Annotated in this window: 49 protein-coding genes (2 of these 49 cut by a window edge); 28 read left to right on the plus strand and 21 right to left on the minus strand. The window is 67.1% G+C overall.

Annotation, left to right across the window (positions count from 1 at the left end):
- From prsR to J0O65_RS21790, 3 genes are all read left to right on the plus strand, one after another.
- Positions 1 to 696: the 3' portion of a PEP-CTERM-box response regulator transcription factor gene (gene prsR / locus J0O65_RS21780; protein WP_215409277.1), read on the plus strand. It extends 660 nt beyond the left edge of the window; the window shows 696 of its 1356 coding nt (coding positions 661-1356); its start codon lies off the left edge, out of view; its stop codon occupies positions 694 to 696.
- A 104-nt stretch (positions 697 to 800) separates the two neighbouring features.
- Positions 801 to 1721 (plus strand): hypothetical protein, encoded by a 921-nt coding sequence (locus J0O65_RS21785; protein WP_215409278.1) that lies wholly within the window; start codon positions 801 to 803, stop codon positions 1719 to 1721.
- Positions 1722 to 1931: 210 nt separating this feature from the next.
- A complete protein-coding gene (locus J0O65_RS21790; protein WP_215409279.1) occupies positions 1932 to 2501 on the plus strand; it encodes a DUF1439 domain-containing protein in 570 nt (189 codons plus the stop codon).
- Between the two features lie 21 nt (positions 2502 to 2522).
- On the opposite strand, the gene J0O65_RS21795 is transcribed toward J0O65_RS21790, so the two are convergent.
- Entirely contained in the window at positions 2523 to 2759 is a 237-nt protein-coding gene (locus tag J0O65_RS21795; protein WP_215409280.1) for a DUF7661 family protein, read from the minus strand.
- 242 nt (positions 2760 to 3001) lie between these two features.
- Between J0O65_RS21795 and J0O65_RS21800 the strand changes: the two genes are divergently transcribed.
- Positions 3002 to 5047 (plus strand): M13 family metallopeptidase, encoded by a 2046-nt coding sequence (locus tag J0O65_RS21800; RefSeq protein ID WP_215409281.1) that lies wholly within the window; start codon positions 3002 to 3004, stop codon positions 5045 to 5047.
- A gap of 33 nt (positions 5048 to 5080) precedes the next feature.
- On the opposite strand, the gene fdx is transcribed toward J0O65_RS21800, so the two are convergent.
- From fdx to lpxO, 4 genes are all read right to left on the minus strand, one after another.
- Positions 5081 to 5413, minus strand: coding sequence for an ISC system 2Fe-2S type ferredoxin (fdx, locus tag J0O65_RS21805; RefSeq protein ID WP_215409282.1), 333 nt, complete (start codon positions 5411 to 5413; stop codon positions 5081 to 5083).
- An 89-nt stretch (positions 5414 to 5502) separates the two neighbouring features.
- Positions 5503 to 6135: a carbonic anhydrase gene (locus tag J0O65_RS21810; RefSeq protein WP_152253890.1), complete on the minus strand. Its 633-nt coding sequence runs from the start codon at positions 6133 to 6135 to the stop codon at positions 5503 to 5505.
- A gap of 64 nt (positions 6136 to 6199) precedes the next feature.
- Complete coding sequence (locus J0O65_RS21815) at positions 6200 to 6592, minus strand: DUF6331 family protein (protein WP_215409283.1); 393 nt, start codon at positions 6590 to 6592, stop codon at positions 6200 to 6202.
- Positions 6593 to 6686: 94 nt separating this feature from the next.
- Positions 6687 to 7586, minus strand: coding sequence for a lipid A hydroxylase LpxO (gene lpxO, locus J0O65_RS21820; RefSeq protein WP_215409284.1), 900 nt, complete (start codon positions 7584 to 7586; stop codon positions 6687 to 6689).
- A gap of 144 nt (positions 7587 to 7730) precedes the next feature.
- Between lpxO and J0O65_RS21825 the strand changes: the two genes are divergently transcribed.
- The 11 genes from J0O65_RS21825 to J0O65_RS21875 all read left to right on the plus strand — a co-directional run bounded on the left by J0O65_RS21825 (position 7731) and on the right by J0O65_RS21875 (position 22230).
- Complete coding sequence (locus J0O65_RS21825) at positions 7731 to 8165, plus strand: hotdog fold thioesterase (RefSeq protein WP_215409285.1); 435 nt, start codon at positions 7731 to 7733, stop codon at positions 8163 to 8165.
- Between the two features lie 268 nt (positions 8166 to 8433).
- Positions 8434 to 10014, plus strand: a complete 1581-nt coding sequence (locus J0O65_RS21830; RefSeq protein WP_215409286.1) for a methyl-accepting chemotaxis protein — start codon at positions 8434 to 8436, stop codon at positions 10012 to 10014.
- Positions 10015 to 10113: 99 nt separating this feature from the next.
- Positions 10114 to 10650, plus strand: coding sequence for a CPBP family glutamic-type intramembrane protease (locus J0O65_RS21835; RefSeq protein ID WP_215409287.1), 537 nt, complete (start codon positions 10114 to 10116; stop codon positions 10648 to 10650).
- Between the two features lie 386 nt (positions 10651 to 11036).
- Positions 11037 to 14078: a calcium-binding protein gene (locus tag J0O65_RS28175; protein ID WP_215409288.1), complete on the plus strand. Its 3042-nt coding sequence runs from the start codon at positions 11037 to 11039 to the stop codon at positions 14076 to 14078.
- A gap of 90 nt (positions 14079 to 14168) precedes the next feature.
- Positions 14169 to 16370: a type I secretion system permease/ATPase gene (locus tag J0O65_RS21845; RefSeq protein WP_215409289.1), complete on the plus strand. Its 2202-nt coding sequence runs from the start codon at positions 14169 to 14171 to the stop codon at positions 16368 to 16370.
- Positions 16367 to 17710 carry an HlyD family type I secretion periplasmic adaptor subunit gene (locus J0O65_RS21850; RefSeq protein ID WP_215409290.1) on the plus strand — a complete coding sequence of 448 codons (1344 nt, stop codon included), beginning with the start codon at positions 16367 to 16369 and terminating at the stop codon, positions 17708 to 17710. The genes J0O65_RS21845 and J0O65_RS21850 overlap by 4 nt, the downstream gene beginning before the upstream one ends.
- A complete protein-coding gene (locus tag J0O65_RS21855) occupies positions 17700 to 19076 on the plus strand; it encodes a TolC family protein (RefSeq protein ID WP_215409291.1) in 1377 nt (458 codons plus the stop codon). Before J0O65_RS21850 ends, J0O65_RS21855 begins: the two co-directional genes overlap by 11 nt.
- Positions 19077 to 19157: 81 nt before the next feature.
- Complete coding sequence (locus J0O65_RS21860) at positions 19158 to 19655, plus strand: VOC family protein (RefSeq protein ID WP_251373891.1); 498 nt, start codon at positions 19158 to 19160, stop codon at positions 19653 to 19655.
- Between the two features lie 90 nt (positions 19656 to 19745).
- On the plus strand, positions 19746 to 20984 hold the full coding sequence (gene purT / locus J0O65_RS21865) for a formate-dependent phosphoribosylglycinamide formyltransferase (protein WP_215409292.1): 1239 nt from the start codon (positions 19746 to 19748) through the stop codon (positions 20982 to 20984).
- The gene (locus tag J0O65_RS21870) at positions 20984 to 21421 is read left to right on the plus strand and encodes a DUF6678 family protein (RefSeq protein WP_251373892.1); all 438 of its coding nucleotides are present in this window, start codon (positions 20984 to 20986) and stop codon (positions 21419 to 21421) included. The genes purT and J0O65_RS21870 overlap by 1 nt, the downstream gene beginning before the upstream one ends.
- Before the next feature lie 71 nt (positions 21422 to 21492).
- Positions 21493 to 22230, plus strand: coding sequence for a hypothetical protein (locus tag J0O65_RS21875; protein WP_215409293.1), 738 nt, complete (start codon positions 21493 to 21495; stop codon positions 22228 to 22230).
- Here J0O65_RS21875 and J0O65_RS21880 read toward each other — a convergent pair.
- From J0O65_RS21880 to J0O65_RS21905, 6 genes are read right to left on the minus strand one after another with little or no spacing between them, the layout of a single operon-like run.
- Entirely contained in the window at positions 22217 to 22918 is a 702-nt protein-coding gene (locus J0O65_RS21880; protein WP_215409294.1) for an ABC transporter permease, read from the minus strand. The two genes, J0O65_RS21875 and J0O65_RS21880, sit on opposite strands and share 14 nt — an antisense overlap.
- The gene (locus tag J0O65_RS21885; protein ID WP_251373893.1) at positions 22915 to 24186 is read right to left on the minus strand and encodes a glycosyltransferase; all 1272 of its coding nucleotides are present in this window, start codon (positions 24184 to 24186) and stop codon (positions 22915 to 22917) included. The genes J0O65_RS21880 and J0O65_RS21885 overlap by 4 nt, the downstream gene beginning before the upstream one ends.
- A complete protein-coding gene (locus J0O65_RS21890; protein ID WP_215409296.1) occupies positions 24180 to 25064 on the minus strand; it encodes a hydrolase 1, exosortase A system-associated in 885 nt (294 codons plus the stop codon). The genes J0O65_RS21885 and J0O65_RS21890 overlap by 7 nt, the downstream gene beginning before the upstream one ends.
- A complete protein-coding gene (locus J0O65_RS21895; protein WP_215409297.1) occupies positions 25061 to 25927 on the minus strand; it encodes a hydrolase 2, exosortase A system-associated in 867 nt (288 codons plus the stop codon). The genes J0O65_RS21890 and J0O65_RS21895 overlap by 4 nt, the downstream gene beginning before the upstream one ends.
- Complete coding sequence (locus J0O65_RS21900) at positions 25924 to 26169, minus strand: acyl carrier protein (RefSeq protein ID WP_215409298.1); 246 nt, start codon at positions 26167 to 26169, stop codon at positions 25924 to 25926. The genes J0O65_RS21895 and J0O65_RS21900 overlap by 4 nt, the downstream gene beginning before the upstream one ends.
- Positions 26148 to 26903: a GNAT family N-acetyltransferase gene (locus tag J0O65_RS21905; protein WP_251373894.1), complete on the minus strand. Its 756-nt coding sequence runs from the start codon at positions 26901 to 26903 to the stop codon at positions 26148 to 26150. Before J0O65_RS21905 ends, J0O65_RS21900 begins: the two co-directional genes overlap by 22 nt.
- A 186-nt stretch (positions 26904 to 27089) precedes the next feature.
- Here J0O65_RS21905 and J0O65_RS21910 point away from each other — a divergent pair, with 186 nt between their 5' ends.
- Genes J0O65_RS21910 through J0O65_RS21920 form a run of 3 tightly spaced genes read left to right on the plus strand, consistent with a single transcriptional unit; the run spans position 27090 to position 31884 of the window.
- Positions 27090 to 28694, plus strand: a complete 1605-nt coding sequence (locus J0O65_RS21910) for an acyl-CoA ligase (AMP-forming), exosortase A system-associated (RefSeq protein ID WP_215409300.1) — start codon at positions 27090 to 27092, stop codon at positions 28692 to 28694.
- The gene (locus J0O65_RS21915; RefSeq protein ID WP_215409301.1) at positions 28691 to 29947 is read left to right on the plus strand and encodes a pyridoxal-dependent decarboxylase, exosortase A system-associated; all 1257 of its coding nucleotides are present in this window, start codon (positions 28691 to 28693) and stop codon (positions 29945 to 29947) included. Before J0O65_RS21910 ends, J0O65_RS21915 begins: the two co-directional genes overlap by 4 nt.
- Positions 29944 to 31884, plus strand: a complete 1941-nt coding sequence (locus J0O65_RS21920; protein WP_215409302.1) for an asparagine synthetase B family protein — start codon at positions 29944 to 29946, stop codon at positions 31882 to 31884. Before J0O65_RS21915 ends, J0O65_RS21920 begins: the two co-directional genes overlap by 4 nt.
- Here J0O65_RS21920 and J0O65_RS21925 read toward each other — a convergent pair.
- Positions 31793 to 32728, minus strand: a complete 936-nt coding sequence (locus J0O65_RS21925) for a polysaccharide deacetylase family protein (protein WP_215409303.1) — start codon at positions 32726 to 32728, stop codon at positions 31793 to 31795. The two genes, J0O65_RS21920 and J0O65_RS21925, sit on opposite strands and share 92 nt — an antisense overlap.
- Entirely contained in the window at positions 32725 to 34011 is a 1287-nt protein-coding gene (locus J0O65_RS21930; RefSeq protein ID WP_215409304.1) for a putative O-glycosylation ligase, exosortase A system-associated, read from the minus strand. The genes J0O65_RS21925 and J0O65_RS21930 overlap by 4 nt, the downstream gene beginning before the upstream one ends.
- Before the next feature lie 152 nt (positions 34012 to 34163).
- Here J0O65_RS21930 and J0O65_RS21935 point away from each other — a divergent pair, with 152 nt between their 5' ends.
- The 7 genes from J0O65_RS21935 (at position 34164) to J0O65_RS21965 (ending at position 43905) form a co-directional block, all read left to right on the plus strand.
- Positions 34164 to 36248, plus strand: a complete 2085-nt coding sequence (locus tag J0O65_RS21935; RefSeq protein ID WP_251373895.1) for a glycosyltransferase — start codon at positions 34164 to 34166, stop codon at positions 36246 to 36248.
- A gap of 15 nt (positions 36249 to 36263) precedes the next feature.
- Positions 36264 to 37736, plus strand: a complete 1473-nt coding sequence (locus J0O65_RS21940; RefSeq protein WP_215409305.1) for a lipopolysaccharide biosynthesis protein — start codon at positions 36264 to 36266, stop codon at positions 37734 to 37736.
- A gap of 2 nt (positions 37737 to 37738) precedes the next feature.
- Positions 37739 to 38812, plus strand: coding sequence for a glycosyltransferase family 4 protein (locus tag J0O65_RS21945; RefSeq protein WP_251373896.1), 1074 nt, complete (start codon positions 37739 to 37741; stop codon positions 38810 to 38812).
- Positions 38802 to 40388: an MBOAT family O-acyltransferase gene (locus J0O65_RS21950; protein WP_215409307.1), complete on the plus strand. Its 1587-nt coding sequence runs from the start codon at positions 38802 to 38804 to the stop codon at positions 40386 to 40388. The genes J0O65_RS21945 and J0O65_RS21950 overlap by 11 nt, the downstream gene beginning before the upstream one ends.
- A gap of 2 nt (positions 40389 to 40390) precedes the next feature.
- Complete coding sequence (locus tag J0O65_RS21955) at positions 40391 to 41581, plus strand: hypothetical protein (protein ID WP_215409308.1); 1191 nt, start codon at positions 40391 to 40393, stop codon at positions 41579 to 41581.
- Between the two features lie 41 nt (positions 41582 to 41622).
- Positions 41623 to 42813, plus strand: a complete 1191-nt coding sequence (locus tag J0O65_RS21960) for a hypothetical protein (protein WP_215409309.1) — start codon at positions 41623 to 41625, stop codon at positions 42811 to 42813.
- An 87-nt stretch (positions 42814 to 42900) separates the two neighbouring features.
- Positions 42901 to 43905 (plus strand): 2-hydroxyacid dehydrogenase, encoded by a 1005-nt coding sequence (locus J0O65_RS21965; protein ID WP_215409310.1) that lies wholly within the window; start codon positions 42901 to 42903, stop codon positions 43903 to 43905.
- On the opposite strand, the gene J0O65_RS21970 is transcribed toward J0O65_RS21965, so the two are convergent.
- Positions 43894 to 44256 carry a TfoX/Sxy family protein gene (locus tag J0O65_RS21970; protein WP_215409311.1) on the minus strand — a complete coding sequence of 121 codons (363 nt, stop codon included), beginning with the start codon at positions 44254 to 44256 and terminating at the stop codon, positions 43894 to 43896. The two genes, J0O65_RS21965 and J0O65_RS21970, sit on opposite strands and share 12 nt — an antisense overlap.
- 98 nt (positions 44257 to 44354) lie before the next feature.
- On the opposite strand from J0O65_RS21970, the gene J0O65_RS21975 reads away from it, so the two are divergent.
- The 3 genes from J0O65_RS21975 to J0O65_RS21985 all read left to right on the plus strand — a co-directional run bounded on the left by J0O65_RS21975 (position 44355) and on the right by J0O65_RS21985 (position 45743).
- Positions 44355 to 44519 carry a hypothetical protein gene (locus J0O65_RS21975; RefSeq protein ID WP_215409312.1) on the plus strand — a complete coding sequence of 55 codons (165 nt, stop codon included), beginning with the start codon at positions 44355 to 44357 and terminating at the stop codon, positions 44517 to 44519.
- Positions 44516 to 44983, plus strand: coding sequence for a MepB family protein (locus J0O65_RS21980; protein WP_215409313.1), 468 nt, complete (start codon positions 44516 to 44518; stop codon positions 44981 to 44983). The genes J0O65_RS21975 and J0O65_RS21980 overlap by 4 nt, the downstream gene beginning before the upstream one ends.
- 475 nt (positions 44984 to 45458) lie before the next feature.
- Entirely contained in the window at positions 45459 to 45743 is a 285-nt protein-coding gene (locus tag J0O65_RS21985; RefSeq protein WP_215409314.1) for a hypothetical protein, read from the plus strand.
- A 401-nt stretch (positions 45744 to 46144) separates the two neighbouring features.
- On the opposite strand, the gene J0O65_RS21990 is transcribed toward J0O65_RS21985, so the two are convergent.
- The 7 genes in view from J0O65_RS21990 to J0O65_RS22020 are tightly spaced (at most 34 nt apart) and all read right to left on the minus strand, a layout consistent with a single transcriptional unit that may run on beyond the window.
- Positions 46145 to 46534, minus strand: coding sequence for a hypothetical protein (locus J0O65_RS21990; protein ID WP_215409315.1), 390 nt, complete (start codon positions 46532 to 46534; stop codon positions 46145 to 46147).
- Between the two features lie 34 nt (positions 46535 to 46568).
- A complete protein-coding gene (locus J0O65_RS21995) occupies positions 46569 to 48998 on the minus strand; it encodes a glycosyltransferase (RefSeq protein ID WP_215409316.1) in 2430 nt (809 codons plus the stop codon).
- The gene (locus J0O65_RS22000) at positions 48995 to 50203 is read right to left on the minus strand and encodes a TIGR04063 family PEP-CTERM/XrtA system glycosyltransferase (protein ID WP_215409317.1); all 1209 of its coding nucleotides are present in this window, start codon (positions 50201 to 50203) and stop codon (positions 48995 to 48997) included. The genes J0O65_RS21995 and J0O65_RS22000 overlap by 4 nt, the downstream gene beginning before the upstream one ends.
- 4 nt (positions 50204 to 50207) lie before the next feature.
- On the minus strand, positions 50208 to 52160 hold the full coding sequence (locus J0O65_RS22005; RefSeq protein ID WP_215409318.1) for an XrtA/PEP-CTERM system amidotransferase: 1953 nt from the start codon (positions 52158 to 52160) through the stop codon (positions 50208 to 50210).
- Positions 52161 to 52170: 10 nt separating this feature from the next.
- Complete coding sequence (locus J0O65_RS22010) at positions 52171 to 53373, minus strand: TIGR03088 family PEP-CTERM/XrtA system glycosyltransferase (RefSeq protein ID WP_215409319.1); 1203 nt, start codon at positions 53371 to 53373, stop codon at positions 52171 to 52173.
- Positions 53363 to 54973, minus strand: a complete 1611-nt coding sequence (xrtA, locus tag J0O65_RS22015) for an exosortase A (RefSeq protein ID WP_215409320.1) — start codon at positions 54971 to 54973, stop codon at positions 53363 to 53365. The genes J0O65_RS22010 and xrtA overlap by 11 nt, the downstream gene beginning before the upstream one ends.
- Positions 54970 to 56012: the 3' portion of a TIGR03087 family PEP-CTERM/XrtA system glycosyltransferase gene (locus J0O65_RS22020; protein WP_215409321.1), read on the minus strand. It continues 241 nt past the right edge of the window; the window shows 1043 of its 1284 coding nt (coding positions 242-1284); its start codon lies off the right edge, out of view — the gene reads right to left on this strand; its stop codon occupies positions 54970 to 54972. The genes xrtA and J0O65_RS22020 overlap by 4 nt, the downstream gene beginning before the upstream one ends.

Genomic DNA, 56012 nt, shown 5'->3' on the forward strand with positions numbered 1-56012 from the left:
GGCGCGTTTACGGGCGCCGCACGGCAAACCCTGGGCAAGATCGAGCTGGCCCACGGCGGCACCTTCTTTCTCGATGAGATTGGCGACATGCCGATGGCGCTGCAGGCGAAATTGCTGCGCTTCCTGCAGGAAAGAGTCATCGAAAGGGTCGGTGGACGCGCCGAGATCGCCGTCGACGTGCGCATCGTGTGCGCCACGCATCAGGATCTGAAGGTGCTGGCGGAGCAGGGGCGTTTCCGCGAAGACCTGTTTTACCGACTCAGCGAAATTGTCTTGCGCATTCCGCCCTTGCGCGAGCGGGCCGGCGATTGCACCTTGCTGGCGCAACATTTCAAGAACAAGTTCTGCGCCAGCGAAGGCCGCAGCAATCTGCATTTCAGCACCGGCGCGCTGCAGCTGATCGAAAGCTATGGCTGGCCCGGCAATGTGCGCGAAGTGGAAAACTGCATCAAGCGCGCCGTCATCATGTGCGACGGGCCGCAGATCGCCGCCGACGACCTGGGCTTGCCCGCCAGCGCCCAGGCGGCAGTCCAGGATGAGCCGCTGAACCTGCGCCAGGCCCGCGAAGGCGCCGAATACAGGGTGATGGTGCGCGCGCTGGCGCGCGCCGACGGCAATATCGCCCGCGCGGCCGAGCTGCTGGGCGTGAGCCGGCCCACCCTGTACGACCTGATGAGCCATCACGGCATCAAATAGACAGTAACTAAATATCAAGATTGTGTATGGCGTCGCACATACGGGGCGGCGCCCGCACGGCATGCTTCTCCCAGCAACTCAATCAAGTCAACAGGGAGAATTCCATGCAAGCTACACAACTGTCCGTCTCGGACTTGAACAACCCGGGCGTCTCCTGGGGCGCCGTGCTGGCGGGCGCGGCCGCCGCAGCCTCCTTGTCCTTCATCCTGTTGATACTCGGCGTGGGCCTGGGCCTGTCGTCCGTGTCGCCGTGGTCGTTCAACGCCACGGCCATCGGCGTGTCGACCATCGCCTGGCTGGCCTTCATGCAACTGGCCGCGTCCGGCATCGGCGGCTACATGGCGGGCCGGCTGCGCGTGAAATGGAGTGCCATCCACACGGATGAGGTGCATTTCCGCGATACGGCGCACGGCTTGCTGGCCTGGGCCGTGGCGACCTTGCTCACCGTCGCCCTGCTGGCCGGCGGCACGCGCGCCGTGCTGAGCGGCGCCATCGACGCGGGCAGCGGCGTGGCGGCAGCAGTGGGCCCGGCCGTAGGAGCGGGCGCCGCCGCTGGCGCCAAGGCGGGCGAGGGCGGAGCCAATCCGCTCGACTATTTCTCGGACATGCTGTTGCGCGGCGCGCCTGCCGCCGGCACCGGCACCCTGGCGGCGCCCATGGGCAATGCCAGCACAGCCGACCAGCGCGTGGAAATCGGCAAGATCTTCGCCACTGGCCTGTCCACGGGCAGCCTGGCCGCCGATGACCGCGCCTACCTGGGCCAGGTCGTGGCCAGCCGCACGGGCTTGACGCAGGCCGAAGCGGAAGCGCGCGTCGACGCCGTCTACGCCCGCGTCGCCAAGGCCGCCGCCGATGCCAAGGCGCATGCCCAGCAAGCGGCCGAGACGGCCCGCAAGACCGGCGCCCACACGGCGCTGTGGATGTTCGTCGCCTTGCTGTTGGGCGCTTTCGTGGCCAGCCTGGCGGCTACGTTCGGCGGCCGGCAGCGCGACCATGAGCGCGTGCTGCGCCACGTCACCATCTGAACCCCCACCATCTCACTCCAGGAGTCTGCCATGCGTTCCATCCTCTTGCTGCTGCTGGGCATTCCATTGCCCATCGTCATACTGATCGCCCTGTTTGTGCATTAATAAGACGTTGACGTAAAAAAAACGGCGCCCGCCGCAAGCCGGGCGCCATTTGTGTTGAAGCGGGGCCATGTGTAAGATGGCGCCATCTTTCCACCGAGACTATCCATGACCGTGACCGCTTTCCGTCCCTTGCTGAAAACCGCCGCCATCGCCGCCTTGGCCTGCGGCGTGCTGGCGGCGTGTTCCACCCTGATCGGCCCGCGTGACGTGAATGTGTCGCTGAGCAAGATGCAGCAAGGCCTGGAGCGCCGCTTTCCCATCGACAAGCGCGTGTTGTCCGTGCTGGACGTCAAGCTGACGCATCCGCAACTGTCGCTGCAGCCCGAGCGCGAAAGAGTCGCCCTCAGCGTGGATGCCAGCGTCTTGCCGCCATTCATACGCCAAAGCTGGCGCGGCAGCCTGGCCATGTCGGGCCGCCTCGTGCTCGACCCCCGGCGCAATGCCGTCTACCTGAGCGAAGCGAGCGTGGACAAGGTGGCCATCGACGGCATGGACGAGTCGCAGCAGCGCCAGTTCGCCAAGGTGGCCAGCCTGGTGGCCGACCAGCTCATGCACGAAACGCCGATCTACACCTTCAAGCCTGACGAGCTGCGCTATGCGGGCGTGCAATTCGTGCCCACGCAGATCAGGACCACGGGCAACGGGCTGACGGTGACGTTCGAGCCGGTGAAATAAGAAGCCAGGCCTGGAAAGAAGCTAGGCCCGGAATGGGGGCGTGGTGATTTGCGTGGCCGCGTGGTTGCGCGGCGTCGCCTCTTCATGGAACAGGTCCGCCAGGTATTCGCACAGCGCATCGGCGCCAATATCGTCGGGAATGATGAAATCGGCGGGCCGGCGCTTGCCTTCCGCACCGAGATAGAAGGCGCGCCATGCTCCTTGATGTCCCCGGATGGCAATCAGCGTGCCGAAAATATTGAATCTGCATTCCTGCATCAAACTTCTCCAGTCCAAGAGCCAGGCAAAAAGAGGTGGCGAGCGACAGGTATGGCTATTGCTAGATGGTAACATTGGCCGATCATCGGCGCGGGCTTGAGACGTGCCACAGCGAACATCGGTGCACTGGAGTTGTTCAACCGACATTGTTGCGCGGCAGGCAGGCCGTCTATAATCCGGCCTTTCATGCCTTGACACAGCATGTTCTCCAACATGTTTTTAAAATAATTAAGGGACTCTTCGTGAAACGCTCACTCATCAGCGCCGCCTGCTGCGCCTTGCTCGCCTTATCCTCGCCGTCGCTGTACGCCCAGGCTAGCAATGCGACCGCACCCGTCTCCGGCATCGACCTGAAAACCCTGGACCCGGCCGTCAGCCCCAGGGACGACTTCTATGGCTACGTCAACGGCGTGTGGACCCGCAATACGGACATCCCGGCCGACAAATCCGTCTGGGGCACGTATATCGAATTGCGCGAAATCGCCCAGGGCCAGTTGCGCGGCCTGATCGACGCCACCGTCAAGAACCCTGGCAAGCCCGGCAGCGAAGCGCACAAGATCGCCGACCTGTACACGAGCTTCATGAACGAGAAGGCGCGCAATGCGGCCGGCTTCAAGCCCTTGAAGGCCGAACTGGCCCGCGTGGCTGGCATGAAAGACAAGAAAGACCTGCCGGCGCTGTTCGCCTACCTGCAGGGGAATGGCGTCGCCACGCCGTTTTCCGCCTATGTGGCGCCCGATGCGCAAGACCCCGAACAGTACACGGTCAACATCAGCCAGTCCGGCCTGGGCTTGCCTGACCGCGATTACTACCTGAAGGAGGACGACGCCAAGTTGCAAGCCGTGCGCGCCAAATACCTCAAGCACGTCGAAACCATGCTGGCCATGAGCGGCGACCAGGCCGCCGCCGACCACGCGGCGCAAATTCTCGACCTTGAAACGCGGCTGGCGGCGGTGCAGTGGACGCGCGTGCAGATGCGCGACCCCGTCAAATCGTACAACCGCGTCGATTTCGATAAATTCGCGGCGCTGGCGCCGGCCTTCGACTGGAACGCCTATTTTGCCGCCGCCGGCCTGGCGCCGAAAGCCGCTTCGGCCGTGGTGCGCCAGCCCAGCTTCATGACAGGCTTTGCCGAAAGCGTGGCCGCCGTGCCGCTGCAAGCGTGGAAAAGCTACCTGAACTGGCGCATCATCGAAAGCTATGCCCCCTACCTGGACAGCGCCACGGTCAAGGAGCGTTTCGCCTTTGACGGCACGGTGCTGCGCGGCGTGCCGCAAAGCGAACCGCAGTGGCAACTGGCGCTGCGCTTCACGGATGGCGCCATCAGCGACGCCGTCGGCAAGCGCTACGTGGAAATGTATTTGCCGCCGGAAACCCGGCCCCGCGTGATGGCCATGTTCGACAATTTCGTTGCCTCGTTCAAGGATGGCATCGAGCAGCTCGACTGGATGGGCCCGGAAACCAAGAAGGAAGCCCAGCTCAAGCTGGCCGCCTTGAAGCCGAAGATCGCCTACCCGGATACCTGGCGCGACTACGGCAGCATGCAGACGCGGCCGAACGACCTGATCGCCAACGTGCGCGCCGCGCGCGCGTGGAGCCGCCAGCAGAATCTGGCCAAGCTGGGCAAGCCGGTCGACCGCGACGAATGGTCGATGACGCCGCAAACCGTCAACGCCAGCTACAGCCCGGCCCTCAATGCGATCACGATTCCGGCCGCCATCCTGCAGCCGCCATTCTTCAACGTGAAAGCGGAAGACGCCGTCAATTACGGCTTGCTGGGCATCACCTTCGGCCATGAAATCAGCCATGCCTTCGACGATTCCGGCAGCCAGTACGACGCCAAGGGTCGCTTGCGCAACTGGTGGACGGCGCAAGACCGCGCGGCCTTCAAGGCCCTGGCGGCCGGGCTCGTCAAGCAATACGGCGCCTACAGCCCCGTGCCTGGCTACCATATCAATGGCGAACTGACCCTGGGCGAAAACATTGGCGACAATTCCGGCCTGTCGATCACCTACAAGGCTTACCAGCGTTCGCTGGGCGGCAAGCCGTCGCCCGTGCTCGACGGCTTGACGGGCGAACAGCGCCTGTATATCGGCTTCGCGCAGAAATGGCGCGCGAAATTGCGCCCGGAAGCGGCCATCGCGCAGATCAAGAGCGACCCTCATTCGCCGGGCGAATTCCGCGCCAAGGGCACGGTGAAAAACCAGCCCGGCTTCTACGAGGCCTTCGGCATCAAGCCGGGCGACCCGATGTACCTGCCGCCCGAGCAGCGCGTGATCATGTGGTAAGCAGCTAGGGCAGTAGGGCAAGCGCGCCGGGGACTATTCCTTGGCGTGGTTGAGCGTGTATCTGGGCAGTTCCACCGTCAGATCCGCGCCGCTCACGCGCGCCTGGCACGACAGGCGGGACTGGGGCTGCAAACCCCAGGCCTGGTCCAGCATGTCTTCTTCATTGTCGCCCAGTGCGTTGAGCGAGTCGAAACCCTGTAGCACGACCACGTGGCAGGTGGAACAGGCGCCGACCTGGCCGCATGCGTGTTCCATGTCTATTTTGTTGAGCAGCAAGGCGTCGCAAATGCTCATGTTTTGCGGCGCGTCAAAGACGGCGCCTTCGGGGGCCAGCTCGGGATGGGGTAATACGGTGATGGTTGGCATACGATAATCTCCTTGAGTACCGCTACCTTGCACCTTCCCGCCTGGACAAGGTCAAGCGCCATGTTGCGCCTGACGGGGAGAGCCTGCGCTTACAGCTTCGAGGCCGGATGTTCCGCCAGCGGGACAAATTGGCCGGTGGACTCGTCGAGCGCGTCGAGCGAACCGTTTTCGATGTCATACACCCAGCCATGCAGGGTCAGGCGTTTTTGCGTGATGCCCAAGGCTACCGAGGGGTGCGTGCGGATGTTGTTGAGTTGTGCCACGACGTTGGCGCGTACCATGCCGTCGATGCGGTCCTGTTCCGTGGCATGCTCGACGGATTCATTGATCATGCGCGCCGCATCCGCGTGGCGCAGCCAGTTCTTGACTGCCGGCATGTGATCGAGGCAGGTGCAGGTGGCGATGGCCTTCATCGCGCCGCAATCGGAATGGCCGCAAATGACGATGTCCGTCACCTGCAGGGCCGCCACCGCGAATTCGACGGACGCACTCACGCCGCCCGGTTCCGGGCCGAACGAGGGCACGATGTTGCCCGCGTTGCGGATCACGAACAGTTCGCCAGGTTCGCGCTGCGTCACCAGTTCCGGCACCATCCGGCTGTCGGAGCAGGAAATGAACAAGGCCTTGGGCGTCTGTCCCGTGGCCAATGTCTTGAACAGCTCTCGGCGTTCAGGAAAGACTTCCTTCTGGAAACGTAGAAATCCGGCAATGATGTCGCGCATAAATAAAAGAAAAGAGTGGTGTGAGCCAGTATTATCGCCGATGTTGGCGCGGCTGGCTTGCCGGTCAGGTCCTTTGTGGGCCCGCAAGGCAGCGATCGATATGTTCGAGCAATTGCAGAAACACGCGTTTGTCGGCCACGTGATTCATCGTGTTGCTCGTGAAGACGTCGCTGGCGGCCGCCGCCACGGCACCGCGGGCTTGCGCGCAGGCGGCACGCAGTTGCGCGCGGTCAAGCTCAAGTAGTGCCGCGGCGATGCCTGCACGCGTGAAATCGAAGGCATCCACGCCGCAGCAGCCGGCCGCGCAATGGGTTTCCAGGCGGCAGAGCAGCGGCCACAGGCCGTCCAGCAGGCCATCGATATCGACGGCTTGCTCATAGCGGCCGTCAAGGCTGATGAACTCGATCCAAGCATCGTCGCCGATCTGGATATCGTACTGGCGGTCGCGTTCGGTCATTGTCTGATTCTCCTGGTGAGTGGCATCGCATGATAGAAAAAACCGCCCGAAGGCGGTTTCTGTCAAACTTCTGTCAAACAGGCAAGGCTGCCGCCTAGATAAAGTAGATCAGCGCGACGATGCCGACCACCAGCGCCACGCGGGTGACCTGGTAGGCCGTCTTGTTCCACGCCTTGAAGCGGCGGCGGTACTGGCCCATGGTCCAGGAAATCTGGAACAGCTTGCTCACGCCGCCCACCTGGTCGCCCAGCTCGTTGGGCGAGGCGGCGGCCGTCATCAGGGTGCGGCCCAGCCAGCGGTTCAAGCCTTGCGCCCAGCGGTAGCGCATCGGGCGTTCGATGTCGCAGAACAGGATGATGCGGTCGCTGTCGGCATCGTTGCGCGCCCAGTGGATATACGTTTCATCGAACATCACGGCCTGGCCGTCGCGCCAGCTGTGGCGTTCGCCATCGACGTCGATGAAGCAGCGGTCGTCGTTCGGCGTCTGCAAGCCCAGGTGGTAGCGCAGGGAACCGGCGAACGGGTCGCGGTGCGGGTTGAGCTTGCCGCCTTGCGGCAGTTCCGCGAACATGGCCGCCTTGATCGAGGGAATCGATTGCAGCAGCGCATAGGTTTGCGGGCACATCTGCTGTGCCGACGGGTGGTTCGCGTCATACCATTTCAGGTAGAAACGCTTCCAGCCATACTTGAAGAAGGAATTGAAACCCACGTCATTGTTCTTTTCCGCCGCCTTGATCTTCTTCATTTCCTGCATGCGCAGCGCTTCATCGCGGATGATCTGCCAGTTCTGTTGCAGCGGCGCCAATTCCGGGAATTGCTCGACGGCTAAATAGGGCGTGGCCGGCACCTTGGAAAAGGTGTGCATGAACAGGTTCAGCGGCGCCATGAACGAGGAGTGATCGAAGATCTGGCGGCGAAACGGCAGGCGCACCTTGCCACGAAAATGAATATGTAAAACGGAAAACACAAAAATGCCCAGCAAGGCCCACTTCATACACAACCTCGTTTTTTAAGAATGGGGCAATTATAACCAGTTAATGCCGGCGCCACCCCGTGCCAGGGTGAAGGAAAGATGAAGCGGCACTCGGGCAAGCACTGTCCTACAATGGCCCTTTCTCTACAATAATACGAGGTAACGATGGAAATCTGGCACGCACCGCTCGACCTGGCCACCCTCAACGCCGCCAGTGCAGGCACGGCCATGCGCCACCTGGGCATCGTCTTCACGGCCTTCGGCCCCGACTGGATCGAGGCCACCATGCCCGTCGACCACCGCACCATGCAACCGTTCAAGCTGCTGCATGGCGGCGCCTCCGTGCTGCTGGCCGAAACCCTGGGCAGCATGGCCGCGAATGCCTGTCTCGACTCCCGCCGCCACGTGAGCGTGGGCCAGGAAATCAATGCCAACCACCTGCGCGGCGTGCGCGGCGGCCAGGTGACGGGGCGCGCCACGCCGATCCACCGGGGCCGCACCAGCCAGGTCTGGGAAATCCGCATCGTTGACGACGACCGCAAGCTGTGCTGCATTTCGCGCATCACCATGGCCGTCGTCGACGCCCCGGGCGCGGGCTGATACTCCCGCTGTTGACTTGCATCAAGGCATTAAAAGCGGACGCGTGGAATCATCCATAACGCTGTTCGCTTATAATGCAGTGTGCTGTTGTATGGCGTGAGGGGCTGTCCCGCGCGCCTGCATTGCCCGACATTAGAAGCTGACTGCCCAAAAAACGCCAGTTGGAGACCCATCCCGCGCCATGCGGGAAAGGCAACACGACGGCGAGCAGATCGCTGGTTTTCAGATAACCAGCAACAATCAACTTTATTACAGGGCAATAACAACAATGATGTCATTCAATCGTTTGACGATAGGCGCGCGCCTGAGCGCAGGTTTCGGGCTGCTGGTGCTACTGATGCTGGTGCTGGCGGCATTCGCGCTGCTGCGCATCGGCGCCATCTCCGGCGCCATGGACGCGCAAGAAAAAGTCCAACTGGAAAAACTAGAACCCCTGTACGTGGCGCGCGAAGCGCTCGGCCAGACGGGCCTGGCCGCCCGCAACGCGTATATCTTCCATGAGCAGGCCGCCGCCGAAAAAGAGCTGGCCATCCTCGACAGCCAGAAGGCGCTGTACCTGGAAGCGCTGGCCCGCCTGGCGCCGCAGTTCGCCGGCGATGCGCAATTCGAGAAGGTCAGCACGGGCCTCACAACCATGGCGCGGGAATTGCAGCGGCCGCGCCAGTTCCGCGCCAGCGGGCAGATGGAGCAGTACGGCACCTTCCTCGTCGAGGAATGCAGCCCGCTGCGGCGCCAGATCGTCGCCGATATCGACGCCGTGCTGAAAAACGTGCTGCGCGAATCGGAGCAGGCCAGCGTGGCCGCGCGCGCCATCTACGGCCAGTCGCTGCGCTGGATCGGCGTGCTGGCCGCGCTCAGCGTGCTCATTTGTGTAGCGGTCGCCACCGTCATCACGCGGGGATTGCTGCGCCAGCTGGGCGGCGAACCGGCGTATGCGGCCTCGATCGCCGGGCGCATCGCGCTCGGTGAACTGGCCATCGACGTGCACACGCGCGACGGCGACGACAGCAGCTTGCTGTTTGCCATCAAGACCATGCGCGACAACCTGGCCGCCATCGTCGGCAAGGTGCGCCACGGCACGGAAAGCATCGCCACGGCCTCGACCGAGATCGCTTCCGGCAACCGCGATCTGTCGCAGCGCACGGAGCAGCAGGCCGGGTCGCTGGAAGAGGTGGCCTCATCGATGGAAGAACTGATTTCCACCGTGCGCCAGAATGCGGACAACGCCCAGCAGGCAAACCGCCTGGCGCGCGAAGCGTCGAAGGTGTCCGAGCAGGGCGGCAAGGCGGTGGCCGAAGTGGTGCACACCATGGGCCTCATCAATGCCTCGTCGAACAAGATCGTCGACATCATCGGCGTCATCGACGGCATCGCCTTCCAGACGAATATCCTCGCCTTGAACGCGGCCGTGGAAGCGGCGCGCGCGGGCGAACAGGGGCGCGGCTTCGCCGTCGTCGCCACCGAGGTGCGCAGCCTGGCGCAGAGGTCAAGCGCCGCCGCGCGCGAAATCAAGCTGCTGATCGACGATTCCGTCAGCAAGGTGGGCACGGGCACGGTGCTCGTCGAGCAGGCGGGCGCCACCATGCATGACGTGGTGGCCGGCATCGGCAGGGTGACGGGCATCATGGCCGAGATCAGCCACGCCACGCAGGAGCAGGGCGCCGGCATCGAACAGGTCAACCGCGCCATCGTCGACATGGACAGGGTCACCCAGCAAAACGCGGCCCTGGTCGAGCAGGCGGCCGCCGCCGCGCACGAACTGCAGCAGCAGGCGGCGCAGCTGGAGCAGGAAGTGGGCATCTTCAAGCTGGCCGCGCCGGCCAACGCTCGCCTGCGCCTGGCGGCCTGACGGCGGACGCGCCGCGGCGCGCCGGCAGCCATGCGCCACGCGTTCTATTCCGCGCTACAATGAGAGCTGGATCACCGTCAGGACCAGCCAGGACGCCCCATGCAAGTGCGCAGCAGCCATGATCTATCCAGCCCGGACGACGACGGACCGGCGCCGCCCGTGCCGCAGCTGGCCCTTGCCGGCCTCGGCTGGGGTTTGCTCACCTGCATGCTGTGCTTTGCCATCCTGTTCCTCACCAAATGGCTGTTGCCGCCCGAATACTGGGGCGCGCACACGGGCCTGGCCAAGTTCAAGCGCGAAATGTCGCTGCCCCTGCTGGTGTTCTGGGTCGTCATCTATTCTCCCATCCTGGAAACCTTCCTCGGCCAGCTGCTGCCGCTGGAAATCCTCAAGCGCCTGGGCGCCAGCCGCCAGCTGAGCATTTTTATCGGCGCCATCCTGTGGGCCATCGTGCATTACATCAGCGGCGGCTTGCTGCACGCCATCGTCGCGCTGGGGTCCGGCGCCATGTTCAGCTTTGTCTACCTGCGCTACCGCGGCCCCGGCGTGGCCGTTGCCTACGCGACAACGACCTTTTCCCGCGCCTGCAACAACATCGCCATCCTCGTCGCCGTGTTCTACGGCCTCGACGCGTGAGTCCCATCCTGTCCAGGTAAATACGCCACCAGCGCCGCCAGGTCCAGCCGCGCCTGCGCATGTTCATCGATTTCCTGGTGGCGCAGCCGCAGGGCCAGACGTTTGGCGCCCGGCTTTCAAGCGAGCGCGCTTCCTTCGCCGCCTGCCTGCCGCCCCGCAGTGTGACATTTGCGTGACAAACAACAGTGTTACGCCCGCTGGAACGTCAATACGGCGTGCATGCGAGGCGGCGTTCAACCGCGCGCCGTCCCTGCGCCGAAAGTGCCGGACCGTTGAAGGTGCAGGCTGAACGGCAAGCGAAGGCGGCCGGGACTTTTGCCTTGCATGTCAGCTTGCGCCGACATATTCACTCTTGGTTTTGACGTTTAATGACAGGAAACTGCAACATGACTGAAAAATTTGCATCGCAAACTTCCACCGCCGCCGACGACGGCATGTCCGCCATCGAGGCATACCTGAACGGAGTCGCGGCCGCCCCGCAGCGCTTCACCGGCACGGCGAACGCGGATGTGCTCACCGGCACCACGGGCGCGGACGTGCTCGAAGGCCTGGCCGGCGACGACACGTATTACGTCAACGACAGCGGCGACGTGATCGTCGAACTGGCCAACGGCGGCAGCGATAGCGTGTACACCAGCGTCAATTACACGGTGGCCGAGAACGTGGAGAAAGTGTACCTGACCGCCGCCGGGCTGACCGTCACGGGCAGCGCCAATACCAATAATATCTTCTACGTCGACACGGCAGGCGGCAACAGGATCGATGGCGGCGGCATGGGCAACTCGGTCGTGTATATCGGTTCCCGCACGGGCGTGACGGCGACCCTGTCCGGGCCGAATGGCCCGCTCACGGCCCCGCCAGGCAGCGATGTGCTGCTCAACTTCGCCAACCTCATCGGCAGCAAATTCGATGATGTGCTGATCGGCAATGAACTTAAAAACAGCCTCCTGGGCGGTATTGGTAACGATACCTTGCGCGGTGGCCAGGGCGATGATCAGCTGATTGGCTTGGGCGGCGACGACACCTATATTTTTGCCCGTGGCGACGGTGCCGATTTCATCACCGAAATGGCCGAAGCGGGGGCGCACAATGTCGTTTCCTTCCTGGCCGGCGTCAGCGCCGACCAGCTGTGGTTCCGCAAGGTCGGTTCGAACCTGGAAGTGAGCACCATCGGCACCGGCGACAAGATCACCATCGGCGGCTGGTACAGCGAGGGCATCGCGCCCCGCATCCAGGAATTCCGCACGGCCGACGGCCACGTGCTGCTGGGCAGCGACGTGCAAAACCTGGTGCAGGCGATGGCGGGCCTGACGCCGCCGCCGGCCGGCCAGCTGACGTTGCCTGTCTACGAAGCCACCGTCCTGGCGCCAGTGCTGGCGCAAAACTGGCGCACCGAGGGACCAAACCAGCCCGGCAATGGCGTTTTCACCGGCACGGCAAACCCCGACATCATCAAGGGCACGGCGGGCGCCGACGTGATGGCGGGCCTGGCCGGTGATGACATCTATTACGTCAATCATGGCGCGGATGTGGTCATCGAACAGGCTGGCGGCGGCCGCGACACCGTCTACACGACGGTCGACCACACCCTGGCCGCCAATGTCGAAGAGGTGCATGTCGCGGCCGCCGGCCTGACGGTGACGGGCAATGGCAGCGGCAACGTCTTCCACGTCGACGTGGCTGGCGGCAACGTGTTGTATGGCGTCGGCAGCAATAATTCGGCCACCTATGCCGGTTCCAAGGCGGGCGCCACGGCGACCATCGCTGCCGTCGGCGGCAGTACCGCGTTCTTGCCTGGCAGCGATGTGCTGGTCAATATTTCCAGCGTGACAGGTAGCGCCCATGATGACGTGCTCACTGGCAATGAACTGGCCAACACCCTGTCCGGCGGCTTGGGCAACGATACCTTGCAAGGCGGCAAGGGCGACGATTTCCTCGTCGGCGGCCTGGGCGACGATACCTATGTCTTTGCGCGCGGCGACGGCGCCGACGTCATCGCCGAAGCGTCCGCCGATGCGAATGTCGACACCATCGCCTTCCTGGCCGGCGTCAACATCGACCAGCTGTGGTTTCGCCAGGTGGGCGCGGACCTGGAAGTGAGCACCATCGGCACCACGGACAAGATCACCATCCGCGCCTGGAACGCGGCCGTGCCGAACATCGAGGAATTCCGCACGGCCGCCGGCCACGTCCTGCGCGGCGCCGACGTGCAATTGCTGGTGCAGGCGATGGTGAGCCTGGCGCCGCCGGCGCTGGGCCAGCTGACCTTGCCGGCCGCCACGGCCGCCGCCCTGGCGCCCGTGCTGGCCCAGGCCTGGCACTTCAACGGCCCCACGCAGCCGACGGGGCAAACCTTCACTGGGACGGCGAATGCCGATATTCTTTACGGCAGCGCCGGCGCCGACCTGCTGCAGGGCCTGGGCGGCGACGACACGTATCACGTCAACCACGCCGGCGACTTCATCGACGAACGGGGCAACGGCGGCAACGATACCGTGTACACCAGCATCAACTACACGGTGGCCGACAACGTGGAAAACGTGCGCCTGAACGGCACTGGCCTGACGGTGACGGGCAGCGCCTACACCAGCAATGTGTTTTATGTGGAGACCCCGGGCGGCAACGTGCTCGACGGTGCAGGCGCGGGCAACTCGGTCAATTACGCCAACGCCACGGCCGGCGTGACGGCTGTCTTCGCACCGGTCGGCGGTCCCATGACGGCGCGTCCTGGCGTCGACGTGCTGGCCAATTTCAATATTCTCATCGGCAGCACCTTCGATGACGTGCTGGTTGGCAATGAAATCAAGAACATCCTGTTCGGCGGGGCCGGCAACGATACTTTTCAGGGAGGCAAGGGCGACGACACCCTGGCTGGCGCGTCGGGCAACGACACCTATGTCTTCGCCCGCGGCGACGGCGCCGACATCATCGCGGAGGTGGTGGAGGCGGGCAGCCACGACGTCGTTTCCTTCCTGGCCGGCGTCAATGCCGAACAGCTGTGGTTCCGCCAGGTGGGCGCGCACCTGGAAGTGAGCACCATCGGCACCACGGACAAGATCACAATCAACAATTGGTACTCGGACACGCCGGTGCGCATCGAGGAATTTCGCATGGCCGATGGCCGCGTCTTGCAAGGCAGCAATGTGCAAAACCTCGTGCAGGCGATGGCTGGCCTGACGCCGCCGGCGGCCGGCCAGCTCACCTTGCCTGCCGGCACGGCCGCCATCCTGGCGCCGGCCCTGGCGCAGAACTGGCGCGCCGCGCAACCAACGCAGGCCGCCAGTGCGGCCGGCTTTGGCGGCTGGCAGGCGGATGCGGCGCAACTGGTGCAAGCCATGGCCAGCTTCGCCGTGCCTGCGGCGGCCTCGGCGCCGTGGTCGGCGCAAGGCGGCCCGTCGACGCAGATCCAGCTGGCGGCGGCGCATTGATCGTTTGACAGCCTAGTTTCACCAGCACGCAGCCTGGCCGGGGTGAACAGCCCCAGCCAGGCTGCGCCATTGAATTTCTGACATGATCCAATGACCGCATTTTCATATCGCCACGATACGCCCCCTCTGGAACCTGCTTCACCCGACACGGGCTTGCTGTCGCTGCTGCTGATGGCCAGCCTGCACGGCATCGCCGCCGACGGCGCCCAGCTCAAGCACGCCTTCGGCCAGGCCGTGTTCACGCGCCAAACCATCCTGCTGGCCGCGAAACAGCTGGGCCTGACGGCCAAGCTGCTGCGCCAGGCGCCTGGACGGCTGGCGCAGGCGCCGCTGCCGGCCATCGCCATCGACACCGCTGGCCGTTTCTTTATCCTCGGCAAGGTCGACACGGACGACGGCGGCGTGAGCAAGGTGCTGCTCCAGCAGCCGGGCCAGCCGCCGCACATCCTGGGCCGTGACGCCTTTCTCGCCGCCTGGACGGGCGAATTGATCTTATTTACCAGCAAGGCCAGCTATGCGGGCGAGACGGCCCATTTCGACTTCAGCTGGTTCATCCCCGCCATCGTCAAGTACCGCAGGCTGCTGGGCGAAGTATTGCTGATTTCCTTCGTGCTGCAACTGATCGGCCTGGCCACGCCCCTGTTTTTCCAGGTGGTAATGGACAAGGTGCTGGTCAACCACGCCATGCGGACCCTGAACGTGGTGGCCATCGGCCTCGTCTGCGCCATCGTCTTCGAAGCCGTGCTGGGCCAGATACGCACCTATGTATTCGCGCGCACCAGCAGCAAGATCGACGTGGAACTGGGCGCGCGCCTGTTCCGCCACTTGCTGGCCTTGCCGATCGCGTATTTCCAGGCGCGCCGCGTGGGCGATTCCGTGGCGCGCATCCATGAACTGGAAAACATCCGTTCTTTTCTCACCGGCAACGCGATGACCCTGGTGCTGGACTTGCTGTTTTCCTTCATCTTCATCGCCGCCATGCTGTGGTACAGCGCCGCGCTCAGCGTCGTCGTGCTCGTATCGATTCCCGTCTACGCCGTCCTGTCGATGCTGCTCACGCCCGTGCTGCGGGGCCGCCTGAACGAGAAATTCAACCGCAGCGCGGAAAACCAGTCCTTTCTCGTCGAAACCATCAGCGGCGTCGACACGCTCAAGGCCATGGCCGTCGAGCCGCGCTGGCAGCAGCAGTGGGAAAGGCAGCTGGCCGGCTATGTCGCGGCGGGCTTGTCGGCGAATAACATCGGCATGCTGGCCAGCGGCGGCGTCACGCTGGTGAGCAAGCTGGTGACGGCGGCCATCATGTGGTGGGGCGCCACCCTCGTCATCGACGGCAAGATGACGGTGGGCGAACTGGTCGCCTTCAATATGCTGGCCGGGCAGGTGGCCTCGCCCATTTTGCGCCTGGCGCAGCTGTGGAACGATTTCCAGCAAGTGGGCATCTCGATGAGCCGGCTGGGCGATATCCTCAATGCGCGCACGGAATCAGGCAGTCACGGCGCGGGCGGCCGCAAGGCGCGCCTGCCGCGCATCGCCGGCGCCATCGAGTTCCAGCAAGTGGGTTTCCGCTACCGGCCCGATGCGGCCGAGGTGCTGCGCAACGTCTCGATCAGCATCGCGCCGGGCGAAGTGATCGGCATCGTCGGGCGTTCCGGCTCCGGCAAGAGCACCCTGACGCGGCTGGCGCAGCGCCTCTACCTTCCCGAGCGGGGCAAGGTGCTGATCGACGGCCAGGATATCGCCGTCATCGACACGGCTTCGCTGCGGCGCCAGATCGGCGTGGTGCTGCAAGAAAACATCCTGTTCAACCGCTCCGTGCGCGACAACATCGCCCTGAGCGACCCGGCGCTGCCCATCGAGGCCGTCATCGCCGTGGCGAAACTGGCGGGCGCCCACGATTTCATTTGCGAGTTGCCTGAAGGCTACGAGACCATGGTGGGCGAGCATGGAACGGGCCTGTCGGGCGGCCAGCGCCAGCGCATCGCCATCGCCCGCGCCCTGATCGGCGATCCCCGCATCCTGATCTTCGACGAAGCGACGAGCGCGCTCGACTACGAATCGGAAAAAATCATCCAGGACAATATGCGCGGCATCTGCGCGGGGCGCACCGTGCTGATCATCGCCCACCGCCTGTCGGCCGTGCGCGCGGCGCACCGCATCGTCGTCATGGAGCGGGGGCAGGTGGCCGAACTGGGCACGCACGACGCGCTCGTGGCGCAGCCGGGCGGCATCTACGCCCATCTGTACAGCCTGCAGCAGGGCAGTAGCGGAAATAGCGGCGGGAGCGCCGCATGAGCGCCGGGCACCGTCTGGCCGCGTATGGCGAGCTGCTGCAACGCTACGGCCAGGTGCTGCGGCACAGCTGGCAAAGCCGCGCCGCCCTGGGCGGCCCCGTGCTGAGCGAAGACGAGGCGGCCTTCCTGCCGGCCGCGCTGGCGCTGCAGGAGCGGCCCGTGTCGCCATCGTTGCGCTTCACTGCCAGGGTGCTGATGCTGCTGGTGGGCTGCGTGGTGCTGTGGGCCGTCTTCGGCCAGGTCGACATCATCGTCAACGCGGCCGGCAAGATCATTCCCTCGGGTAACACCAAGACCATCGCCTCCGTCGACGTGGCCGCCGTGCTCGCCCTGCACGTGAAGGAAGGGCAAGCCGTGAAGGCGGGCGAGCTGCTGGTGGAACTCGACAGCCGCGGCCCCGACGCCGAGCGCGACAAGGCGGCCGGCGACGCCGTGGCGGCCGCGCTGCACATGGCCCGTGCGCGCGCGCTGATCGCCGCCGTCGACAGCTTGACGGTGCCGAAGCTGGCGGCGCCGGAGCAAGCGTCGGCAGCCGAGCGGGTGGCCGCGCAAGCGCACGTGGAGGGACAGTACGCGAGTTTTCGCGCCAGGCTGGCGCATCTCGATGGAGAGATTGCCCGCTACGCCCAGGCGCTGCCGCTGGCCGCGCAGCGGGCCGGCGATTACCGGGCGCTGCTGGCCACGCGCGACGTGGCCGAACATGCGTGGCTGGAAAAGGAACAGGCGCGCATCGACCTGGCCGGCCAGCTGGCGTCGGCCCGCAGCGAGCGCGCGGCCCTGGTGGCGCAGACGCGCAAGGATGCCTACGACGCGCTGACGGAAGGGGCCAGGGTGGCGGCGGCCAGCGGCCAGGATGCGCGCCGGGCGGGCGCCCGCGGCAGCCTGCTGCGCCTCGCCGCTCCCGTCGACGGCACGGTGCAGCAGCTGAAACTGCACACGGTGGGCGGCGTGGTGCCGGCCGCGCAGGCGCTGATGCAGATCGTGCCGCGCCAGGGCCGGCTGGAAATCGACGCCATGCTGGAAAACCGCGACGTCGGCTTCGTGCAGGCAGGGCAGGCCGTCGCCATCAAGGTCGACGCCTTCGACTACACCAAGTATGGCACCGTGCCAGCCGTCGTCAGCAGCGTCTCGCGCGACGCCATCGAGGACGAGAAGAAGGGTCTCGTGTATGCCGTCAGGATCACGCTGCGCCAGCCGGCCATCGTCATCGACGGCAGATTGGTGCCGCTGTCGGCCGGCATGGCCGTGCGCGCGGAAATCCGCACGGGGACGAGACGGGTGATCGAATACGTGCTCTCGCCGCTGGCGCAGCACCAGAAGGAGGCGCTGCATGAACGCTAGACGCCGCGCCATGGCCATCGCCGCCGGTTTGCTGCTGGCCAGTGCGGCCGTGCAGGCGCGGGACGAAGGGGACGGCGACGCTCCCCCGTGCCCGTCCACCTACGAAGCGGGCGTGCCATTGACCCTGCCGGCCGCCGTCGACCTGGCCCTGTGCCGCAACGTGCAGGTGCACGGCGCCTGGGCCGGCATCCGGCTGCAGGCGGCCGGGGTGGGCGAAGCCAGGGCCGCCTATCTGCCCACCCTGAATGCGGGAGTGGGGCGGGTGCATGACCGCACGGCCTATCCCGGCGCGCGAACGGCTTCCAGCAACCTGGCCAGCAATACGGGCTCGCTGAACCTGTCCTGGCGTTTGTTCGACTTCGGCGGGCGCGCGGCGGGCCAGCGTGCGGCGCAAGCCATGCTGGACGCGGCCCTGGCCAACCGCGACGCCGTGCTGCAAAGGACGCTGGCGGCGACGGTCGGCGCGTATGTCGAGGCGCAGACGGCGCGGGCGAACGTGCGGATGCGCCAGGAGTACGCGGCGCTGGCGCATGAAACGGTGCTGGCCGCGCAGCGCCGCGCCCTAAGGGGCCTCGGCTCGCACAGCGACACCCTGCAGGCGACGAGCGCCCTGGCCAAGGCGACGCTGGGCGCCAGCCGCGCCGACGGCGAATTCCGGAAGGCCCGCGCCGTGCTGGTATATACCCTGGGCTTGCCGGCCGATGCGGGCCTGACCCTGGACGACGACGCGGATGGCGAGGCGGCGGGCTTGCGCGAGGGTTTGCAAGATGAGTTGCAGTCCTGGCTGGCGCTGGCCCGTGAACGGCACCCGGCCATCGTGGCGGCGCAGGCGCAGCTGGCGGCCGCGCGCGACAGGGTGGACGTGACCCGCTCCGAGGGCCGTCCCAGCATCGACCTGACGGCGAATGTCTACCAGAACGGCCGGCCCAACCAGGGATTGTCGCCTGCCGCCACGCGCGAAACCCTGGTGGGCATCTCCTTGAACATCCCCCTGTTCGACGGTTTTGCGCGCCATTACAAGGTGCGCGGCGCGCTGGCGCAGGCCGGGCAAAGGGAGGCGGAGGCCGAGGAAGTGCAACAGCAGACCCTGATGGACCTCGTGAAGACGCATGCGGAGGCGAGCACGGCGCTGGCGAACCTGGCGGCGTCGCAGGCGTGGCTGGATGCGGCGCGCGATGCCCAGGCCAGCGTGCAGCGCAAGTTCGGCCTGGGCGCGGCGGACATCCTGGAAATGCTGGCCACGCAGTCGGCGCTGCTCGAGGCGCAGCAGGAGCGTATCCGTTGCCAGGCGGAATGGCGCTCGGCCCGGCTGCGGCTGCTGGCCAGCGCCGGCGTGCTGGGGCGGGATGCCATTGCGGGACGGTAACAGGTGCGATCCGCGCGCCATGTCGGCGCCATTGTGACTATATTAGGGCAGCGTATCCACACACCGGACCAGGGAGACATCATGCACAGCGTACAAAAGATCACCCCGTGTTTATGGTTTAACGGCAAGGCCGAGGCGGCGGCCCGGTTTTATACGGCGATTTTCCCCAATTCGAAGATCGGCCAGATCCTGCGCTATGGCGAGGAGGGCAGGGAAATCCACGGCCAGGAGCCGGGCAGCGTGCTGACGGTGGCCTTCGAACTCGATGGCCAGACGTTCACGGGACTGAACGGCGGGCCCCAGTTCCAGTTTTCCGAGGCGATCTCCTTCCAGGTCAACTGCGAAACCCAGGACGAAGTCGACCACTACTGGAACCAGCTGTCCGAAGGGGGGCCGAAGGAATCCCAGCAATGCGGCTGGCTCAAGGACCAGTTCGGGGTGTCGTGGCAGATCGTGCCCACCCTCATGATCAAGCTGCTGACGGACCCCGACTCCGTCAAGGCCGGGCGCGCGATGCAGGCCATGATGGGCATGAAAAAGATCAACATCGACGAGATCAGGCGGGCGCATGCGGGGTAGCGCGGCCGCACGCCAGCGGCGCACCCTGTCCAAGATGGCCGGCATTTGTTATAGTCCCGGCCATCTTTCCATCCGCTTACAGACCCTGCCATGACCACCAGCACCAGCAGCACCAGCAGCACCATCGCGCCCCGCACCTTCGGCACGCCCCTGTCTTCCACCGCCATCAAGGTCATGCTGCTCGGTTCCGGCGAGCTGGGCAAGGAAGTGATCATTTCGCTGCAGCGGCTGGGCGTGGAAGTGATCGCCGTCGACCGCTATCCGAACGCGCCCGGCCACCCGGTGGCGCACCGCTCGCACGTGATCGACATGAGCGACGGCGTGGCCCTGGCCGCCCTGATCGAGCTGGAAAAGCCGGACCTGATCGTGCCGGAAATCGAAGCCATCGCCACCGATACCCTGGCGGCGCTGGAGGCGGCGGGGAAAATCACGTGCATCCCGAACGCGCGCGCGGCCGTGCTGACGATGAACCGCGAAGGCATCCGCACCCTGGCGGCGGAAACCCTGGGCGTGGCGACGTCGCCGTACCGCTTCGCCAGCAGCCTGCAGGAGTTGCAGGCCGCCTGCCAGGAAATCGGCTTCCCCTGCGTGGTCAAACCCGTGATGTCCTCGTCGGGCAAGGGCCAGTCCAAGCTCGATGGCGCGCAAGACGTGGAAACGGCGTGGGCGTATGCGGCCAGCGGCAGCCGGGTCGATACGGGCCGGGTCATCGTCGAGGGTTTCATCGACTTCGATTACGAAATCACCTTGCTGACGGTGCGCGCCGTGGGCGCATCGGGACACATCGAGACGCAGTTCTGCGAGCCGATCGGCCACCTGCAGGTGCATGGCGACTACGTCGAATCGTGGCAACCGGCCCGCATGGCGCCGCTGGCGCTGGAACGGGCGCGCGAGATCGCCCGCAAGGTGACGGACAACCTTGGCGGCCTGGGCCTGTTCGGCGTGGAGCTGTTCGTCAAGGACGATATGGTGTGGTTCTCGGAAGTGAGCCCCCGTCCGCACGACACGGGCATGGTCACCATGGCCAGCCAGGTGCAGAGCGAGTTCGAGCTGCACGCGAAAGCCATCCTCGGCTTGCCCGTCAACGTGGCGCTGCGTTCGCCCGGCGCCTCGGCCGTCATCTACGGCCAGCTGGAAGCGAAAGGCATCGCCTTCGAAGGCGTGGCCGACGCCTTGAGCGTGCCGGGCGCCGACTTGCGCCTGTTCGGCAAGCCGGAATCGTTCGCCCGCCGCCGCATGGGCGTGGCGCTGGCCACGGCCGACGATATCGACACGGCCCGCGCGCGCGCCGTGCTGGCCGCGTCCAAGGTCAAGCCGGTCGCGCGCTGATGGTGGATTCCAGCCTGCCGCTGGCCGACGCCGGCGGCGACGCCATCAAGCGCAAGCTGCGCGGCCACATCGCGCGGCGCAACCTGGCCGGCGCCGCCAGCGACTGCAAGTGGAACGAACTGCTGGCCTTCATGCGCGGGCAGCCCGATTGGGCGCCCTCGTACCGCTACGGCTCCGTCTCCGGCTATGTGTCGGGCTGGGACACGGAGTGGGATTACCACCCGCCGTTCCCGTTCATGGGCGTGGAGTGGTTCGACATCAGCCTGTATTCGGAAGAGCACGTGGGCATGCTGCTGCCGAAGACCATCATCGACCATGGCGTGTGGATCGTGCCCGAGCTGGCGCGCATCGGCTTCGATTTCGAGGTGCGCGGCCGGGTGGCGCGCATCTGGGGCTATCTGCCCCGTAATTATCACGACTTTCCACCCGCCGATTGACACCTGAGAAAACCTGCTGCGCGTACGCTCGCTACGGTTTTGTCAGGTGTCGTCAATAAAGGATTAATAACATGCCTGATAACGACATTCCCCAAGTAGCGCAACCGGACGACGCCGTCGTCGGCAAGGAGGCGGGCGCGCGCATGCTGGCCGCGGCCTGCGCCGCGCGCGACGCGTTTTATGCCACCCTGGGCACAGTCGATGCCGACGTGCTGGCGCCGCTGGTCAACCCGGCATTCATGGGCGGCCCGCGCTGGCCCTCGTTGCGCCAGGCCTGGCGCGTGATCCGCCGTGCCGGCTCGATCGTGATCGCCAGCGATGGCTTGAGCGATCCGTTCGAGGATGACGACGACGTGTTCGTGCCGCGCGGCCACCTGCTGGAAGTGTGCATCGAAGCTCCGCTGTCCGCCTTCGACGGCCAGGAAGTGGCGCAATCCTGGCTCTTCGACGTGATTTACCAGGTCAGCCAGAACGTGGCCGATCACGGCTCCATCGATTTGCTGGTGCAGCGCCACGGCAGCGTGTCGATGGCGCTGGAATTGCGCGATGCGCCCAAGGCACTGGAAGACGAAAACGAACAGGTGGGCGTGCTGCTGGCCCAGGGCGCAAGCGGCATTCCGCCATCCTGCGCCACGCCGTATGGCGAGGTGATGCTGCTCACCGCCACCGTGCTGCAGCCGGCGGAAATGACGCATATCGGCAATGCCGCCGACAAGGCGCAATCGCGGCGCGACCTGGCCGCCGCGCTGGCCGCTTCGCCGACGCGGCATTGGAGCGTGGCGGATCGGTTCGCCGTCATTCCCCGCTAGGTTTTTCAACTGGCGGCACGGCCGGTTCTTCCGCTGTGGCGGCCGCCGCGTCGGCGCCAGTGGGCGCCGGCGGCGGTTCTTTCCACTTGCCCGCCGCCTTCAGCTTGTTCTTCAGCCCCGGCAAGGGAAAACCCAGCGCATAGGCTTTTTGCGCGTGCGCGCTGGCCTTCTCGTAATCCTTCTTCTTCACATACATCAGGCCCAGGTTGTACTGGATGGTGGCTTGCTCGGGCGCCATGCGGCTGGCCGCGTCCAGCTGCTCCAGCGCCGTCGCATCCTGGCCCATGGCCAGCAGGTAACTGCCATACACCATGCGCGCCGTGACGTCGTGCGGCGCGAAGGCGATGGCCCGCTCGAAGTAGCAGCTGACCGTAAAGCGGGCGCCATGCGGCTGGGCGCTTTTCAGGCGCAAGCCCAGCCTGGCCATCGACGCCAGCGCCCGGTGGTGATTCGGGAAGTGCTCGAGCGTGTAGCTGATGTCGCCGCCCACGCTGCCCGTATTGCCCTGCGTGAGCGTTTCCACGGCGCGCGTGAAATGATAGCTTTCGACCACGGACAGGCCTTTGCGGTCTTCCGCGCTCGTATAGTCGCCGCCCGTGGAACCCTGGACGTAGGGCGGGCATGCGGCCTTGGCCGAAGCGCCGCCGCAGATGACGGCCAGGCTGCAGCCGATGAGCAGACGTTTCATGGTGTTCTCCTGTGGCTGACGTGGTCCAGTAAATCGGCCAGCGCCTGGCTGCGCGCCTGCCGCGATTGCAGGGCGATGGTGCTGGCGCTGGCCAGCGGTGCGCGGCCCGCGTGCGCCAGTTCCAGGAAGCGCAGCAGCGCGCGCGCGCAGTCGCCGCTCGAGGCCAGCTGGCCGATGGTGTCGATGCCGCATTGGCGCAGCTTGGCCGCGCTGTCGCCCGCCAGGTCGGTCAGCGCGAGGATGGGGCGGCGGCAGCGCAGGTATTCATACAGCTTGGCGGGAATCTGTGCGTTGCAGTTGGCCGCCTGCAGCAGCAGCAAGCCGTCGGCCGCCTGCATTTCCTGCAGCGCCGCATGGTGCGGCTGCAAAGGCGCCAGGGTCACCAGATCATGGACGCCGTATTTCGCCAGCAATCCACCCAGCCACGCATCGTGGCCCGCGGCGCGCAGCACCAGCTGGAAATTGTGCGCATGTAGCACGCCGTCGTGGCGCAGCCGGGCCAGGGCCTCGAACAGCGCTTGCGGATCGCGCTCGGACGGGTAGATCACGCCGCTGTGCAACAGCAGGAAGCGGCTGCGGTGGCCGTCCGGCGGCGCGGCGCCCTCGTCGTCGTCATCGTCATGGCCATTTTCGATCAGGCGGAAACGCTCGCCCGCCACCTGTGGCAGGCGCCGTTGATGCGCCGCGATGGCGCCCGGCGTGGTGCAGACGATGGCCGCGCTGCGCGCCGCGATGCGCTGTTCGATCCACGCATGCATGCGGCGCAGGCGGGCTTCGGGCGGATACGGCGCCAGCGGATCGCTGTCGTCCAGCATCGGGTCGCGCTGGTCGACGACCCACGGCAGGCCGCTGAGTTTTTGCAGGGTCAGCGCGATCAGGTGCGCCGTGGCGATCGGATACGTCGACCAGATGGCGTCGGGGCGGTATTGCCGGATCATGCGCAGGCCGGCCGGCACGGCGCTCAGCCACCAGGAACTCCAGCGGTCGGGCAGGGCCAGGCAGCGCGGATAGCGTCCGCCGATGGCCAGGTGGCGCGCCGCATCCAGCGCCAGGGTGCGCCGCACGGTGGCTTGCGCGCCGATCCGCGCCAGCTGGGAATCGCCGCGCTGCGCATACGCGAAGGCGCTGGGACTGAGCACGAGCGGCTGCCAGCCGCAGTCGGGCAGGTGGCGCGCGAAGCCCAGGGTGCGCAGGATGCCGCTGCCGCCGGCAAGCGGGGGAAAATGGTAGGCGATCATCAGCACCCGTTTTGGCCTCGGCGCTACCATGACTGCAGCCACCGTGCGCACAGCTGTTCCACTTCGCCGCGCCAGGCGGCGCTGGCGAAGGTGTGGTTGGCGCCATCGACCTGCGCCCGCGTCCATTGCGCGCGGGCGGCGACGCCGCGCCACGCCGCGTCGCCATCGAGCAGGGCTTGCCACTCGCGCGCGCCCAGGTCGCCGCCGCTGAGGACCAGCAACACCTTGCCCTGGAATTGCCCCAGCGCCCGCAGCAGGGCCGGCGCGGGCGCGTCGTCTTCCTGCGCCACTTCCTGCGTGGCGGCCGCCACCTGCCGCAGCGAGGCCAGGCTGGCGCCCAGCCGCACTCCGCCTTTGCTCAGCTTGCGCCAGAAATCGCCTTGCAGCAGGCGTGGCAGATAGTAGTGGCGCAAGGTGGCGCGCGCCAGGCCGGCGCTGCTGCGCACCCACGGATTGAGCAGGACCAGCGCGCTGACGCGCGCGTCGCTTGTCGCATGGCAGGCGGCGGCCGTGGCGCCGTCGCACAAGCCCCACAGCACCACCTCGCGCAGCGCTGGCACGGCGGCGAAGAATTGCGCCAGCGCGCCGGCGATGTCGGGACCGGCGGCGCGGTAATCGCGCGCGCGCCCCTCGCTGTCGCCCATGCCGCGCAAGTCGAAACGCAGCACGGGCGTGCCGCGCGCGGCCAGGGCGCGCGCCAGCAGGACGAACTGGCGGTGGCTGCCCACGCGGTACTGCGGCCCGCCCGTGACGATCACTACGCCGCGCGGGCCGGGCGCCTCGGGCAGGCTGAGGATGCCGACCAGGCGCGCCTGCGCCTCGTCGCCTGCGGCCGCACTGCGAAAACGCAGGGCCAGTTCGTTCACGCTCCGCCCTGCGAGGTGCTGCGCACTGCTGTCGCGCTTCATGGGGACGTCCTTTCCTCGTCGAGCCAGTCGCGGCACAGCGCACGCGTGGCGTCCAGCAGTTGCGGACACGCCAGCAGCTCGCCGCTGTGCCAGAACGGTCCGTCGCCGAAGCTGGCCACGTGGACGGCGGCGCCGTGCTCGCGCCATTGCCGCGCCAGCGGCGGCAAGGGCGCCGATGCCTGTTCCGGCCCTTGGTAATCGAGCCAGTAGACGGGCACCGCCGGCACGCACGGCTGCAGCGCGCAGGCGCTGACGCCATCGATGGCGCGCGCCAGCTCGGGCGCCAGCAGGTAGCCTGCTACTTCCACAGGTTTACCTTCCGCCAGGGCGGCGCGCGCCTGGCCGGGCGCTTCCCGTGTGCCGCCGGCCAGCATGCCGCTGGCCAGGCGCAGGCGCAGGAAGCGGTCGATGACGCGCCTGCCATCGAGTTCCGGTTGCCACAGCAGCAAACGCGCCAGGGGCAGCGGCGCGCGGCTGGCGAAATCGAGGGCCAGCAGGGCGCCCAGGCGCAAGCCCCACAGGGTCAACGGGCCGTCGACCCGCTGCGCCAGCCACGCGCAAGCCAGGTGCAGGTCGTTGTGCCAGATGTCCCAGCGCGCCTCGCCAAAGTCGCCGCTGCTGTCGCCGCAGCCGAACAGGTCGATCTGCAGCACGCTGTAGCCGACGCTGGCAAAGGCGCGCGCCTGCGCGGCCGCCACGTGGCGGCTCTTGTTCAGTTCCTCGGCGAAGGGATGCACGTAGACGATGCCGCCGCGCGCGCCGCGGCCCGGCGGCGGCAGGTGCAGCAGGCAGTAGCGCTGGCCGCCGCTGGCGGGCAGGAAGAAGGGCAGCAGCGGCAAGGCGTCGAGGGAGGCGCCGTTCATGGTCGCAGCTTTGCAAACACGAAATCGTGCAGGGCGCCCACGGTGGCGAAGTGGCGCGCATGGATGTCGTCGTCGGCGACGGTGATGCCGAAATGGTCTTCCAGCGCGGCGATCACGCCGATCACGGCCATCGAGTCGAGTTCCGGCACGCTGCCCAGCAGCGGCGTGTGGGCTTCCAGCGCGCGTCCGTTCAAGCCCAGGGTGGTGTCGAGGATGTGCTTTACTGCTTCAAGATGCGGCATGTCAGCTCCAGGGAAGGGGTGTACGGCAGGGAAGACGTATCGAAGGCCAGGCAGGGGATGGCGTCCGGCCCGCGCGACAGGTGCAGATACGGCGGCAGGCTGGCGGTCATCCATTGCCAGCGCCCGCAGCGAAGGAAGGTGGCCGTGCCCAGCGCGTGCGTACCCAGGCGCGCATGGGCGCGCAGCGAGGCGCGGTTGAAGCGCGAGATGCGGCTGCACGACCAGCGCACGCCCTGCGCGTGCAGCACGGCGTTGGCTTCTTCCCACAGGCGGGCGAAGACCAGGCCGCCGCGCTGCTCGGGATGCACCCACACGTCCAGGTCCCACGACGACTGCGTCGACGCCAGCGCATAGCGGGCGCGCACCTCGTCTTCCCGGCAGCCGTGGCGCAGCAGCCAGATCCAGCCCAGCATGCCGGACTCGTTGCGCGCCACCAGGCATTGCGCGCCTTGCCGGTAGCGTTCGCGCAGCGCGCCGGGCCGGCGTTCGGGACCGGGCGGCAAGTCCGCCTCCGCCAGGCAGGGCGCGACGGCGATCGCCTGGCCGCGCCCGCGGCACAGCGAACCGGGCGCCACGGCCTGCGCGACGAATTGATAACGGTACAGCGCGCAGCGCCCGCCCGGCACGCGTTCCAGCAGCCGCGCCAGGGCCAGCCACGCACTGTCGCGCCAGCCCAGCTGGCGAAGGCTGGCGGCGAGCCGATGCAACCGGGAAAAAAGGGCGAAGCTGGCCATGGCGGTCACGGATGGGGCGGCTTTGCAGCCAACGCTGTCCATTAGAGCGCAGCGGCCGGCTTCGGTCTTGCGCGCGCTCAAGCTGTGTTGCTGAAACTGTTAATTGATCAAAATCAAGACCGCTGTGAGCGTTTGTCTGAATCATAGGGGAATGCATGGCAATCATGGCAACCCGGGGGTGAAACGATGGCGACACTGATACACGATCTGATCTTTGAAACGGCGCAGCGCGCGCCCCAGGCGCCGGCCCTGTCGTGGCAGGGCGAGGAACTCGGCTATGCCGCGCTGGCGCATTGCGTGCGCGAGGCGGCCGGCAGCCTGCTGAGCCTTGGCTTGCAGCGTGGCGCGCGCGTGGCCGTGTACCTGGAAAAACGCCCGGAGAACGTCAGCGCCATGTTTGGCGCGGCGGCGGCCGGCGGCGTGTTCGTGCCCGTCAATCCGCTGCTCAGGCCGGAGCAGGTGGCGTACATCCTGGCTGATTGCAACGTGGACATCCTCGTCACGTCGCGCGAACGGCTGGCGCAGCTGGGCCCCGCGCTGGCCGCGTGTCCGGACTTGCGGACGGTGCTGCTGACGGGCGACGGGCACGTGGAATCGCGCCTGGGCACGCTGCGCGTGCTGCCCTGGAACGCCGTGCCTGCCAATGTGCCCGCCCTTGGCGCGCCCAGGCCGCATGTGGCGATCGACACGGACATGGCCGCCATCCTGTATACCTCGGGCAGCACGGGACGGCCGAAAGGCGTGGTGCTGTCGCACCGCAACATGCTGGCGGGCGCGCTCAGCGTGTCGTCCTACCTGCGCAACACGCCGGAGGACCGCATCCTGTGCGTCCTGCCGCTCAGCTTTGATTATGGCCTGAGCCAGCTGACGACGGCGTTTGCCAGCGGCGCCTGCGCCGTGCTGATGAATTATCTGCTGCTGCGCGACATCGTCGAGGCCGTCGAGCAGGAAGCCATCACGGGCCTGGCGGCCGTGCCGCCGCTGTGGGTGCAGCTGTCGCAGCTGAGCTGGCCCCTGTCCACGCCCTTGCGCTACATCACCAATTCGGGCGGCGTGATGCAGCGCTCCACGCTCGACAAGCTGCGCCACTCGCTGCCGCGCGCCCAGGTCTACCTGATGTATGGCCTGACGGAAGCGTTCCGCTCCACCTACCTGGCGCCGGAACAGCTGGAGCGGCGCCCCGATTCCATCGGACAGGCGATCCCCAACGCGGAAGTGCTGGTGCTGCGCCCGGACGGCAGCGTGTGCGATGACGACGAGCCGGGCGAGCTGGTGCACCGTGGCGCGTTGGTGGCGCTCGGCTACTGGAACGACGCGGCGCGCACGGCCGAGCGCTTCAAGCCGCTGCCGCCGCAGGCGAGCGGCCTGGTGCTGCCGGAACTGGCCGTCTGGTCGGGCGACACGGTACGCCGCGATGCGGACGGCTATCTGTATTTCGTGGGGCGCAGCGATGACATGATCAAGACGTCCGGCTACCGGGTCAGCCCGGCCGAGATCGAGGAAGTCGCGTATGCGAGCGGGCTGGTGGGCGAGGCCGCCGCGCTGGGCCTGCCGCATGCCGTGCTGGGCCAGGCCATCGCCTTGCTCGTCACGCCCGCGCCGGGCGTGGAATTGCTGCGCGACAGCGTGCTGGCCGCCTGCCGCGCGCGCCTGCCCAGCTATATGGTGCCGCTGTGGGTGGAGATCCGCGACGGCGTGCTGCCGCGCAATCCGAACGGCAAGATCGACCGCCCCTTGCTGGCGAGGGAACTGGCGCGCGCGTATGCGGTCCAATCGGGAGACGCCGCATGAAGGATTTGATCCGCTCGAACGCTACGCAATTGCCGTCGCACGCTTCCCTGGGCCAGTTCGCCGTGCAAGGCGACATGCTGCAGATCGGCGGCTTGCCCTTGCACCGGCTGGCCCAGCGGGTGGGCGGCACGCCGTTCTACGCGTATGAACGGGCGCACCTCACGCGTCGCGTGGCGCAACTGCGCGCCGCCTTGCCCGCTGGCGTGCATGTGCATTACGCGATGAAGGCCAACCCCATGCCGGCCGTGGTGCAATGGCTGGCGGGCCTGGTCGATGGCATTGACGTGGCCTCGGGCGGCGAACTGACGACGGCGCTCGATACGACCATGGCGCCGGAACACATCAGTTTTGCGGGACCGGGCAAGAGCGACGGCGAACTGGCGCGGGCCGTGGCGGCCGGCGTGCTGATCAACGTGGAATCGGGCGCCCAGCTGGAACGGGTGGCGCTGGCCAGCGAACGGCTGGGCGTGGCGGCCAGGGTGGCCGTGCGCGTCAATCCCGATTTCGCCCTGCGCCGCACGGGCATGCGCATGGGCGGCGGCGCGCAGCCGTTTGGCGTCGATGCGGCCCTCGTGCCGGCACTGCTGGGCCGCATCGGCCAGCTGGGGCTGGATTTTCACGGTTTTCATTTGTACGCGGGTTCGCAAAGCCTGTCGGGGGCGGCCCTGGCCGAAGCGCAGGCGCTCAGCGTGCAACTGGCGCTGCAGCTGGCCGACAGCGCGCCGTCGCCGTTGCGCACGCTGAATATCGGCGGCGGCTTCGGCGTGCCGTATTTTCCCGGCGACCAGGCGCTCGACCTGGCGCCCGTCGCCGAAGGCTTGCGGCGGCAACTCGCCATCCTGGACCAGGCGGCGCCCGGCGTGCGGCTGAACCTGGAGCTGGGCCGCTACCTGGTGGCCGAGGCGGGCGTGTATGTGTGCAGGGTGATCGAGCGCAAGCTGTCGCATGGGCAAGTGTTTCTCGTCACGGATGGCGGCTTGCACCATCACTTGGCTGCTTCCGGCAATTTCGGCCAGCTGATCCGCAAGAATTATCCTGTCGCCATCGGCAATCGCCTGCACGGCGGGCCGCGCGAGGTGGCGTCCGTCGTGGGGCCGTTGTGCACGCCGCTGGACTTGCTGGCCGACCAGATGGAGATGGCGCGCGCCGAGGAGGGCGACCTGGTGGTGGTGTTCCAGTCGGGCGCGTATGGCTTGACGGCCAGTCCGACGGCCTTTCTTGGCCATCCGCTGCCGGCCGAGGTGCTCGTATGAGCGGCCTGTGCGGTTGGCTGGCGGCGCCTGGCGGCGCGGATGCCGGCGGCGTGGCGGCCGATGGCGTGGCGCAAAGCGCGCTGGCCAGCATGGCCGCGCCCTTGACGCGCTTCGATAGCGCGCCCCTGGCCAGCAGCTTGAGCGACGTGGGCGGCGTGGCCGTGGCCGCCATCGGCGGCAGCCGCCATGTGTATCAGCAGGATGGCTTGCAGGTGGCCATCTGGGGCCGCCCCGTGCTCGACGGCTCGGCCGACGACGTGGCGTGCCGCCTCGCTTCCCTGTGGCTGAGCCGTGGCGTGGCCGCCTGCGCCAGCCTGTCCGGGCCATTCGCGCTGGCCATCCTCGACGCTTTTTCCGGCTCGGCCCTGCTGGCCGTGGACCGCGCCGGCATCCACCCCCTCAGCTATGCGGGCAATGCGCAAGGCCTGTTCTTTGCTTCCTCGCATGACGCCTTGCTGGCACATCCGTCCGTGCGGGGCGCGCTCGACCCGCAAGCGCTGTATCACTACCTGTATTTCCACATGGTGCCTGGCCCGGCCACGGCTTACCTGGGCCAGCAGCGCTTGCTGCCCGGCGAATACCTGCATGTGCGGGGCGGCAAGCAATGCAAGGGCAGCTACTGGCAACTGGTCTTCCAGGAGCCGGCGGCGCGCACGCGGGCCAGCTTTGCCAGCAACAAGCAGGAATTCCTGCGCCTGCTGCGCCAGGCCGTGGAAAGCAGCCTGGGCGCGGATGGTGCGGACACGGGGGCGTTTCTCAGCGGCGGCACGGACAGTTCCACCCTGGCCGCCATCATGGGCCAGGTGTCGGGCCGGCCCGCGCGCACGTATTCCATCGGTTTCGACGCGCCCGGCTATGACGAAATGGCGTATGCGCGCCTGGCCGCCAGCCATGCGGGCAGCATCCACCACGAACGCTACGTGACACCGGGCGACGTGCTGGCCGCGATCCCCGCCATGGCGGCCATTTTCGACCAGCCTTTCGGCAATGCGTCGGCCATTCCCGCGTTTTACTGCGCGCAGATGGCGCGCGAGGATGGCGTGACGCGCCTGCTGGGCGGCGACGGCGGCGATGAATTGTTTGGCGGCAATGAGCGCTATGCGCACCAGGCCTTGCTGTCGCAGTACGAGCGCTTGCCCGTCATGGTGCGCCAGGCCATCATCGAGCCGCTGCTGTTCCGTGTACAGAAGGGCAAGCCCTGGCGCCTGGGCGACAAGGCGCGCCGCTACATCGAACAGGCCAGCCTGCCGCTGCCGGCCAGGCTCGACGACTATAACCTGCTGCTGCGCCATGGCCACCGCACGGTGCTGGAAGCGGGCTTCATCGACACCATCGACCCGGGCATGGCGCCCGGTTGCATGAATGGCGCGTATTGGGAGCGGCAAGGCCAGGGCTTGAGCCAGATCAATGAACTGCTGGCCCTGGACATGCGCTTCACCCTGGCCGACAACGACCTGTTCAAGGTGCGCAAGGCGTGCGAGCTGGCCGGCGTGGAGGCGGCGTTTCCCTTCCTGCACGATGCGATGGTGGCGTTCGCTTCCCGGCTGGCGCCGCGGGACAAGCTCGACGGCAGGCAGCTGCGGCCCTTCTTCAAGCGGGCGCTGGCCGAGATCCTGCCGCCGGCCATCGTGCGCAAGAAAAAGCACGGTTTCGGCCTGCCCTTCGGCCAGTGGCTGCACAGCCATGCGCCGCTGCGCGACTTTGCTTTTGACAATCTGACGCAGCTGCGCGGGCGCGGCATCGTGCGGCCCGCCTTCATCGACGACCTGAAAGGGCGCTTGCTGGCGGAACATCCTGCCTATCACGGCACCATGGTGTGGCTGCTGCTGATGCTGGAACAGTGGCTCAGCCAGCATCCGGGTGCGCTGGGTGCGCTTGCCGGCGGTTTTGCCGCATGCGCCACAGAAACGCCAGGCGTCCTCGATCCCACGGCGTAAAGCGGGGCAGCTGCAGCAGGTCGAGTCCCGCGCCGGGGCGCGCCACGCCCCAGTCCGTGGCGACGGCCGCCTGGAAGCCGAGGCTTTTCACCATCGCCACGTGCGGCGCGCCATAGTCGCGCCCGGCCTTGCCGTTGGGATATGCAAACAGGGTGACGGGCGCCTGGATCAAACCTTCCAGCTGGCGCTTGCCATCGGCGATGTCGCGCTGCGCGGCGTGGTCCGGCAAGGTGGACAGGATAGGGTGGCTGGCCGTGTGCGCGCCCACGGCCATGCCGGCCGCGTGCAACTGGCGCAGTTGCGCCGTGCTCAGCATGGCGGGCGGTCCCGCCGTGGCGCCCGCCTGGCGCAGGATCTGCATGGCCAGCTGCTGGCGCCGGTCGAACGGCAGGTATTTGAGCTGGCCCAGCAAGGTGGCGATGGCCGCCTGCCGCTGCGCCAGGCTGGCGACGGGGTAGGTGCCCAGCGCCTGTTCGCGCAAGTCCAGCACGGGACCGGGCGCCTGGCGCACGGCGTCGATCACCGTGTCGTTCCACATCTGCCCCCCATTCAGATAGTCCGTGGCGATAAAGAACGTGGCGGGCCAGCCGTGGCGCTGCAGCAGCGGCAGGGCCACTTGCGCATTGTCGGCATAGCCGTCGTCGAAGGTGATGCAGGCGGCGCGCGGCGGCAGGCTGCCATCTTGCAAGCGCTGCACGGCTACGCTGAGCGGCAGTGGCGCATAGAAACGTTTTAGAAGGCGCAACTGGCGCTCGAACAGGGGCGCATCGATTTCGCCGGGAAACAGCGGGTCGGGCCGCGCCAGCACGCGGTGGTAGATCAGGATGGACAAGGTGGCCGTCATGGCTGCTCCGCGATGGCTGCCCGGGGCCTGGCCGGGCGGGATGTGGAGGCCTTGGCCTGCTGTTCGACGATGATGCGCGTGGCGATCAGGGCGGCCATCAGGTAATACGGCATGTCGTAGTAAAGCAGGCTGAGGAAGGCACCGCCCACGGCAAAGCCGATCAGGCTGGCCTGGCTCATGGTGGCCAGGCCGTGCGCCCAGCGCAGTTCCGGCTTGCCCCGCGTGCTGCGGATGATGGCGGCGGCCGTGCGCCAGGTGGCGACGCCCAGCGCCAGGTAAATCAGCAGGCCGACGAAGCCGTGTTCGCCCAGCACCTGGAAATAGATGCTGTGCGCCGCGTGCACGTCCATGGGATTGGGCGCGTAGCGGGCAAAGATGCCGCCGTCGGAGACGTCGAAGCCGCCGCCGGGAAAACGGTCGCGCGCCAGGTTCCATGCCATGCGCCAGGCATTCAGGCGGCCCATGGCCGATTCGTCGTCCTGGTAGGTATTGATGGTGTCCATGCGTTCGGCCCAGCGGTCGGGCATGAAGGCCAGCAGCAGCGGCGCTACCAGGCACAGCAGCGCGCCCAGCACCAGCTTGCGTCCGCTTTTCATCCACATGAACAGGCCCATGGCGGCGATGGCCAGCAAGCCGCCGCGCGAGTACGAGCCCAGCGCGGCCAGCGCCGACAGCAGCATCGCGGCGGACAAGCCGTGGCGCACCCAGCGCCTGTCCGTGTTTTGCTGCAGATAATACATGAGCGGGATGGTGATGATCAGGGCCAGCGCCAGTGCATTGTTATCCCCGATAAATGTGTCTTCCGGCCCCCAGACCCGTTCCGTGCCGCCGCTGCGGATGGTGAAGATGCCGCCTTTCACGCCGTAATAACCGAGCGAGACCACCAGCACCCAGACCAGGCGCACGATGTCGCGCCGCGTGCGTATCACCATCATGATCACAAAGCTCATCAGCATGATCTTCATGACCTTGTTCCACTGCATCCATGACGATGCCGGCAGCAGCGCGAACAGGGCCGTGACATTCATCCACGCCACGAACAGCAGCAGCAGCACGCTGACGGGCGTGAGCGGCAGGTTTTTCGGTTCGCGCGTCATGACCAGGCTGAGCATGGTGGCGATGGCGATGATGAAGGCGAAGGGGAAGTGGGTGGCAAAGCCCCAGCCCTGCGTGTGGGGATTCATTACGCTGACCCAGACCCACATCAGGCCGCCGATGGACGGCGCCTTCAGGATGAAGGGCAGCGAACCCAGGATGATGATGGTGATCACGATGTCGCGCATGAAGGGTGACGCTCCTGGTTGTGCCCGGTTTGGCATGGTCTTGATGCCTGTCAACGGGCTGGCGGGCAGGCTCAGTACACTGGGTCAATACGCTTCAGCGTTGTTGAGACTATGAATCAGTTTTGTGATAGTAAGACCAAGGAGGCACGTCCTTGTTGACCGTTCTCATGGCGACCTACAATGGCGCCGGCACTTTGCCCCAGGTATTGCGCGCCTACACGGCGCTGCAGGCGCCTGCGGGCGGCTGGCGCCTGATCATCGCCGACAATGGCAGCACGGACGCCACGGCCCGGGTGATCGCCGCCTTCCGCGGCCGCCTGCCCTTGAGTACCGTGTACGTGGCGCGGCGCGGCCGCAGTCCCGCCCTGAATGGCGCCGTCGAGCACGCCTTGCGCCATGGCGGCGATGGCAGCGAGCTGTTCGTGTTTGGCGACGACGACGCCATGCCCGCGCCGGACTGGCTGTGCCGCTTGCAGGACAGCGCGCGCGAGCACCCCGGCTACGCCCTGTTCGGCGGCGCCATCGTGCCTGCCTGGCGCGAACGGCCGGCGGACTGGCTGCTGCACCTGACCCCCGTCGGCTTGACGTGGGGCATCACCAGCCCCGACCTGCGCGATGCCCCCATCTATCCGGGCCTCGTGTGGGGCGCCAACATGGCGATACGCCGCCGAATCTTCGAGGCGGGCGCCCGCTACGACGAAAGCATCGGCCCGCAGGGCGCCAACTACGCCATGGGCAGCGAAACCCGGCTCAACCTGGAGATGCATGCGGCCGGCCATCCTTCCTGGTTCTGTCCGCGGGCCAGGGTGGCCCACATCATCCGCGTGCAGCAGGTGCAACGCGCCTGGATCTTGCGCCGCGCCATGCTGTTCGGACGGGGCCAGTGCCGGCTGGCGACGTGCGCGCCCAGCGTGGAGTTGCTCGGCGTGCCGCGCTGGTTGCTGGGCAGATATGTGCGCGATACCTGCGGCGCCGTGCGGGCCTGGCTGCGGCGCGACCACGCCGACCTGTTCCTGCGCCAGTGGGAACGGGCCTGGCTGCGGGGCTTCTTCCATGAAGCGTGGCGGGGACGGCGCAAACGGCTGCCGCGCATCGTCATCAGCAGCTATTCGGGCGAGCTGGGCGGCATGGAGCTGCGCATGGCGCAAGAGGCGAGCATACTGGGTGCGAGCGGCTATGACAGCGTGCTGGCGCTGCGGCGCTTTCCCGGTTTTGCCGCCTGGGCGCAGGACTTGCGCGCAAGGCAGATGCGCGTGCGCGTGTATGAACCGCCGCTGTTTCTCGAGCACTGGGCCTGGCGCCGCTGGAATTGGCTGCGCGCCAGGGTCACGGGCGCGTGGCGGCTGCGGCGCCTCCGGCCCGACCTGGTCCACGTGGCGTTTTGCTGGACCAGTTATGGCGCCTCCATCGTGTGGCTGGCGCGGCGCTGCCGCTTGCCGGCCGTGATCAGCGTGCACAATGCGTTTCCCCTGGAACGCTTCAACGCCTGGCAGCGGCCCCGGCTGCAGGAAGCGTTTCGCACCGTCAAGGGCGTGTATGCCGTGTCGCCGTCGGCCATGCGGCATTTTCTCGACCTCTACCGCGACATGCTGGGCCCGGAGACGCGGCTGGCCGTCATTCCCAATGGCGTCGATACGGACACGTTTGTCGTCTCGCCCGACAGGCGGATGCTGGCGCGCAGGCAACTGGGACTGCCGCCGGACGCGCTCGTGCTGGGGGCCGTGGCGCGGCTCTCCGCGCAAAAACGCCCGCAGGCGCTGCTGGCCCTGTTCGCCCGCCTGGCCGCGCAGTTTCCCAACTTATATCTGGTCCTCGTGGGCACGGGGCCGCTGGAAGCCATGCTGCGGCTGCAGGTGCAACAGATGGGCTTGCAGGAAAGAATCGTGTTTGCCGGCTTCCAGCGGCGCATCGAGTTGCTGATGCCGGCCTTCGACCTGCACGTGCTGCTGAGTAAGAATGAAGGCTTCGGCATCGCCACCATCGAAGCCATGGCCTGCGGCGTGCCGGCCGTGGGCACGGATGTGCCGGGCACCCACGATATCCTGCACGACAGCGAAGGGGGCTTGCTGCTGCCGCTCGATGACGAGCTTGCCGCTTGCGCGGCCGTGGCGCAGCTATTGGAGGATGCGCCACGGCGCGCCCGCATGGGACGGCTGGCCCGCGAGGAAACCGTGCAGCGCTATTCGATGCCGCGCCTGGAACGCCAGTTGCGCCAGTTCTATGCCGGCCTCGTGTAGGCGCGGGCGGCCCGCATGAGCGCCACCCGCCATTCGTTCTTCTTTTCCTTCGCCGAAAAATACACGGTGCTGCTGCTGGGCATCGTCGCCACCATGGTGCTGTCGCGCCTGCTGACGCCGGCCGAAGTGGGCGTGTATTCGCTGGGCGCCGTGCTGGTGGCGCTGGCGCAAGTGGTGCGCGACTTTGGCGTGGGGCAATACCTGATCCAGGAAAAGCAGCTCGATGCCGTGAAATTGCGGGCCGCGCTGGCCACCAGCCTGCTCGTCGCCTGGCTGCTGGCGGGCCTGGTGCTGCTGGCCAGCGCGCCGCTGGCGCAATTCTATGGCGAACCACGGCTGACCCTGGTGCTGCGGTTGCTGGCCATCAATTTCCTGTTGATCCCGTTCAGCGCGCTGACGTTGCCGATGCTGCGCCGGCAACTGCGTTTTCGCGCCATCTACGCCATCAATGCGGCCAATAGCGTGGTCAATTTTCTGGTGGCCGTGCTGCTGGCGCTGCAGGGCTACAGCTACATGAGCATGGTGTGGGCGGCGCTGGCCGGTTCCTGCGCGTCGCTGGCAGTCAGCCTGCTGGTGCGTCCCGCGGAACTGCCGTGGCTGCCGGGACGGCGCGGCATGGGCGCCATCGCCCGCTTTGGCGCGTATGCGACGGCAGGCGGGCTCGTCGACGAGGCGGGCGTGGCGGCGCCGGACCTCATCATTGGCAAGCTGATCGGCATTGACAGCCTGGCCCTGTTCGGCAAGGCGCAAAGCGTGCTCAATATCTTCAACCAGGCCATCACCAGCGCCATTTCTCCCGTCGTGTTTCCCCTGTTCGCGGCCCGCGCGCGGGAGGGGAGCGGGCAGGGCGGGGCGGAGCTCGTGTATTTGCGCACGATCAGCTACATGACGGCGCTGGCCTGGCCGTTTTTTCTTTTTCTCTCCTGCATGGCTTTGCCCCTGGTCAAGGTGTTGTATGGCGCGCAATGGCTGGGCTGCGTGCCCTTGATCCGCGTCATGTGCCTGTCCTCGGCCGTGTATAGCATGTTCAGCATGGCCCGCTACCTGTTCGTGGCGACGGGCCAGCTGCATGCGCAGGTGCGGCTCGATGCCTGCGCTGGCGCTATCAAGGTGGCGCTGCTGCTGGCGGCGGCGCCGTTCGGCCTGGTGGCGGTGGCCTGGGCCGTGGTGCTCGGTAATGTGCTGCGCAGCTGGCTGAACTACGGTTGCCTGCGGCGCTTGAGCGCCCTGGACTGGCGCATCCTGGCGCGGGCATTGCGCAAGAGCCTGCTTCTCTGCGGCGTCAGCGGCGTGGTCCCCGTCGCTGCGCTGCTGTGGTTGCCGCCTGACACGCCGGCGCTGCTGGCGCTGGCCGGTACGGCGCTGGCCACCTTGCTGTGCTGGCTGGCCGGTCTGTTCCTGGTGAAGCATGAGCTGGCCGGCGAATTTTTGTTATTGCAACGTAAGCTGGCTGGCCGTTGGCCGGCAGTCAAATGGACGAAAGGATGACCATGCGTGTCGGTATCTTGTCCTACCCGATGCTGTTCCAGCGCGACGGCGGCCTGCAGATCCAGGTGCGCGAGACCATTGCCGCGCTGAACCGGCTGCCCCGGCAGGCGGCGCGCCCCCTGGAAGTGCAGCTGGTCGACGCCAATCACGAGCGGCTGGCCGATTTCGACGTGCTGCACGTGTTTTCGGCAAGCAATGGCACCTACCGCATCATGGAAATGGCCAGCGAGCAAGGCGTGCCCGTGGTGCTGTCGCCGCTGCTGTCGCCGGGCTGGGGCCGCGCCAGCGCCTGGCGCGCGCGGCTGGCCGACCGGCTGGCGGGACGCCTGACGGAGTGGATGGTGCAAACGAGCTATGCGCAAACGCGGCGCGCCTTGCAACTGGCCGACGTGGTGATTGCCCTGGGCGACGCCGAGCGCGACGCCATCGTGCACGGTTTCGGCATGCGGGCCGATACCATCCGCGTCTTGCCAAATGGAATCAACCCGCATTTCTTCACGGCCAATGGCGATCTGTTCTTGCGCGAAACGGGCATCGCCGGGCCATTCGCGCTGATGGTGGGCAGCATTTCCCCATACAAGAACCAGCTTGGCCTGGCGCAGGCGCTGGCGGGCGCCGGCTTGCCCCTGGTGCTGATCGGCGCCGCGCCGCGCGAACAGCAAGCGTACCTGCAGCAGCTGCTGGACTTGCCCCACGTCAGCTGGCTGGGCGCGCTCGACCACGCCGACCCGTTGCTGGCCAGCGCCTACCATGCGGCGGCCGTGGCGGCCTTGCCCAGCCGGGGCGAGGTGTTTCCCTTGAGCGTGCTCGAAGCGCTGGCGGCCGGCACGCCCGTCGTCATGACGGCGCACAGCGCGCTGGACTTGCCCGATTCCGCGTTCGCGCTGCGCAAGGTGCGCTGGGACGACGGTCCCGCGCAGCGCCAGGCCATCCTCGACCTGCTGGCGCTGCCCCCCCCGCGTTCCCGCGTGCAAGCCCTGGTCGAGCGCTTTACGTGGGAGCGGGTGGCGGCCCAGATTGTCGATTGTTACTACCACGCGCAAGCGCTGCCGGCCAGGAGGCAGCATGCTGTTTAATTCCTTCGCCTTCCTGTTCGCCTATCTGCCCATCGTGCTGGCCGGCTATTTTTTGCTCGATCGCCTGGCCGCTGCCGGCGGCGCGTCCGCCAGCTGGCGCCGCCTGGCGCCGGCCGCGTGGCTGGCGCTGGCCTCGCTGTTCTTCTATGCCTGGTGGGACGTGCGCTACCTGCCGCTGCTGCTGGCCTCGGTCTGCCTCAATTATGGCGCCGGGCGCCTGATCGGCGCGCGCGCGGGCGCGGCCCGCAAGCGCGTGCTGGCGGCGGCCCTGGCGCTGAACCTGGGCTTGCTCGCGTACTACAAATATGCGAATTTTTTCATCGACAGCGTGAACGCCGTCGCCATCGCCGCCGGCGCCGACGCCGCCAGCCTGCCGTGGCACGGCCTCGACATCATCCTGCCGATCGGCATCTCGTTTTTCACCTTCACGCAGATCGCCTTCCTCGTCGATTGCTACCGGGGCGAGGTGCGCGAATACCGCTTCCTCCATTACGTGCTGTTCGTCAGCTATTTTCCGCACCTGATCGCCGGCCCCGTGCTGCACCACCGCGACATGATGCCGCAGTTCGCCGACCCGGCCAATGCCCATCCGCGCGCCGCCAATTTCGCCATCGGCCTGTCGATCTTCACCATCGGCCTGGCAAAGAAGGTGCTGATCGCCGACAACCTCTCGCCGCTGGCCATCCCCGTCTTCGCGGCCGGCGCGCAACCCACGCTGATCGAGGCCTGGATCGGCGTGCTGGCCTACACCTTCCAGCTGTACTTCGACTTTTCCGGCTATTCGGACATGGCCATCGGCCTGTCGCGCCTGTTCGGCGTGAAATTGCCGCTGAACTTCAATTCGCCGTACAAGGCGGCCAATATCGCCGACTTCTGGCGCCGCTGGCACATGACCTTGTCGCGTTTCCTGCGCGACTATCTCTACATCCCGCTGGGCGGCAGCCGCCACGGCGAGGCCATGCGCTACCGCAACCTGATGCTGACCATGCTGCTGGGCGGCCTGTGGCACGGCGCCGGCTGGACCTTCGTCATCTGGGGCGGCTTGCACGGCCTGTACCTGGTGCTGCAGCAGGCGTGGCGGCGTGCATTCGGCGCGGCACGGGTGTACCGCTGGCTGCGCTGGTGGCCGATGTGGTGGTCAAGTCTGCTGACCTTTCTCGCCGTCATGCTGGCCTGGGTCTTCTTCCGCGCGCCCGACGTGGCCACGGCGTGGGACATCGCGGGCGCGCTGGTGGGGGGCAATGGCGTGAGCTTGCCGCGCGGCCTGGCCAGCCACGCGGCCAGCCTGGCGCAGTGGGGCCTGCATCCGGCCTTCGGCGGCATCCGCTGGATCGAATTGGCGGGCCCGGGCTTGCCCGTGCTGCTGGCGGCGATGCTGCTGGCCTTCAAGGCGCCGAACACGCAAGAAATTTTCTTTCTCTACGAGCCAGCCATTGAAAGAATATTTCAACCCGCCGGGCGCTGGGCCTTCAGCTGGCGCCCCACGCGCCGCTGGAGCGTGGGCTTTGCCGCGCTGTTCATCGCCTGCATCTTCGGCATGAACCGGGTCACCGAATTTCTCTACTTCCAGTTCTGAGCATGGACACCGCCGGCCGCCGCTATCTTGTCTGCTTCCTCGCCTGCGTCTTGCTGGTGCTCGGCGCCGTCTCGTTGCTGAACTACCAGGTCGATCCTTACCTGCTGCACCAGTGGGACACTCCCTTGCTGCAGCGCCCGCGCCAGCTCAATGAAAAGCTGGGCGCCTGGGCCAAGACCTATGCCGTGGCGCGCTACCGTCCGGCCATCGTCTACATCGGCAATTCGCGCACGGAACTGGGCTTGCCGACGGGCGTGCGCGCCATGTTCGACGGCAAGCGCGTCTTCAACAGCGCCGTGTCCGGCGCCTCGCTCGGCGACGCCATCCGCCTGGCCGAGCATGCGGCCAGGGTCAGCCGCGTCGAGACCATGGTGTGGGGCATCGACGCGCCCACGTTTTCGCTGAACATGGGGGCGGCACGCGTGGAAGACAGCCTGACGGGCGCCGGGCACGGCTTTTTCGCCCGGCGCGCCCTCGTCAACCTGAAGCGCGGCCTGACCCTGGACATGACGCAGGACAGCGTGCGTATCCTGACCGGCAACGCGGGCGACGTGTGCCGCTCCAACCTGGCCTTGTATGGGCAGCGCGACGAGACGTGCACCATCAAGGGCATGCGGCACTGGCTCGGCACCAAGGACGCCATTCCCGTGCGCCTGCAGGAATTCAGCGATGGTCAGGGGCCGACGCCGCCCTCGACACGCGCGCTCGACGCCAGCATTGGCAAGCTGTGCCGGGGCGGCCTGCGGCTGCGCCTGTACATCAACCCCACGCACGCGCTGACCCTGTACGCGCTGCACTGGCGCGGCAAGTGGGATGCCATGCAGGCGTGGCAGCGGGGACTGGTGCAGCTCGTCGAGCGCCACCGCCTGCACGGCTGCGACGTGCGCCTGCATGATTTTTCCGGCTTCAACAGCATCACGACGGAGGCGACCCCGCTCGTCAGCGGCAAGCCCGACATGCATTATTACTGGGAAGTGTCGCATTACCGGGACAATGTGGGCCGCATGATCCTGGCGCGCCTGTTCGGCGGCGACACGCCGCCGCCGGCCGATTTCGGCGTGGAACTGACGCAGGCCAACGTCGACGACCACCAGGCGGCCATGCGCGCGGCGCGCGAGCGCTATCGCGTGGAACACGCGCGCGAGGCGGTCTATGCGCAGCGGGTGCTGGACGGGCCGCTGATCCGGCGCTGAACGCCATTTCTCTCCTCATTTTGCTACTTCCCGTGCTGACCATGGATACCACCGCCCGCCGCTACCTCGCCATCTTCTTCGCCAGCGTGCTGGTCGCGCTGGCCCTCGTGTCCGCCGTGAATTACCGCGTCGACCCGTATCTGCTGCACCAGTGGGACAGCCCGCTGCTGCAGCGCCTGCGTCCCACGACTGAAAAGCTCAGCGCGTGGGGCAAGACGTACGCCGTGGCGCGCTACCGGCCCGCCGTCGTGTACATCGGCAATTCGCGCACGGAAATGGGCTTGCCGACGGGTGTGCGTGCCTTGTTCGACGGCAAGAGCGTCTTCAACAGCGCCGTGTCCGGCGCCTCCATCGGCGAGGCCATCCGGCTGGCCGAGCATGCGGCCAGGGTCAGCCATGTCGACACCATGGTGTGGGGCATCGACGCCCCCTCTTTTTCGCTGGAACTGGGCTCGGCCGGCGTGGAGCCGGGCCTGACGGCCGCCGGACCCGCGTTTTTCGCGCGGCGCGCATTGCTCAACATCAAGCGCGGCCTGACGGTGGACATGACGCGCGATACGTGGCGCATCCTCAGCGGCAGCTATGACGGCGTGTGCTTGTCCAGCCTGGCGCTGCACGGCCAGCGCGACGCGTCCTGCCTTACCAGCCGCCACCGTACCTGGACGGGCACGGCGCGCGCCTTCACGCCGCGCCTGCAGGAATTCGGCGATGGCCTGGGGCCGACGGCGCCCGCGCTGCGCGCCTTCGACGCCAGTGTCGGCAAGCTGTGCCGGGGCGGCACGCGCTTGCGCCTGTACATCAATCCCACGCACGCGCTCACGCTCGACGCCCTGTACTGGCGCGGCAAATGGGACGCCATGGAAACATGGCAGCGCGACCTGGCGCAGCTGGCCGGGCGCTACCGCCGGCAGGGCTGCGACGTGCGCCTGCTTGATTTTTCCGGCTTCAACAGCATCACCAGCGAGCCGATCCCGCAAGTGACGGGCGCGCGCGCCATGCGTTATTACTGGGAAGCGTCGCACTACCGCGACAACGTGGGCCGACTCATCCTGGCGCGCCTGTTCGGCGGCGACATGCCGCCACCGGCCGATTTCGGCGTCGAGCTGACGGAAGCCACGGTTGACGGCCATCAGGCGGCCATGCGCGCCGCGCGCGAGCGCTACCACGCGCAGCACGCCGAGGAAACAGCCTATCTGCGCCACGTGCTGACCTTGCCCCGCGAACCCAAATAGCGAGCGGCAAGCGCCAGGCGTACGCCGCGGGGCGGGGCGCTTGCGCTATGATGCTGTTTTGCCATCCAGCAAGTTTCAGGACGCCCCATGAAAATCGCCTTCTTCGCCAGCCAGCCCTACGACCGCCGTTTCTTCGATGAAGCCTTGCCGTCCCAGCCCGACGCCGCTGGCATCGAACTGGTGTATCACAGCGCCTTGCTGAGCCAGGAAACCGCGGTGCTGGCGCAAGGCGCGCAGGCCGTCTGCGTCTTCGTCAACGACGTGCTCGACGCGCCCGTGCTGGAAGCGCTGCACGGCTATGGCGTGCGCGCCATCCTGCTGCGCTGCGCCGGCTACAACAACCTCGACCTGGAAGCGGCGAAACGCCTGGGCTTTTTTGTCGCCCGCGTGCCCGCGTATTCGCCGGAAGCCGTGGCCGAATACACCCTGGCCCTCGTGCAAACCCTGAACCGCCACACGCACCGCGCCTACGCCCGCGTGCGCGAAGGCAATTTCTCGCTGGACGGCTTGCTGGGCGCGACGCTGCATGGCAAGACCGTGGGCATCGTCGGCACGGGCAAGATCGGCCTGGCCACGGCGCGCATCTTCAAGGGCTTCGGCTGCACGGTGCTGGGCCACGACCCGTATCCGGCGCCCGCGTTCGCCGAGCTGGGCACGATGGTGGAGCTGCCGCGGCTGCTGGCCGAGTCCGACATCGTTTCCCTGCATTGCCCGCTGATGGACAGCACGCGCCACATGATCAGCGAAGATACATTACCGCTGATGAAGAAGGGCGCCATGCTGGTGAACACCTCGCGCGGCGGCCTGATCGACACGGGCGCCGTCATCGAGGCGCTCAAGTCGCGCCAGCTCGGTTCGCTCGCCATCGACGTGTACGAGCAGGAAAGCAATCTGTTCTTCCAGGACCGCTCATCCGACATCATCGACGACGACATTTTTCAACGATTGATGACCTTCCCGAACGTGCTGGTGACGGGCCACCAGGGCTTCTTCACCATCGAAGCGCTGCGCGAGATCGCCGCCATCACGTATCACAACCTGGCCTGCTTCCGTGAAGGCAAGGCTTGCGAGAACAGCGTACTAGCCAGCTGATGCCGGTTTTTTGGGCTTGGGCGGCGGCTTGGGTTTTGGCTGCGGCAAGGCGTCCGCCGTGCGCCGCGCCAGCTGGCTGAGCCAGTCGCGCTCGTCCCACAGCCCGCCATCGATCAAAAAGTAGGGCTTGGCTTGCGGGTAGGGCGGCGCTTCCTGCGGCGTCCCCATGGTACTGATCCAGGCGCGGCCCGCGTCCGTCGGCTTGATGAACAGCTGGTCGTCGGCGACGATGGCGAACATCTTGCCGTCGCAATACAGACCGTATTCGCCAAACATTTTTTTCGCGCTGACGCCGCCCGCGCCCGCCAGTTGGTCGAGCAAAAAATCCACCGTGCCTTGCTGTGACGCCATGTCGTCCTCCGTCTGAGATCTCAGTGTAGCGCACTGGCCAGGATAGGCCGGCGCGGCTACACTATCGCCATTATTTATTTTGCATTAGCTATTTTGCCATGACACCCGAGCATATTATTCACGGCGGCACCCGCATCGTCCCTCCGGCCGCCAGCGATCCCGTTGCCAGTCATTCCGCGCCGGGCGGCTACGACATCCCGTTTGCCGTCCACGCCGAGGCGCTGCGGGCGGCCAAGGCCGCAGCCGTGTTCAGCGCGCAATGAAGGCCAGCCCCTGGGCTTTCCTGGGCTTGCCGCAAGCCCCCGTGCCGGAAGCGGAAAGCGCGGACTACGGCGCCTGCCGCGCCGACTTGCACGGCAAGCGCCTGGTCTTGCGCGTGGCGAAAACCACGCCGACGAAGATCGGCCAGTTCGTCACCGTCTGGAAGCGCCCCCATCCCGACGCCGACATCGCCCCGCTGGATGAAGCGGACCCCGTCGACGCCGTCATCATCGCAGTTAGTGACGGCGCGCGGCACGGCTTGTTCATCTTCCCGCGCAGCGTGCTGATCGAGCGCGGCGTGATGTCGCGCGCCGGCCAAGGCGGCAAGCGCGCGCTGCGCGTGTATGCGCCGTGGTGCGCGCCTGAATCCATCCAGGCGCAGAGCACGCAGCGCTGGCAAGGCGCGTGGTTTGTGGCGGCGGGGATGCAAGAGCGGCTGGCGCAGCTGCTGGAACTGGCCACCTGAATGTCGTGTTGCAGGCGATCCAATCCGTACAGCAGATCGTTTGCAATTATTCGAGAGTTTTCATATTCAAAATATCTGTATAGTTTATTAAATGTTATGGCGCGCAAGCATCGTTATTTTTCTAATTGTATGGGAGGCAAGGTGGGTAGTCTCAGTATTTGGCATTGGTTGATCATTCTGTTTGTTATATTCGCTACTGTTTTTCCTATATGGAGAATAGTTTCCAAGGCCGGTTTTTCTGGCTGGTGGAGTTTGCTGTCATTTGTTCCTGTCGTCGGATTTTTTGCTCTCTGGATATTCGCGCTTGTCGATTGGCCTGCCAAGGTACCTTCCGATAAATAAATTTAATTAAAATTAGACATGATTAATTTTAATTGAGAGTAGGTGTGGAGTTATTGTGCGCGGAGGAACACACATCCGAAGATGTGCTATCTGATTCTTGGTTTTACCAGCGGGCTAAAAAACAGGAGGAAATATGGAGAATGTCGCTGAACTGAAGAGGTTAATCACGCAGATATTGGTTCTGATTTCGCAACCTGAACCACAAACATTAAAGAAAGTCCTGGTGATGCTTGATGCAATTACCTCCCCGGAAAAATCAGAATCATGGAAAGTACTCGGTGACGCACTACTTGATGATGCGAAAAAGACCAGCACATCGGATGCCGATGCGCTCTTTTTAATTGTGGTGGGTAGTAGCTGCGTGGGAGTGTCAATCGGATTAAAACGTGAGGAAAACCGGAAGGCTACACAAGCCTGAGCCTGCATCAGGGATGGGCTATCCATGCAACAGGACGCAATCATATTTCTAGTTTCACGCCTTTTCCTGCAAATAAATGGATCGCCAACGCAGCGCCCACAACTTCCGACAGCAGACAGGGCCTTTGTTTTTTTTCTGACAGTTGGCCATATCACGCAGGCGTGACATTAAACAGGCGCATGGCCTTGAAGCTCGGCTCCAGACAGCTAGTGCCGTATTCAGAATTGCCTGTCTTGCAACTTGGCGCATCAGAGCGATTTCCTCCGCTGCAACCGAAATAGGGTTCGCCGGTCGCATGACCCGAGATGCGCTACAGGCCGGACACCGGCAGCCCGGCGACGGGAAGCGTGGCGCTCGTTGCCAGCACTGTTGGCGGCGGCTTCAGCCTGGTCGCCGCCATATCATGCCTCTCGGAACGCTGTCGCTGCGGCGACGACGTCGGCGTATCTTCCTTTCCGTAAGGCCTCGATCGGACTGCCGCCATTGAGCGACATGCGCGGATGGGTGAAGAATTGCCACTTGCTGGAACCGGCCAAATGTCCCAATTCCTTGCTGACTTTGCCGAGCTGCCGGCGGTTCAGCGCAGGATCGGCGTAGAAGGCAGGGTAACGTTTCTTGCCGGCGACGCTATCGAGGGAAAACATCCGCTGCTCCATCACCGCCTTGCTGATCGCCTGCCGTGTCACGCCCATCTGCCCGGCCAGCGTCCGTGAATCGATCAGTTCACCTTTCTTTTCAAGGCGCGCATACCTTTCCAGTTCCTGGAGGTTGGCATGGGAAACGGCAGGCACGCCCGGCACAACTATCTGTCATCGCATATCGGCGTCAAGCCACCTCGCTCACCACGTACCGGTACTTGCCCGACGCTTCCGCCGTGATCTCGTCGACTTCCTCGATGATGACGTCCACCTGCGCGCCCAGCCGGGCCTGGAAGCCGGCCACGATGGTGTTGCGCGTGGCGTCATCGAGGCGCGGCAGGCAGACCAGCAGCACGCGCGTGCGCAGCAGGCTTTCCTGGATGATCTTGAAACTGCGCACCTGCGGCAGTTCGCGCACGATGTAGACGAGGGCCAGGCCGTGCATGACGGTGCCGTCCGCGGCGGTGAGGAAATCCGTGCTGCGCCCTTCGATTTTCTGCAGCAGGGGCAGGCCGCGGCCGCAGGCGCACGGCTCGGTGCCCAGTGCGCCCACGTCGCCCGTGGCGTAGCGGATGAAGGGGTAGTCCTGCGTGGCCAGGTGGGTGACGACGATCTGGCCCGTGGCCCCTGGCGGCAGCGGCTGGCCCTGGGCATCGAGGATTTCCACGATGACGTCTTCGGCCGTGACGTGCATGCCGCCGTCCGGGCATTCGTGGGCGATGAAGCCGGCGTCGCGCCCGCCGTAGCCGTTGGCGACGGGGCAGCCGAAGGCGGCGGCGATCTGCGCGCGCTGCTCGTCGTACAGGCGTTCGGCCGTGACGAACGCCACTTTCACGCCCAGGCCGTCGAGCGGCAGGTCGCGCGCGCTGGCGTGGCTGGCGATGCGGCACAGGGCGGACGGGTAGCCGAACAGCATGCGCGGACGCCAGCGGCGCAGCTGCCGCACGTAAGCGTCGAGGCGGGCAGGCGACATGGCGAACGCGGGCAGCAGCATGGTGCGCAGCAGCGCGTCGCGCAGGCGGCGCAGGCGGTCCTGCGCCTGCAGCTCGATGGGCGAACCCCACAGCACGGCTTCGCGGTCGCCGATGTCGACGCCCCACCAGCGCGTGGCGCGCCACTTGGCGGCGATGTCGTGGCTGACGCGGCGCCGCCCGAGGAAGAATTGCAGCGGCTCGCCGCTGGAGCCGCCCGTGGCGAACGGCCGCAAACCTACGGCGCGCGACGACTTGAAACTGTCGCGCGCGGCGGCGATATCGCTTTTGCGCAGCAGCGGCAGGCGGGACAGGTCGGCCAGTTGGTGCACCTGTTCCGGGTCGAAGCCGCAGCGGGCGTACAGCGCGCGGTAATAGGGCACGTGCTGGCCCGCGTGGCGCAGCAGGTGGCGCAGGCGCGCCAGCTGCCACTGTTCCAGCTGCCGCGCGCTCCACCACTGCGAGCGTTCCAGCCGGCGCAGCAGGCGCGTGCTGTGGTGGCCCTTGAGCCATTCATGCAGGGGAAACAGCCAGCGTGACACGCAGCGCGTGTAGAAGCCGGGGCGCGGCGCGGCGCGGATGCGCCTGTAATGCGCGGCCAGCCTGGGCGCGATGCCGGGCCAGCCGAAGGTGGCGGCGTGCGCCAGGCCCGCGTTGACCAGCGCTTGCGCGCGGGGCGGGTCGCGCAGCAGCGCCACGATGGCGTGCGCCATGGCGGCCGGATCGCCGGGCGGCACCAGCAGCGCCGTCACGCCATCTTGCAGCAGGGCGGGGATGCCGCCCACGTTGGTGCTGACGACGGGCACGCCGCAGGCCAGCGCCTCGAGCACGGAAATGGGCATGTTGTCGGCCAGGCTGGGATTGAGGACGATGTCGCTGGCCTGGAACAGGGCCGGCATGGCGGCATTGTCGACGGGGCCGGCGAAGCGCACGGCGTCCAGAACGCCGAGGGACCCGGCCAGGCGCGCCAGCGCCGCGCGCTGCGGCCCGCCGCCGGCCAGCACCAGGCGCGCCGCGGGATAGCGTTGACGCACGAGGGCGAAGGCGCGCACGGCGCTGGCGTTGTCGTACAGGCTTTCCAGGTGGCGCGCCACGAGGATACGCGGGCCATCGGCGGACGCTGATGCGGCAGGGCTAAAGCGCTGCAGGTCCACCACGTTCGGCACGATGTGGGCCGTATGGCCATATTGCTCGAAGACGCCGGCCAGGTAGGCCGACGGCACGACGATGGCGCTGGCGCGGCGCAGGCTGAAGGCCAGCAGGCGCGGCGAACGGGCGAAAAAGACGGCCGCTTCGCCGCCCCGGTAGTTGAGCAGGGCCGGCTTGCCTTTCAGGCTGGCGATCCACAGCGCGGGCGCGGCCTGCAGATGCCAGGACCAGCCGGAATTGGCCATGATGTGGAACAGGTCGACCGTATTGGCGGCGCGCCACAGGCGCCACAGGTGCACGGGCAGGCGCAGCGCGGCGCGCAGGTAGCGGATGCGCGCCAGCCAGGGCGGCAGCGCGGGGCCGTTGACGGCCAGCAGCTGCACTTGCGCGCCGTCCTCGCGCAGCTTGCGCGCCAGTTGCGCCGTCTGATTGGCCATGCCGCCGGCCGGCGGCGGCAGCGGGCCGACCAGTGCGATGCGCAAGCCCATGAAGATCATGGCGTCGCTCCTGCCGCCACGCGCGCATAGACGGGCGCATAGCGGCCCACGCTGGCGCTCCAGCTGCGCTCCGTCTCGACGAAGGCGCGCGCCTGGCGCCGCAGCGCCGGCCAGTTGGCGGGCGCCAGCAGCAGGGCAAGGATGGCTTGCGCCAGCGCCTCGGCGTCGCCGGCGCGAAACAGCATGCCCGTCTTGCCATGGTCGATCAGTTCGCGGTGGCCGCCCACGTCGGACGCCACCACGAGGCGGCCCTGCGCCATCGCCTCCAACGGTTTCAGGGGCGTCACCAGCTCCGTCAGGCGCATCGGCAGGCGCGGGTACACGCAGATGTCGACCAGCTGATAATACGCGCCCACCTGCGCATGCGGCACCCTGCCCGCGAACACCACCGCGTGGGTTATGCCCAGGCGCGCCGCCAGCGCGCGCAGGGCCGCTTCCTGCGGCCCGCCGCCGGCCAGCAGCAGCCGCAGTGCCGGCTGCGCGGCCAGCAGGCGCGGCATGGCGCGCAGGAGCAGGGCCAATCCTTCGTAGGCATAGAAGGAGCCGATGAAGCCGATCACCAGACCACCATCGAGGCCCAGCGTGCGGGCCAATGCCGGATCATGAGCTGCATGGAAAGCGCCGGCATCGACGGCGTTCGGGATGACCGTGATCTTATGCGCGGGCACGCCGCGCGCGCACAGCTCGCGCCGCAAGCCGTCGCAGATGGTGGTGACGGCGTCGGCGCGGTGCAGCGCATAGCTTTCCAGCGCGCGCGTGAGGCGGTAGCGCAGGCCGCCGGGACGGCTGCTGCCATGGTCGGCGGCCGCGTCTTCCCAGAAGGCGCGCACTTCATACACGACGGGAATGCCCAGCGCGCGCCCCGCGTTGAGGGCGGCGATGGCGTTCAGGGCGGGCGAATGCGCATGCAGGATGTCGGGCTTGAGACGCTGCGCCAGCCGCCGCAGGCGCACGGCCAGGCCGACGATGACGGCCACTTGCCGCAGCACGGGCAGGCGCGCCCACCAGCGCGCATCGGGCGCCGTGCGGTAGAAATGCCAGCCGTCGACCAGTTGCTGCGCACCATCGGACGGACCCTGCTTGGCACTCGTGAGCTGTGTCGTATGCCAGCCCAGCGCGCGCTGCTGCCGCAGGATGGCCAGGGTGCGGAAGGTGTAGCCGCTGTGCAGCGGCAGCGAGTGGTCGAGGATGTGCAGGATGCGCATGGATTCACTCCAGCGCCATGGCCGGCGCGGGCGCCTGCGTCTTGCGGCCGTCGACTGGCAGCACCTGGCGCAGGAAGGACTCGAACATCAGCAGCGCCCACAGGGGCGCGCTGTAGTCGCGCCGGCCGCTCGCATGTTGATCGAGCAGCTGGCGCACGTAATCCATGTCGAACAGGCCGCACTGCGCCAGGGTGGGGCCCAGCAGCCGCTGTTGCAGGCGCTGGCGCAAGGGGCCGCGCAGCCAGTCGGCCAGCGGAATGGAAAACCCCATCTTCTGGCGGTACAGCAGGGTGTCGGGCAGCAGCGGGCGCAGGGCTTTTTTCAGCAGGTACTTGCCTACACCGCGCCGCAGCTTGAACTGCGGCGGCAGGCCCGACATCCACGCCACCAGTTCATGGTCGAGCAGGGGCGAGCGCACTTCCAGCGCATGCGCCATGCTGGCCCGGTCCACCTTGGTGAGGATGTCGCCGGGCAGGTAGGTTTTCAGGTCCAGGTACTGCACTTGCGACAGGGGATCTTGCGCGGGACTGGCCAGCGCGTGGCGGCGCAGCACTTCCACGGCCCGGTAGCCGTACAGGCTGCGGCGCAGTTCAGGGCTGAACAGGCGCGCGCGCATGGCGTCGCCCAGCAGGCAGACGCCGTGAAAATACGCGTCCGTCGTGTCGCGCGCCAGGCCTTCGAAGGTGGTCTTGGCGCGCAGGAAGCGGGGCGCCCAGTCGGCCTTCGGGTACAGCCGCCCGAGGGTGCCGAACAGCGACTGGCGCAAGCCGGCCGGCAGCAGCGGGTCCATCGCCTTGCGCACTCTTTCCTCGCGCGTGTGCAGGCGGTAGCGCCGGTAGCCGGCCAGGCTTTCATCGCCGCCGTCGCCCGACAGGGCCACCGTGACCCGCTGGCGCGCCAGCTGGCAGACGCGGTAGGTGGGCATGGCGGAACTGTCGGCGAACGGTTCGTCGTACAGCCTGGCCAGCAGGTCGATCAGCTCGAAGTCGTCCTGCGCGACCTGGCGCGCATGGTGCGCCGTGGCGTAGCGGCGCGCCACCAGGTCGGCGTAGCGCGCCTCGTTGTAGGCCGGGTCGCCGAACGAGATGGAGCAGGTGTTGACGGGCGTGCTGCTGGCACCGGCCATCAGCGCCACGACGGCGCTGGAATCGACGCCGCCCGACAAGAACGCCCCCAGCGGCACTTCGGCCACCATGCGGATGCGCACGGCTTCGCGCAGGCGCGCCAGCAGTTCGTCGGCCGCCTGCGCCTCGCTGGCGGGCGGGTTCGGCGTGAACGGGATGTCCCAGTACGCTTGCGGCGCGGGCAGCGGCTGGCCGGCGCGGATCGACAGCGTATGCCCGGGCGGCAGCTTGCGCGCGTGCTGGAAGATGCTGCGCGGCTCGGGCACGTAGCCGTAGGCGAAATACTCTTCCACCGCCAGCGGGTCGAGCGCGCGCGGCATGGCAGGGTGGGCCAGCAGGGCCTTCAGTTCGGAGCCGAACAGCAGGGTGCCGTCGTCCGCCTCGCCGTAGTACAGCGGTTTGACGCCCAGGCGGTCGCGCGCCAGGAACAGCAGATGGCGCCGGCGGTCCCACAGGGCGAAGGCGAACATGCCGCGCAGGCGCTGCACGCATTGCTCTCCCCATTGTTCCCAGGCGTGGACGATGACTTCCGTGTCGCTGCTGGTGCGGAAGGCGTGGCCGAACTGGCGCAGTTCCGCCATCAGGCTGCGATAGTTGTAGATTTCGCCATTGAAGACGATGGCGATGCTGCGGTCGGCGTTGAACAGCGGCTGCTGGCCGCTGGCCAGGTCGATCACGGACAGGCGCCGGTGCGCCAGGCCCAGTCCCGGCTCGCGGTGCAGACCTCCTTCGTCCGGCCCACGGTGGCGCAGGCTGTGGTTCATGCGCGCCAGCAGCAGCACGTCGATGTCGCGCTGGCCCTGCAAATCAAAGATGCCGCTGATGCCGCACATGGGAGGCCTTTCAGGGAGTGGTGGACAGGGGAGAAGGCTGGCGCGCGCCCGTCAGGCGGTCGTACACGGCCAGGTAGGCGCCGGCCATGGCCGGCAGGCTGTGTTCGGCCAGCACCTGGCGCCGCCCGCGCGCGCCGTGACGGGGGCCCAGCTCGGGCATGCTGTAGTAGTCGAGCATGGCGTCGGCCAGCATCTCGGGCGAACCGGGCGGCACCAGGGTGCCGCTCCAGCCCGACTGCACCAGTTCCGCGTTGCCGCCCACCTGCGTGGCGACGATGGGCAGCCCCGTCGCCATCGCTTCGAGGATGGTGTTCGAGCTGCCTTCGGCCAGCGACGGCAGCACGAACAGGTCCATCGCGCGCAGCAGTTGCGCCACGTCGTCGCGCGCGCCGGGCAGCCAGGCTAGATGGGCCACGCCGGCCTGCCGCAGCAGATCCAGGCAGGCCTGGCGGCACGGCCCGTCGCCCACGATGAGCAGGCGCAGGCGCGCGCGGGCGCCCGGCTGCGCCTGCAACAGCAGGAACGCCTGCACCAGCGAGACATGGTCCTTGACGGCCGTCATGTGGCCCACGCTGCCGATGACGAAGGCGCCATTGCACAGGAATCCGGGCGGACCCACGGCGGCCGGCGGCCCCAGGCGCGGATGGAATTGCACGCTGTCGACGCCATTGCCGATGTGCGACACCTGCGCGGGCGCCGCGCCGATGGCATCGACCAGCCACAGTCCCAGGTCGGCGCTGACGGCGATGAAGTGCTGCACCAGCGGCAGCATGCATTTGCGCAGCAGCCGGTATTTGCGGCGGGTGCCGTGCAAGTCGCTGATGTCGCGTCCGTGTTCGCCATGCACGCGCAAGCGCACGCCGGCCAGGCAGGCCAGCAGTTGTGCTTCGAGGCAGCCCAGGTTGCGCGTGTGCACCAGTGCCGGGCGCAGCTGTTTCAGTACGCGGTACAGGTGCAGGTAGTGGCGCCAGTCCTTGCCTTCGCGCTTGCCCAGGCTGATGATGTCGACGCCAGGGGTGGTCAGGCGCTGGCGAAACGCGGTGGCATTTTTCAGGCAGACGATGGTGTGCCGGTAGCGTTCCGGCGGCAAATGGTTGATCAGGTTGACCAGGCCGTTTTCCAGTCCGCCCACGTCGAGCTGGTGGATCACGTGCACGATCAGGGGGGCGCTGCCGGCCTGCGGCGTGTGGCCCGCGTCGGTGTCAGGGGCCATGCGGCAGCTCCCGCAAGCGTTGTTCGATGACGGGCAGCGCCGCCTGCAGGAACGCCTGCAGCTGCGCGTATGGCGGCGGCGCCAGCTCGTCATAGGCGGCAAAGACGAGGAGGTCGGCGCCGTCCTGGCGCCTGCCCAGCAGCTTGGCTTGCGCCAGCAGCAGTTTCACCAGCACGGGCCTGGCCGTGACGATGCCGCCCTGGCGGTAGACGCGCCACACCAGCAGGCGTTCGCCGCCGTGGGCCAGCACGCTTTCGCGCACGCCCAGGGCGCCGCTGGCCAGGTCGACCTGCCGCACGCGCTGCGCCAGGGGGAGCCAGCGCGGGCCGTAGGGCGACGTCTGATGCGTCAGCAGCTCGGCATCGCGCGCCTGGCGCGCATACCAGTGCAATTGCAGCCCCACCGGCGCGCCGGCGCCGTTCTGGCGCGCATAGGTGGCGGCAAACAGGGCGGGCGCGCCCGCATACGGCGCCTGCCATATCGGCACCCCCGGCGCCGCGTCGTGCAGGCGCCGCCAGGCGGGCGGATCGGGCAAGGCCAGCACGATGGCGGGCGGCTTGGCGCCGTCGTCACGGTGGCTGGCCAGGGCCAATGCCGGCCACAGCGCCGCCAGCAGCAGGCAGGCGACGCTGGCGCGCGTGACGGCGCGCGGGCTGGCCGCGGCGGCGCCAGCGCCAGGCCGGGCGGCCAGGGCGGGCGGCCTGGCAGGTGGCAAGAGCGGCGCCGGCGGCGGTTCGCGCCAGCGCGCGGCCAGCCAGAACAGCAACAGCGCCACCAGGCCGAAGAACAGCCAGCCATAGATCAGGTGGTCGACGCCCACGGCCAGGCGCATGTTGCTCAGGTGGCCCAGCATCACGATCATATAGGCGCGCACGCCATTGGCGAGGATGGGCACGAGCAGGGCGGCGGCCATGACGGCCAGGCGCCGCCGCGTGCTGTGGAAGTTGACATGGGCGAACAGGGCGCCCAGGGCCAGTGCGGCGATCAGGTAGCGCAAGCCGCTGCAGGCCTCCACCACCGACCAGTTTCCCGTGGGCAGTGAAAAATTGCTGCCATCGCGAAACACGGGCACGCCCGTCCATTGCAGCGCGGTGACGGTGAAGGTAGCCGTGAAGTCGATCAGGGGCTCGAGGAAGACTTCGCCAAACGGCACGGCGAGAAACAGGTAGGCCAGCGGGAAAGCCAGCAGGCGTACGGCCGGCGGGCCGAGGATGGCCAGCACGCAGGCGGGCAGCATGGCCGTGGCCGCATATTGTTCCACCACGGACACGTTGGCGGCGTCGGCCAGCAGCCAGGCCAGGCCCAGCGCGCCCAGCAGCAGCAAGCCCGGCCACGACGGCCGGGGCGCCAGCGCGGCCAGGCGGGCGCGCTGGCGCCAGGCCAGCCAGCAGCTGATGGGCACGATCAAGAAACCATGCGCGAAGGTTTGCGAGCGCGACCACAGCTCCAGCATCGACCAGAAGGTGGCGTGGTACAGCAGCACGACGGCGGCCAGGGCCAGCAGCAGGAGCATCAGCGATCGCCGCGGGCCATGCCCGCGCCCGCGCGGCAGGACGCCTGCATCCGGCAGGCGGGCCAGCTGGTCGAGTTGCACGCTCATGTCGATGGCTCCCGCGCGGGCTGTGGCGGCGCGGCGGCGCCGCCGGCCACCGCATCGGTTGGCAAACCCAGCATGGCGCCCAGGCCGCGCAGATTGCGGTCCCAGTCGTAATCCTGCAACACCAGCTGGCGCGCCGCCGCGCCCATGGCCGCGCAGCTCCGTTCGGCCGCGTCGTCCTGGGCATGGCGCAGCACGCGCGCGGCATGGTGGATGAATTCGGCGTCGTCGCGCGCCAGCAGCAGTTCCAGGCCCGGCTGGGCGGCGATGCCTTCCAGCGCCTGTGGCGTGGCCAGCACGATCTTGCCCATCGCCATCGCTTCGAGCACCTTGTTTTGCACGCCGCGGGCGATGCGCAGGGGCGCCACGGCCAGTGCCGCGCCGGCCAGGTAGGGGCGGATGTCGGGCACCTTGCCCGTCACCACCACGCCGGCCACCCTGGCCAGCGCCGTCACGGCCGGCACGGGCGCGCTGCCGACGATATAGAAGCGCAGCCGGGGAAACTGGCGCCGCAGGGCGGGCCAGACGTGGCGCACGAACCATTGCACGGCGTCGATGTTCGGCCAGTAATCCATGGCGCCAGTAAACACCAGCGCCTGCACGCCGTGCGGGTAGATGGCGGGCTGGGCCGCCATGGGCGTGAAATACGCCGTGTCGACGCCGTTGTTGAAGTAGCCCGTCTTGCGCCGCGCCATCGGCGCGCACTGGCGGAACAGGGTCGCTTCGGCGGACGAGACGAAGCTGGCGGCCGTAAACTGTTGGGCGATATGGCGCTCGTACTGCAGCAGCAGCTGCGCTTCGCGCCGGTACAGCAGCGACATGGGCCAGGGCTTGCTGTCGCCGTACTGGCGCCATTTGTCGGAATCGACATCGACGAAGTCGATCACGCGGTGCAGGGAACGGCCCGCGCTGCCGTCGATGTATTGCGCCATGGGGCCGGAAAAGGCCAGCGCGTGGCGTACCTTGCCGTCCGCCAGCAGGCCGTCGACCCATTGCAGCAGGCGCGCATCGCGGTAGTACTGCACGCTCATGGCTTGCCGCG

Source organism: Janthinobacterium sp. JC611, assembly GCF_018682595.1.
Lineage (GTDB): Bacteria > Pseudomonadota > Gammaproteobacteria > Burkholderiales > Burkholderiaceae_D > Janthinobacterium.

What these genes read in the sequence shown, in the direction of transcription:
- J0O65_RS21860 (WP_251373891.1), top strand. Translation starts at nt 19,158, where the DNA reads ATGCACAGCGTACAAAAGATCACCCCGTGTTTATGGTTTAACGGCAAG.
- J0O65_RS21955 (WP_215409308.1), top strand. Translation starts at nt 40,391, where the DNA reads ATGGACACCGCCGGCCGCCGCTATCTTGTCTGCTTCCTCGCCTGCGTC.
- J0O65_RS21850 (WP_215409290.1), top strand. Translation starts at nt 16,367, where the DNA reads ATGAGCGCCGGGCACCGTCTGGCCGCGTATGGCGAGCTGCTGCAACGC.
- J0O65_RS21995 (WP_215409316.1), bottom strand. Translation starts at nt 48,998, where the DNA reads ATGATCTTCATGGGCTTGCGCATCGCACTGGTCGGCCCGCTGCCGCCG.
- J0O65_RS21965 (WP_215409310.1), top strand. Translation starts at nt 42,901, where the DNA reads ATGAAAATCGCCTTCTTCGCCAGCCAGCCCTACGACCGCCGTTTCTTC.
- J0O65_RS21940 (WP_215409305.1), top strand. Translation starts at nt 36,264, where the DNA reads ATGAGCGCCACCCGCCATTCGTTCTTCTTTTCCTTCGCCGAAAAATAC.
- J0O65_RS21810 (WP_152253890.1), bottom strand. Translation starts at nt 6,135, where the DNA reads ATGCGCGACATCATTGCCGGATTTCTACGTTTCCAGAAGGAAGTCTTT.
- J0O65_RS21790 (WP_215409279.1), top strand. Translation starts at nt 1,932, where the DNA reads ATGACCGTGACCGCTTTCCGTCCCTTGCTGAAAACCGCCGCCATCGCC.
- J0O65_RS21830 (WP_215409286.1), top strand. Translation starts at nt 8,434, where the DNA reads ATGATGTCATTCAATCGTTTGACGATAGGCGCGCGCCTGAGCGCAGGT.
- J0O65_RS21905 (WP_251373894.1), bottom strand. Translation starts at nt 26,903, where the DNA reads ATGGCCAGCTTCGCCCTTTTTTCCCGGTTGCATCGGCTCGCCGCCAGC.
- J0O65_RS21950 (WP_215409307.1), top strand. Translation starts at nt 38,802, where the DNA reads ATGCTGTTTAATTCCTTCGCCTTCCTGTTCGCCTATCTGCCCATCGTG.
- J0O65_RS21890 (WP_215409296.1), bottom strand. Translation starts at nt 25,064, where the DNA reads ATGAAGCGCGACAGCAGTGCGCAGCACCTCGCAGGGCGGAGCGTGAAC.
- J0O65_RS21985 (WP_215409314.1), top strand. Translation starts at nt 45,459, where the DNA reads ATGGAGAATGTCGCTGAACTGAAGAGGTTAATCACGCAGATATTGGTT.
- J0O65_RS21970 (WP_215409311.1), bottom strand. Translation starts at nt 44,256, where the DNA reads ATGGCGTCACAGCAAGGCACGGTGGATTTTTTGCTCGACCAACTGGCG.
- J0O65_RS21925 (WP_215409303.1), bottom strand. Translation starts at nt 32,728, where the DNA reads ATGACGGCCACCTTGTCCATCCTGATCTACCACCGCGTGCTGGCGCGG.
- J0O65_RS21870 (WP_251373892.1), top strand. Translation starts at nt 20,984, where the DNA reads ATGGTGGATTCCAGCCTGCCGCTGGCCGACGCCGGCGGCGACGCCATC.
- J0O65_RS21975 (WP_215409312.1), top strand. Translation starts at nt 44,355, where the DNA reads ATGACACCCGAGCATATTATTCACGGCGGCACCCGCATCGTCCCTCCG.
- fdx (WP_215409282.1), bottom strand. Translation starts at nt 5,413, where the DNA reads ATGCCAACCATCACCGTATTACCCCATCCCGAGCTGGCCCCCGAAGGC.
- J0O65_RS21910 (WP_215409300.1), top strand. Translation starts at nt 27,090, where the DNA reads ATGGCGACACTGATACACGATCTGATCTTTGAAACGGCGCAGCGCGCG.
- J0O65_RS22005 (WP_215409318.1), bottom strand. Translation starts at nt 52,160, where the DNA reads ATGTGCGGCATCAGCGGCATCTTTGATTTGCAGGGCCAGCGCGACATC.
- J0O65_RS21875 (WP_215409293.1), top strand. Translation starts at nt 21,493, where the DNA reads ATGCCTGATAACGACATTCCCCAAGTAGCGCAACCGGACGACGCCGTC.
- J0O65_RS21855 (WP_215409291.1), top strand. Translation starts at nt 17,700, where the DNA reads ATGAACGCTAGACGCCGCGCCATGGCCATCGCCGCCGGTTTGCTGCTG.
- J0O65_RS21895 (WP_215409297.1), bottom strand. Translation starts at nt 25,927, where the DNA reads ATGAACGGCGCCTCCCTCGACGCCTTGCCGCTGCTGCCCTTCTTCCTG.
- J0O65_RS21785 (WP_215409278.1), top strand. Translation starts at nt 801, where the DNA reads ATGCAAGCTACACAACTGTCCGTCTCGGACTTGAACAACCCGGGCGTC.
- xrtA (WP_215409320.1), bottom strand. Translation starts at nt 54,973, where the DNA reads ATGAGCGTGCAACTCGACCAGCTGGCCCGCCTGCCGGATGCAGGCGTC.
- J0O65_RS21880 (WP_215409294.1), bottom strand. Translation starts at nt 22,918, where the DNA reads ATGAAACGTCTGCTCATCGGCTGCAGCCTGGCCGTCATCTGCGGCGGC.
- J0O65_RS21885 (WP_251373893.1), bottom strand. Translation starts at nt 24,186, where the DNA reads ATGGTAGCGCCGAGGCCAAAACGGGTGCTGATGATCGCCTACCATTTT.
- purT (WP_215409292.1), top strand. Translation starts at nt 19,746, where the DNA reads ATGACCACCAGCACCAGCAGCACCAGCAGCACCATCGCGCCCCGCACC.
- J0O65_RS21900 (WP_215409298.1), bottom strand. Translation starts at nt 26,169, where the DNA reads ATGCCGCATCTTGAAGCAGTAAAGCACATCCTCGACACCACCCTGGGC.
- J0O65_RS21835 (WP_215409287.1), top strand. Translation starts at nt 10,114, where the DNA reads ATGCAAGTGCGCAGCAGCCATGATCTATCCAGCCCGGACGACGACGGA.
- J0O65_RS22010 (WP_215409319.1), bottom strand. Translation starts at nt 53,373, where the DNA reads ATGGCCCCTGACACCGACGCGGGCCACACGCCGCAGGCCGGCAGCGCC.
- J0O65_RS22000 (WP_215409317.1), bottom strand. Translation starts at nt 50,203, where the DNA reads ATGCGCATCCTGCACATCCTCGACCACTCGCTGCCGCTGCACAGCGGC.
- J0O65_RS28175 (WP_215409288.1), top strand. Translation starts at nt 11,037, where the DNA reads ATGACTGAAAAATTTGCATCGCAAACTTCCACCGCCGCCGACGACGGC.
- J0O65_RS21930 (WP_215409304.1), bottom strand. Translation starts at nt 34,011, where the DNA reads ATGCGCGACATCGTGATCACCATCATCATCCTGGGTTCGCTGCCCTTC.
- J0O65_RS21825 (WP_215409285.1), top strand. Translation starts at nt 7,731, where the DNA reads ATGGAAATCTGGCACGCACCGCTCGACCTGGCCACCCTCAACGCCGCC.
- J0O65_RS21945 (WP_251373896.1), top strand. Translation starts at nt 37,739, where the DNA reads ATGCGTGTCGGTATCTTGTCCTACCCGATGCTGTTCCAGCGCGACGGC.
- J0O65_RS21915 (WP_215409301.1), top strand. Translation starts at nt 28,691, where the DNA reads ATGAAGGATTTGATCCGCTCGAACGCTACGCAATTGCCGTCGCACGCT.
- lpxO (WP_215409284.1), bottom strand. Translation starts at nt 7,586, where the DNA reads ATGAAGTGGGCCTTGCTGGGCATTTTTGTGTTTTCCGTTTTACATATT.
- J0O65_RS21845 (WP_215409289.1), top strand. Translation starts at nt 14,169, where the DNA reads ATGACCGCATTTTCATATCGCCACGATACGCCCCCTCTGGAACCTGCT.
- J0O65_RS21960 (WP_215409309.1), top strand. Translation starts at nt 41,623, where the DNA reads ATGGATACCACCGCCCGCCGCTACCTCGCCATCTTCTTCGCCAGCGTG.
- J0O65_RS21920 (WP_215409302.1), top strand. Translation starts at nt 29,944, where the DNA reads ATGAGCGGCCTGTGCGGTTGGCTGGCGGCGCCTGGCGGCGCGGATGCC.
- J0O65_RS21795 (WP_215409280.1), bottom strand. Translation starts at nt 2,759, where the DNA reads ATGCAGGAATGCAGATTCAATATTTTCGGCACGCTGATTGCCATCCGG.
- J0O65_RS21980 (WP_215409313.1), top strand. Translation starts at nt 44,516, where the DNA reads ATGAAGGCCAGCCCCTGGGCTTTCCTGGGCTTGCCGCAAGCCCCCGTG.
- J0O65_RS21815 (WP_215409283.1), bottom strand. Translation starts at nt 6,592, where the DNA reads ATGACCGAACGCGACCGCCAGTACGATATCCAGATCGGCGACGATGCT.